The organism is Methylocystis sp. ATCC 49242 (genome assembly GCF_000188155.2).
Taxonomy (GTDB): Bacteria; Pseudomonadota; Alphaproteobacteria; order Rhizobiales; family Beijerinckiaceae; genus Methylocystis.
On record NZ_KE124774.1, the window covers coordinates 92,817 to 149,468 of the forward strand.

Genomic DNA, 56,652 nt, shown 5'->3' on the forward strand with positions numbered 1-56,652 from the left:
CTGTCGGGCCATCCGCTCAATCTGATGGAGGTGGCGGGCAAGCGGATCTTCGACGTCGCAGTCTCGTTGCTCGCACTGATCCTTCTCTCGCCGCTGTTGCTCGTTTGCGCCCTGCTCATCAAGCTGGACTCGCCGGGGCCGGCGCTGTTTCTGCAGCGCCGATACGGCTTCAACCGGGAGACCTTCCGCATCGTCAAATTTCGCACCATGACGACGATGGACGACGGCAGACACATCAAACAGGCGACGGCGAACGACTCTCGCGTCACTCGCGTCGGCCGCTTCATGCGCCGCTACAACATCGACGAGCTTCCGCAACTTTTCAACGTTCTGCGCGGCGACATGTCGCTCGTCGGCCCCCGTCCGCACGCGCTGGCGCATGACCAGCTCTTCGAGCGGCGCATTGCGCTTTACGCGCGCCGCCACAACGTCAAGCCGGGCATCACAGGCTGGGCGCAAGTCAACGGCCTTCGTGGCGAAATAGATTCGCCCGAAAAGATCCGGATGCGTATTGAGCACGACCTTTATTACATAGATAATTGGTCGCTCATCTTCGACGTCTGGATCATTTTTCTTACGATCTTTTCTCGAAAGGCGTATCGCAACGCGATTTGACGCCTGGGGGGCGGCGGCGGGCGACGGACAGGGGCGTAGCGTATATCCTTGCCTAACGCCCGCCGCTTGCGGCTTACTGCCGCCAACGTGATTCGACTTCTCCACACCGCCGACTGGCACCTGGGCGCTGCGCTGCAAGGCTGGCCGCGCGAGACCGAGCACCGCGCCGCGCTGGCGCAGCTCGTCGCCGTCGCCAGAGATCGCGCGGTCGACGCGATAGTCGTCGCCGGCGATATTTTCGACAGCCTCAACCCCTCCGCCGAGGCCCAGCGACTTTTATACGACACGCTGCGCGACCTGCGCGCCGCCTGTCCCCGCGCGGCGATCGTCCTGGTCGCCGGAAACCACGACCCCGCCGGCCGACTGGAGGCGCCGCGCGCCCTTTTCGAGATTGCCGGCGTCGCCTCGGTCGGCGTCGTCGACCGACGCGAGCGGGCGCTCGATCTCGCGGCCCATCTTTCGCCGATCATGGACGCCACGGGCCGCGTCGGCGCGCATCTCCTTGCGCTGCCCTATCCGCGCGCGGCCGACCTTCCGCTCGCGGGGCCGGAGGTCACGGGCTCGCCCGTCGTCTGGGGCGTGCGGGAGCTTTATCGTGAGGCCGTCGCCGCCGCGCGTGCGCAGATTGGCGATGCGCCCCTGATCCTTACCGGGCACCTGCACATCGCGGGCGGGCTGGAATCCGAAGGAGCCGAGCGGCGCATTCTCGTCGGCGGCGAACATGCCGCGCCGCCGGAGATTTTTCCCACCGACGTCGCCTATGTGGCGCTCGGCCATCTGCACCGCCCGCAAGCCGTCGGCCGCGATACAATCCGCTATTCGGGTTCGCTCATCCCGATGTCGAAGACCGAAATCGACTATGACCATGGCGTCAGCATCGTCGACATCGACGACGCGGGCGGCGCGAAAATCGAACATGTCTCCTTCGCCCGCGCCGTCGCGCATCTGCGCATTCCCACCAGAGGGGCGTTGTCGCCGGGGGAAATCGAAGGCGTGCTCGTGGCGCTCGATGTGGATACGCAATCCGCGCCGGACTTGCGGCCCTTCGTTCACCTCGCCGTGAAGGTCGACGCTCCCGCCGTCGGGCTGAAAGCGGAGATCGACGCGATCTGCGAGAAATTCCCGATCCGTCTCGTGTCGCTCAGCGTCGAGCGTCCTCAATATCAGGCGTCGCCGCAGGCCGCTCCCGTGCGTCTCGCCGAGCGTCAGCCGCTCGAACTGTTCCGCGAGGCTTTCGAACGCGCGCATGGCGTCGCGCCATCGACCGAGCATCTGCGCTGCTTCGAGCGCCTCTCGCAGGAGTCGTAGTTGCGAATCCTTGCGATCAGGGGCGAAAATCTCGCGAGCCTCGGCGAAAGATTTTCGATCGAACTGGAGCAGGAGCCGCTTCGTTCCGCGGGACTTTTTGCGATCACCGGCGAGACCGGCGCGGGAAAGTCGACGATCCTCGACGCGCTTTGTCTCGCCCTGTACGACGATTTTCCTCGCGCGGGCTCCCACAATCCCAAGGAGCGCGTTCTCGACGCCTCCGGAGACGCCATTCTGGCGAAGGACCCCGGAAACATTCTGCGGCGCGGCGCAGGCCGCGGTCATGCCGAAGTGGACTTCGTAGCGCGCGACGGACTCCGTTACCGCGCGCGTTGTGAACTGCGGCGCGCGCGCAACAAGGCAAGCGGCGCTTTGCAAAATCGCGGACGTAGCCTGTGGCGCATCGACGAAGACGGCGCTGTCGTCGCGACGCTCGAATCCGGCGTCGAGCCCGTCAATCGCCGCATCGTCGAACTCACGGATCTCACATTCGATCAGTTCCGCCGCACGGCGCTTCTCGCTCAGGGCGATTTCGACGCCTTTCTGCGCGCCGACGCCAAGGAGCGGGCCGAGCTTCTCGAAAAAATCACCGGCGCTGAAATCTATGGGCGCCTCTCGAAGCGCGCCTTCGATTTCGCGCGGGAGGCGCAGCAGCAGCTCGCGACGCTTGAGCAGCGCCGCGCCGACATCGGCGTCATGCCGGAGGAGGAGCGCGCGGCGACAGCCGAAGAAGCGGAGCGCGTGACGGAGCAGCGCGCTGCGCTCGCTACGGAGCGCGAAGCGACCAACGCAGCGCTGCGCCGCCACGACGTGCTCGCGCAGGCGCTGGCGAAGCTCGCGCAGGCCGAAAGCGATTGCGCTGCGGCCGCCGCGGCGTATGAGGCGGTGGGGCCGCAGCGCGCCACGCTCGCCGATCTTGCGCGCGCCGAGCCCTTGCGCGCGCCGCGCGACGATGTCGAGCGCGCTGCGAAAGCGCTCGCAGAAAAGCGCGAGGAAGCGGCGCGCGCCCTTGCGCAGGCGCATCAGGCGCAGCAGGCGCTCGACGACGCGCAGGCGCGCGAGCGCGCCGCCGGCGAGGCGCTTGCTCTGATTGAAGCGGAAATCGAGCGGCTCTCGCCAATATGGGCGCAGGCGAGCGAACTCGATTTACGCATCGCCGCGCTTGCGCAAGAGGAAGAGAAGGCGCGTCGTCTCGCACAGGAAGCGGCCGCGCGCGCAAAAGAGAAGCAGGACGAGGCGGCCAGGATTCTTGCACAAAAGGCGGAAACCGAGCGCGAGAGAGAAAAGGCGGACGCCGAATTCGCGCGCTTCGCATCCGCGCAGGCGCTGAGCGAGCGCTGGAGCGAGATCGACGAATGGCTCGGCAAACGCGCCGAAATCGCCAAAGCAAAAACTGTCGCAGGCGAACGACTGCGTGCCGCGCTTTCGGAACTGAAACGCAGCGAGGAAATGCGCGCCGCTTTCGACGCCGCGGACGAGGCCGACTGCGCCGCGCGCGATGCGCTGTTCGCGCAACTGGCCGAGCGCGGCGCGGCGCTCGGCGCGCTCGACGAGGCCGACGCGCAGCAGCGCGCGGAAGCGCTCACGCGCGCGCATGATCTGCTGCAGGCGTTGAGCGGTTGCGCGCGCGAGCATGACCGGGCAAGGGCGCAGGCGGCCGCCTCAGGCGTGGAGGTCGCGCGCTTTTCGCAGGAGACGGAAGCGCTCGCGCAACAATTGGAAAACTTGCGCCAGACGCGGGATGCGAACGCGAAGCAGAGCGAGGAGGCCGCGCGACTTGGCGAGCTCGCCGACGCGGCCGCCGATCAACATGCGCTGCGCTTGCGTGCGGCGCTGGAGGTTGGCGCGCCATGCCCCGTTTGCGGCGGGCTGGAGCATCCATTCGCGCAGGCGCAGGATGCGGCGCAGAAACTCGTTGCGGAATTGCGCGCGCGGCGCGACGCCGCGCGGCGTGCGTTGACGCAGACGGATGCGGAAATTGCGGCGGCCTCGGCGCAGGAGGCGAAGGCGCGCGCGCTTCATGGCGACGCCGCGCGCCGTCATGCGGAGGCGGAGGCCGCGGCGGTGCGCGCGGAGCAGGATTACGGCGCGCTTCTCGCCCGGCAGCCGCATGACGCGGCGCCGTCATCGATAGAGGGCGCGTTGTCGCAGCTTGTCGCGCTCATCGAAAAAACGTCGGCCGAACGCGAAGAGATCGCGCAGAAGCTCACCGCGGCGCGTCGCCTGCGCGGCGAGCTGGATCGGCTGCGCGCGCAATATGACGAGAAGCGCAATGCTATCGAGGCGCGCCGCGTCGATCGCGATGCTGCCGTCGCGCTCGCCCGAAACGCCGGGGAAGAGCGCGCGCGGTTTGAATCTGCAATCTCCGGCCATGGCGAACGCATCGAGTCTCTCGATCGCTCGCTCGCGCCCTTCCTGAAGCTTTGCGATCTCGCAAGCGTCGATCTCGACCGCGATTTCGCCGGCGCGCGAGGGCGACTGGAAAAAGCCGGCGCGCATTACCGTGCGGCGAAGGACGCGCTCGAGGTTTTGGCGGCGAAGTCGTCAACTCTCGCCTTGCGCGCGGCGACTCTGGAGGCCGAAGCGCGCGGGGCGGCGGCGAGCGAGGCCGAAGCCAGGATTGCGCATGAGGAGCGCCGGCATGATCTCGCCGCGATGCGGGCCGAACGCGCACAGCTCCTCGGCGGCGAGGAGACGGCGGCTCATCGGGCGCGCTGCGAGGACCGCAATCGTTCGGCCGTAGCGGCGCGCGAGACTGCGCGTGAGGCCATGACCGAGGCCGGCAAGACGAAAGCGGCGTGCGACGAGCGCAATGGGCGTTGCGGTGACGATGTCGTGGCTGCGGAAGCCGCGCTTTCGAAAGCGCGCACGGCCTTCGCCCGAGCGCTCGAACAGACGGGTTTCGATGCGCCGGCAGCCGCGTCATTGCTCGCGCTCACGCCGGAGCAGACCGCGGCGATGCGAGGCGAGGTCGAGGCTGCGCTGCAAGCCCTCGCCAACTCGCAGGCCGCTGTCGCCGCAAGGCGCAAGGATGTCGAGGAAGCGCAAGCCGCCGGGCCGCCGGAGACGCCGCGCGAAGAACTTGCCGCGCATGAGGCGGCGCTCGCGCAGCAACTCGACGCGCTCGCGACCCGACTGGGCGTATTGCAGGAGAAGCTGACGCAGGACGACAAGGCGCGCGCCCAGGCGCAGGCGCTTTGGAATGAAATCGAGGCGGCGCGGACGACGCGCAGGCTTTGGGATGAAATCAATGAAGCGATCGGCTCGGCGACGGGCGACAAGTTCCGCCGCTTTGCCCAAAGCGTGACTCTGGAGCAACTCGTCGCGCTCGCCAACCAGCGCCTCGCGCTGCTTGCTCCGCGTTACGCGCTGGAGCGTTCGGGCGACGTTGGCGCCCTCGGGTTGCAGATCGTCGACCGGGATCTTGGCGACGAGCGCCGCTCCACGCGCTCGCTCTCGGGCGGAGAGCGCTTTCTGGCGTCGCTCGCCCTGGCGTTGGCGCTGGCGGGGCTGGAGGGGCGCGACTCCTTCGTCGACACGCTCTTCATCGACGAAGGATTCGGCGCGCTGGATTCGGCGACGCTCGACGTCGCCGTCGACGCGCTGGAGAATCTGCAAGGGCAGGGACGCAAGGTCGGCGTCATCAGCCATGTCGAATCAATGCACCAGCGGATCGCGACGAAGATCTGCGTCGAGCGACGCGGTGGCGGCGTCTCCGTCGTGCGGCTGCGCGCGCCCGGTTACGGAGCCTGAACGGTCGACCGCTTTATCGCCGCCCGCGCGATCATCAGGCTGGCGACGAGGAGCAGCGCGGCGATGAAATAGCCGGCGCCGGGGAAGGCGCCGAAATAGATCGACCCCGCGAAAATTTGCGTGAAGAACAGCGGCCCCACCATTCCGGAAACGCCGCGCAGGCTGCCGAGCGCGCCTTGCAGACGCCCTTGCTCGGAGGCGCCGGCGAAGCGCGTCGCGAGACCCTGAAAGGACGGGTTCGCCATGCCCCACATGGCGATCAGCGGGGGCGCAGCCATGAAGATCGCGCCCGTCGGCGCGAAGGCGTAGGCCGCGAATCCCAGCGCGCCGCTGACGAGCGCAATGGCGAGCGTCTTCTTTTCGCCCAGACGCGCGACGGCGGGACGCACCAGGCCCCCGGAGACCACGGTCTGCGAAACGCCCACGATCGCCAGCGCCCAGCCGGTCGTGCCGGGATCCCAATTGTAGCGATACTGGGTGTAGAGCACGAAGAGCGCCGGCAGCGACTCATGCGCGAGATAGGAGAGGAACAGGGCGCCCGCGATCATCGCTAGCGCCGGCTGGCTGCGCAGGAAATGGAGCGAACCGAGCACATTGGCGCTGCGCCAGACGATCTTCGGCGTGCGCTTTTCGGGCGCCAGCGACTCCGGCAGGATGAAAAAGCCATAGAGCGCATTCGCGAGACTGAAAGCCGCCGCGGCCCAGAAGGGCAGGCGCAAGCCATAATCGCCGAGAACCCCGCCGATCGCCGGTCCAAGAATGAAGCCGACGCCGAATGCCGCGCCGATCAGGCCGAAACGGCCGGCGCGTTTCTCTGGCGGCGTGATGTCGGTGATGTAGGCGTTGGCGGTCGCCACGCTTGCGGCGGTTATTCCCGAAATGAGCCGGCCGAGGAAGAGGAAGCCGAGCGAGGGCGCCAGCGCCATGAAGATATAATCGAGGCCGAGCCCGAGATTCGACAGCAGCACCACGGGGCGCCGGCCGTAGCGGTCCGAGAGTGCGCCGAGCACGGGCTGGAAGAGGAACTGCATCAGCGCCCAGGAGAAGCCGAAGACGCCGGTGACCGTCGCCGCCGAGCGCAAGTCGCCGCCCTCGAACTCGGCGATGAGCTTCGGCAGGACGGGGATCATCACGCCGAGCGCCAGCATGTCCAGCGCAACGGTGATGAGGATGAAGACGAACGCCGCTTCGCGCGGGCGCTTCGGCGCAAAGTTCATATGTCTGCCTTCCGACGAATGGTGGAGCTTTCCGAGTAACAGGGAACCCGCGCGGCCGGCAAGCGGAGGCGGAATTACAATCGGAGATCGCCTTTGTTTATGCATATCGGGCGCGAAAAACATGATTTCTGTTGCTGAAATGCCACCCGAATCAGAGGTATAGAAGAGAAACTGTGTCCTTGGCGCCACATGCGCCGCCGATCGGCAGTCATAATCTATCCGAGGCAAAAACTGTCACGCGTCTGTCATCCAGCGTCTGTTTCTCTCGCTCCCGAGGTTTAACGGAGTCAAAAAAACATGAGGCTTGGAGTTGCACATTTCGCGCTCGCTATCGGGGCGTTTGGGCTGTTCTCGGCGACTGCGGCGACCCCCGCCGCCGCTGACACCGCCTCTGAAATCCGTGCGCTGAAGGCGCGCCTGTTGAAGCTGGAAGCCGAGGAAGCGCGCGCGAGGCGGGAGGCGAAGGCGCAGGAGAAGGCCGCTGCGGCGGCAGCGGTCGCCCAGGCGACGCGCGGCCGTTATTCGGGCGGTTCGGCGCCGGACCCGACCCAATCGCTGCAGCACTGGTACGACCGCCTCAGCCTTCGCGGCTATTCGCAGATGCGATACAACGACATTCTGAGCGGCGGGCCGTTTTACAACGACATCTCCACGCCCGGCGACAAGTCGGTCGGCCCGCGCCAGAATTTCTTCATCCGCCGCGCCCGCATCATCCTGAGCGGCGACGTCTCCGAGCATCTCTACCTCTATTTCCAGAACGACTTCGCGAGCTCGCCGTCGGGCACTTTCTCGAACTCTCCGACCTTCAATCCTCCCGGCAACTTTGCCGCGCAGCAGGTCTATTATTATTACAATCAGCCGTTCGGTCTCTTCGCCTATCCGGGCTGGAACCAGCAGGGCAACTACAGCTCCGCGCCGGGCAATTTCGGTCAGATCCGCGACCTTTATGCGGACATCTATTTTGACAAGGACAAGGAATTCCGCGTCCGCGCCGGCCAGTCGAAGATCCCCTACGGCTTCGAAAACATGCAGTCGTCGCAGAACCGCCTCGCGCTCGACCGCGCCGACGCAATCAACAGCTGCTGCAAGGACGAGCGCGACCTCGGTCTGTTCTTCTACTACACGCCCAAGGAAATGCGTCATCTCTTCCGGGATCTCGTGAAGAACAACCTGAAGGGCTCCGGCGACTACGGCATGGTTGGCTTCGGCGTCTACAACGGTCAGGGCGCAAATCGCATCGAGCTCAACAAAAACACCCATCTCGTCGCGCGCTTCACTTATCCTTACGTCTTCGAAAACGGCCAGATCGTCGAAGCCAGCGTTCAGGGCTACACCGGCAAATTCGTGCCCTATACGACCGGCATCCGTCCGTCTCTCGGCATGGGAACGAACTGGGCAGGCTTTATCCCGAGCGGTTCGCCCCTCGCGGACATCGGTTCGGGCTTTACGCCCTATGTCGATGGTTCGGGCTGGAATAATCTCGGCAATTACAACCTCAGCTCCTGGGGAGCGAGGAACGGCTGGGGGCCCGTCGTCGCGAACGGCGGCACCGGCATTCAGGACTCTCGCGTCGCCGTCACCGGTGTGATCTATCCGCAGCCGTTCGGCATCAGGGCGGAATGGAACTGGGGCGTCGGGCCGCAGCTGAACGAAACCCAGACCGCGATCACGAAGCGGACGCTCAACGGCGGCTATGTCGAAGCCACCTACAAATATGAGGACAAGGAGTTCGGGACGGGCACCTGGTTCCCCTTCGTGAAGTGGCAATATTATAATGGCGGCGCCAAGTTCGAGAACAATGCTCCGCTGATGCGAGTCAATGAATGGGACGTCGGCGTCGAATATCAGCCCCTGCCGGAGCTCGAGTTCACGGCGATCTACTCCCATATGGATCGCACGAACGTCCAAGCTGCGCCTTACCGTCAGTTCCAGGCGGACCTGATGCGTATGCAGCTTCAGTGGAACTACTGATCGGCTGCGCCGCATCCGCGTGAACCATGGCGCTCCCGGCCCGGCCGGGGGCGCTCTCTTCGTTTTGTAAAGGCTGTGACAATGAAGCTCATCCAGACGCTGACGCTCTTTTTCGCGCTCGGTTGCGCAATCGGCATGGCGCAGGCGGATGACTATGACGATGCAACCGCGGCCGCGCGGCGTGGCGACCACGCGGCCGCGCTGAAATTGCTGAAGCCGCTTGCGGAAAAGGGGAACGCCAGGGCGCAAGCGGAGCTCGGCGCGATCTACATGGCGGGAAAGGGCGTGCCGACCGATCCGAAGGAGGCCGTGAAATGGACGCGCCTCGCGGCTGAGCAGGGGGTCGCCTCGGCGCAATTCAATCTCGGCGCGATGTATCTCGACGGACAGTTCGTAGCGCAGGACTACAAGGAAGCCATGAAATGGACCCTGAAAGCGGCGAGTCAGGGACTGGCGGCGGCGCAGCTGAACATTGCGAGCATGTATTACGACGGCAATGGCGTCGCGCAGGATTACAAGGAGGCCGTGAAATGGCTTCGTCTCGCGGCGGCGCAGGGCGACGCGGACGCGCAACTTAACCTCGGAACGATGTATGTCGCCGGGCAGGGCGTCGATAAGGATCTCCTGCGAGGCCATATGTGGACGCGTCTTGCGACGGAGTCTCCGTCCATGAGCGAGAGCGACCGGAAAACGATCCGCGAGATGTCGTCGAAGACGCTGACGCCGGAAGAGATCGTCAAGGCGGAGGCGATGGCGAAGAAATGCAGGGAGTCCGCTTTCAAGGACTGCGATTGACGATCGTTTCTATCTGCAACAGGTCGAAAAACTGCGTCGCCGATGCGCAATTCCTGTTCTTCGACCCACCCGACAAGGGTGGGTCTCTTGTTACTGATAGCGGGTCACTGACATTGGAAGCACCAGGTCACGAGCTGATCGATCGTACAGGTGTATTTCGTGCCGTTGCTACAGGTTTCGTTGAACTCCTGGACGCACACCGGCTGCGGTCCGGGCAGGCAGTAATTGCGGACGTTCGACTGCGCGCAGCCGGGATCCTTGACGGCGCCGCCGACGATCTTGCTGCAACTGCCGGCCCCCGGTTGCGGGACGCTGGAGCAGCCAAGGGTGATCGTGATGTCTTCGCCCTTGAAGCACCAGTTGGTGAAGGTGGCGTCGAATTTGTTCGGCGTGGTCTCCGCGAAGAGATTTTCACTTACCGAAAAACAATTGTTATTTTTATTGTAGTTGAACAAGGTCCCGGGATTGGCCAGGCCCCAGAAATAAGGGTGGTCTCCCGTGCAATAATAAGCCCATCCCTTGGTGTCCCAGCCGCCATAATGGACTGGCCCCATCTGTTGTTCCTGGCAATTCGGGACCATCGGGTTGCCCCAGTGATCGACAGGGCAGGCGCCGGCCGTCGCCTCGGTGGGACTGACGAGTAAAGCGACAAGGAGGATCCCGCAGGGCAGTGCCGTCGTGTCAATACGAACCATTTTACGGCCTCCCTAACTGGCCAGTTTTCGACGGAAGGCCGCCGCGTTGCTCCATCATGCTGACAGGCGACACATTCCTCGACGAGCAGCCCAGAAAAACGGTTACGGCGCCAACCGCCGGCCCCTGGTTTTGCGCAGCAAAGAAAAGCCGTTCGTCGCTCGGTTGAGGAAAGTGATGGTATGGGGGATCGGCCTGAACTTTTTGCAGGGCCTGAATCTGTATGTGCTCGTGTTGCTCGGTATCCCAGCCGACAAGGTGCGGGGCGCGCGGCGGGCATTTGTAGTTCAGCAACTTCACCTGGCCGGCCGCAATTCTCTCCTGGCGCTGCGCCACGACCTGACAGGGCCGAACGCCGCATTCGTTTCCCAGACGCTTCAACACTCGCGTGGTATTGAAGAAGGCCGACTGGGCGTTCGATTCGATAGGGGCGCTCGCGAAGATCGCCGCCAGACCGAATGTAGCTATCGCGACTGAGAGAAGACGGGATGGCCGGTCGGTGATTCCTGCCTGCATGGACCGCTCTTTCTGTTTTTTCTGCAGCAGGCTAACGCGCAACCTTTGGCGTTGGTTCCACGTAAAATGTTACCGGTGGGCGATCCCACCAGGCTTCTGCGCCGATCCGGCGTGTCGGGTGGAACTGCGCGACATTTGCCGCCGTCATCGACAGGAGGCGCCCCTTGGAAAGAGGCGCCCCTTGGAAAGAAGTCCCCAGTTGTCCAAGAAATTGACGGAGGGTCGGGGGCGGGCTCCGCCCTGGCGGGTGACGACGCGTTTGCGCATGTTTGTCGGCAAGCGCGCCGTCGGCCCGGGACGCGTGTCAATTAAATTGACCTTTGGGAACGCTTCCTGTATGCAACTCCCTGCTGCGCCGCAGCATGAGGCGCTCCAGCCGCGTAGATCGGACATCGCCCGCCACGGGTGATCCGACCAGCTGTCGAGCCTCCCTTATCGCACAATCGACGGCCCGATACGCGGGGCAAGTCTCCCATTTCTCCGTAACCGGTCCGTCCGCGCCAATTCCTGGCGACGGCGCGCGGTCACACATGAAAGACGCTAAGTGACAAAATTTTCCGATCTCGGTCTCGCCGAGATTCTTCTTCGCGCCCTCGATCGCGAAGGCTATGAAACGCCCACCTCCATTCAGGCTCAGGCCATTCCGTATCTGATGGAAGGCCGCGACCTTCTCGGCATTGCGCAGACCGGCACCGGCAAGACGGCGGCCTTCGCTCTCCCGATCCTCAACCGGCTCGCCGCCGACCGCCGCCGGCCCGCGCCCTTCACGGCGCGCACGCTGGTGCTGGCGCCGACCCGCGAACTTGCGGCGCAGATCGCCGACAGCTTCCGGGCCTATGGCCAATTCATGCGCCCGAGCGTCGGCGTCATCGTCGGCGGCGTGTCGCACCGTCCGCAGATCGACATGCTGGCGCGCGGCCTCGACGTTCTGGTCGCGACGCCCGGCCGTCTGCTCGATCATATCGCCAGCGGCAAGCTGAAGCTCGCGGCGACTGAGGTTCTGGTCCTCGACGAAGCCGACCACATGCTGGACCTCGGCTTCATCGTGCCGATCCGCCAGATTGTCGCCAAGCTCCCCAAGAAGCGCCAGACGCTCCTCTTTTCCGCGACCATGCCGAAGGAGATCGCGGGGCTCGCGGAGGACATGCTTCAGAACCCGGCGCAGGTGTCAGTGACGCCGGTGGCGACGACGGCCGAGCGCGTGGCCCAGCATGTGTTCCTCGTCGACGGCGGCGCCAAGCGCGACATGCTGATTGAATTGATGAACGACGCCGACGTCTCCCGCGCCATCGTCTTCACCCGCACCAAGCGTGGCGCCGACCGCGTGGCGGAGCATCTCGACGCGGCGGGCGTTGGAGCCGAGGCGATCCACGGCAACAAGAGCCAGAGCCAGCGCATCCGCGCGCTCGACGCGTTCCGCAAGGGCCGCACACGCGTGCTGGTCGCCACCGACATCGCCGCGCGCGGCATCGACGTCGACGGCGTGACGCATGTCGTCAACTACGAACTGCCGGAGACGCCGGAGGCCTATGTGCACCGTATCGGCCGAACGGCCCGCGCCGGGGCTTCGGGCCGCGCCATTTCGCTATGTGACAATGGCGAACGCCAGTTGCTCCGCCAGATCGAGAAGCTGACGCGCCAGACGCTCGCCTTCACCGATCGCCGCAGCGCCCATGCGCGCAATGACGACTCCACACCCGTGCGCCGCGGGCCGAGAGGCGGCGCGCCCAAGGGCAATGGCGGCGGGCGGAACGGGCAGAAGCATCCGCGCCGCGAGGGCCAGCCGCGCGACGGGCAGCGTCCTTCGGGGCAACGCCCGGCGGGTCCGGCCAGCGGCCAGAAGCGCCGCGCACATGGCGGCGGCAATCGCCCGCAGGGCGGCCGTCCGCAAGGATGACGCTATATTCATGGCCGCGTCGATTCGTCGGGGGCGGCCATGATTTATGATCTTCTCATTGTCGGCGGCGGAATCAACGGCTGCGCCATCGCGCGTGATGCGGCGGGGCGCGGCCTTTCCGTGCGGCTCGTCGAGCAGAACGATCTCGCGAGCGGCACGTCGTCCGCCTCCACGAAACTCATCCATGGCGGGCTGCGCTATCTGGAGCTCTATGAGTTTCGCCTCGTGCATGAGGCGCTGGCCGAGCGCGAATTGCTGCTCGCCGCCGCGCCGCACATCATCTGGCCGCTGAAATTCGTCCTGCCGCACGAGAAGGGCCTGCGCCCCGTCTGGATGCTGCGGCTCGGCCTCTTCCTTTACGACCATCTCGCGCGGCGCAAGCGCCTCGAGGGTTCGCATATGGTGTCGCTGAAGGGCAATGCGCTCGGCGCGCCCTTGCGCGAGACCTATAATGTCGGTTTCACTTACGCCGATTGCTGGGTGGAGGACTCTCGTCTCGTCGTGCTCAATGCGCTCGACGCGAAGGAGCGTGGCGCGACGATCACGGTGGGCGCGCGACTGACGCAGGCCGTGCGCCGTGACAACCTCTGGATTGCGACGCTCGCTGACGGCGAGGAGATCTCAGCGCGCGCGCTGGTGAACGCCGCGGGGCCATGGGTCAGCCAGGTGATCGAGGAGGCGCTGCACGTTCGTTCGCGCAAGCATGTGCGGCTGGTGAAGGGCTCGCATCTCGTCACACGCCAGCTTTATGACGGCGAGCACGCCTATATTCTGCAAAATCCCGACGGGCGCATCGTCTTCGCCATTCCCTACGAGCGCGCGTTCACGCTGATCGGCACGACGGATGTCGTTCATGACGCCGCGCCCGGTGAGGTCGCAATCAGCGACGCCGAAACGGATTACCTGCTCGACTCCGTCAATCATTTCCTGCGCGCGGCGGTCTCGCGCGGCGACATCGTCTGGAGCTACGCGGGCCTGCGGCCGCTATACGACGATGGCTCGCTGAAGGCGTCAGTTGTGACGCGCGATTACGCCTTCGATCTCGACGCGCCGGACGACGCCGCGCCGGCGTTGTCGATCTTCGGCGGAAAGATCACCACCGCGCGCCGGCTCGCCGAACATGCGCTGGATGATTTGCGCGCCTACCTCCCCGCGCATGGCGAGCCATGGACGGCCGGCGCCGTCGTTCCCGGCGGCGACATGGAGTTCGACGCCTTCCTCGCCGGATTGAAGCGGGAGAAGCCGTTTCTCGAGAACGATGTCGCGCTGCGTCTCGCGCGCGCCTACGGGACGCGAGTTTATCGCTTCCTGAAGGATGCGGCGTCGATGGCCGATCTCGGACGCGATTTCGGCGGCGGGCTGACGGAGGCGGAAATTCGCTATCTCGTCGAAAACGAATGGGCGCGCACGGCAGACGACGTCTTGTGGCGCCGCTCGAAATTGGGCTTGCACACGAGCGCCGCGCAACAAGAGTCGCTTCGGAAATTCATTCGAGCCTGAAGGCACGCACGCGCTCCTCTATTTCATCACTCCAATCGCGTCGTTCACAGACCCGGCCCCATTGATGACGCTCCTCGTCAGCCCCGGCGCCGCGACGGCGATGTTCTCCGCAAAAAACCGCGCCAGCGCCATTCGGCGTTCGGCCGAAGCCTCGCCCTCCTTGCGCGCGACATTCGCGCCTTTCACGAGCAGAGTCGCGCCGCGCGCGAGCGCGAAAAGGCGCAGGTAAGGCGTCGCTCCCGCGAGAGCGGCGACGGGGTCGGCCCGCGTGATGAAGTCGCTCGCCTGCGCCAGCGCCTCGACCGCTTCCCCAACCGCCGCATATTCGCCGCCGCTGGCGATCGCGCGCATGTCACCGATTTCGCGCGCCAGCGCCGCGCCCTGCGAGAGCGGCAGTTTGCGCGTCACGAGGTCGATCGCCTGAATGCCGTTCGTCCCCTCGTAAATGCCGCAGATGCGCGCGTCGCGCATGAGTTGCGCGGCGCCCGTTTCCTCGACATAGCCCATGCCGCCGAAGACCTGCACGCCAAGCGAGGTCGCCTCATTGGCGATGTCGGTGGAGAAGGCCTTGGCGACGGGCGTCAGCAGGCTGGCGCGCTCCTCGGCCTCTGCGGCGCGCACGGGATTCTTTTCACGCCGCGCGCGGTCGATGGCGGCGGCGGTCTCGTAGCAAATGGCGCGCGAGGCGGCGGTCATGCCCGCCATCGTCATCAGCATGCGCGCGACGTCGGGGTGTTCGACGATGGCGCTCGTCTGAACGGCGCCGGGCGCGCGACCCTGCTTGCGTTCGCGCGCCCAGGCGAGCGCGTGCTGCGTCGAGCGCTCGGCAAGGGCGACGCCCTGCAGGCCCACGGCGAGCCGGGCGTTGTTCATCATGGTGAACATGCAGGCGAGGCCCTTGTTCTCCTCGCCGACGAGATAGGCGACGGCGCCGCCGTTATCGCCGTAGATCATCGTGCAGGTCGGCGAGCCATGGATTCCGAGCTTGTGCTCGACGCCGCCGCAGCGAAGATCGTTGCGCCGCGTGAAGGCGCCATTTTCGTCGGGCAGGAATTTCGGCGCGAGGAAAAGCGATATGCCTTTGGTGCCGGGCGGCGCGTCGGGAAGGCGCGCGAGCACCAGATGCACGATGTTGTCCGCGAGATCGTGCTCGCCATAGGTGATGAAAATCTTTTGTCCGAAGAGGCGGTAGGTCCCGTCGCCGGCGCGTTCGGCGCGTGTGCGCAAAAGCGCGAGGTCGGAGCCCGCCTGGGGTTCGGTCAGGTTCATTGTCGCAGTCCACTCGCCGCTGACAATCCTGGCGAGATAGATTTCCTTCAGCGCCTCGCTGGCGTGCGCCTCCATGGCGTCGATTGCTCCATGGCCGAGCAGGGGACAGAGCGCGAAGGCCATGTTGGCCCCGTTCCAGATTTCCGTGCAGCACGCGTTGAGCAGGGCGGGGAGGCCGAGCCCGCCATGGTCCGGATCGGCGGCGATCGCGTTCCAGCCGCCTTCCCGCCACAGCGCATAGGCCTCGCGCCAGCCGGAAGCAGTGGTCACGACGCCGTCAGCGAAGCGCGCGCCGACTTTGTCGCCGATTCTGTCGAGCGGATGGAGCGACCCTTCCGCGAATTTCGCCGCCTCGGAGAGCGTCTGTTCGGCGACGCCGTCGGCAAGGTCGGCGTATAGGCCGTCCGCCTCCAATGCGCCGTCTCCGGCGGCGATTCGGAGCGCGAAGAGGATGTCGTCGAGCGGCGCGTGATAGGTCATTCTGTCTCCCCGGGGTGCGAATCGTGAGTAGAAATTAGCGCAGCCGAAGCCGTCCGCTCCCCCGACGCAAAGATTTTTCAGGCCGGCGTCGTCGGCGCGCCGCTTGTCCGGAGCGATGCGGCTTGCGTCCGGGCCTCGAAGGCACGAGAATGAAAATTACTGTTTCCCTGCGAGGAGCCATGCCGCTTTACGCCTATCGCTGCGAAGATTGCCGCCACGAATTCGAGACGTTGAGCCGAATCGACGAGGCGCCGCCCGCTTGCCCCTCCTGCGGCGGCGCGCGGGTCGAGCGCCAGCTCTCCCGGATCGCCAAGCCCGCCGCTGGCGGGGACGCCGGCGACGCCTGCGCCGCCATGGCGGGCGGCGCGCTCTGTCCGAGTTGCCCGGCGCTCGCCGGCGGATTGTGATTGATCGCGGCCCTTTTCCGGCGACGAAAGAGGGGCGGTCATTCCCGCCTTTGCCTGGATGCGTTATCTTTGTTTCATGGTTTGGCGTGAATAATGCGTATATTCACGTATGAAGCAGTTGACTTGACGCGAGAGCGTGGGAATCTGTTCTTTAATCCGGAATCCGTCCGGGGCGGGAAGTTTATGCTCCCGCGTGATATTAGGCATAGCGGCCGTCCTTTTCGGCCCCATGAAGGAGATGTTCCATTCGCCGTCCAATGAAGAGCACCGCGGCTCCGCAGAAGGAGGGACCGCGCATCAACCGGGAAATTCGTGCACGAGAAGTGCAGCTGATCGATTCCGAAGGTAAAAATCACGGCGTCGTTCAATTGCCCGATGCGCTGGCCATGGCCGATTCGGCCGGGCTCGATCTGGTGGAGATTGCGCCGAATTCCACGCCTCCCGTCTGCAAGATTCTCGACTACGGCCGATTCCGCTTTGCCGAGCAAAAGAAGGCGGCCGAGGCGCGCAAGAAGCAGAAGGTGGTCGAGGTAAAGGAAATCAAGCTGCGCCCCGGCATCGACGAGCATGATTACGATGTGAAGATGAAGGCCGTCCGCCGCTTCTTCGAGGAGGGCGACAAGGTCAAGGTGACGCTGCGCTTCCGCGGCCGCGAGATCGCGCATCAAGACATCGGCTATCGTCTTCTCACGCGCGTGAAAGCCGAGACAGCGAATCTGGCGAAGGTCGAGCTCGAGCCGTCCATGGAAGGCCGGCAGATGGTGATGGTGCTGGCGCCGCGCTGAAAGCGTTTCGCCGCCTCCGCCGGCGCGCCGGGGAGGTCATGGTGTGGAAAGGGCTGGGCCTTGCCGATGTCGCTGTGGGCTTCCTGGAATGTTGTCGCGCGTCGGGCGGGTTGCGGAGCCATGGCCATTGCGATCGTGGGCGTTGCTTCGCCCGCCGGCGCGCAACTCGCTTTGCCCGGGGCCGTCGCGCCGACGCCGGAAGGCACGGTGACCTCGCCTGCGGCGAAGCCGAAGAAAAAGCGGGTCAGCAGCGGTGAAATGGGCGAGGCGCGCGGCCCCGCCGTGATGCCGAAAGCGCCCTCCGAGGACACGATCGTCGGCAAAAGCCTGAAGCTCGACGGGGCAGGCAGCACCATCGAACTCGCGCGCGCCGGGGCGGACCTGCAGGTGACGAAACTCGCCCTCGCCGGCGACCGGCTGTCTCGCTCGAGCGAAGAGTGTCGCGTCGACGTCGCCGGCATGCCGCTCAAGCTCACCCAGCGCAACAGCGGTTCGGGGCTGCGCCGCTATCAGATCGAATTCCCCGCCTGTCCTTTTACCTTCGACGTGCTCGACGGCGCCATTCTCGTCACCAATGAGGGCAAGGCCTGCGAGATCAAAGACGCCGACTGTCGCGCCGACCCCAGCGGCCTGTGGGGTATGGCGGAAACGGAATTCGATCCCAAGAAGGCGCCCGAGATGCTCGGTGCCCGGGCCCGCGTCGAAAAGACCGTCCGCGGCAATTTCCGCGCGCTTTACGACCGCAACAAGAAAGAGAAAGAGATCCGGAACTTCGTCGTGCGCGAGCAGGCGGGTTTCTCCTCCTGGCGTGAGGAGGTCTGCCGCTCCTATGCGAAAGAGTCGGAATTCGGCTATTGCGCGCTGCGCCTCACCGAGGCGCGCGCCATTGCGCTCGGCGCCCAGCTCGCGACGGGCATAAAGCTCCCGGCGGCGCTGGAGGCCGCAGCGACGGACGACGGCGACGCGAAGGGCAAGGGCGACAAGAAGTAACGCGCGCCCGGCGGCGTTGCGCAAGACCGGGAAAATTGGCTCCATAACAGTATCCTTTGGAACATGATGCGCCGTCGCCGATTCGCGACATGAGCGCGGCGTTCCTGCGTGGCGAAGCCCCATTTGCGGCGTTGGCGCGCATTGCCCCGTCGCGCGCGTGTTCAGCACAATAATTCTGGCTGGTTGCAACTTCCGGCGCCGCGGAGGCGGGTTGATAAACGCGCTTCATGGAAAGTGCGCCCCCAACGCTCGTGGACGCCGCAACAAGGGCCGTTACAGGATCCAAAGCTGGGCAATTTCGGAAAATATCCTATTGTAGACGCCGCGGCGAAACGCCGCGATTTCAATTGGAGGGGGTAATCATGAAACAAATTCTTGCAGCAACGCTCGCCGCCACGCTGGCGACGATGATTGCGACGCCAAGCCTCGCCGCCAACAATTTCATTTTCAACCTCGTTCGCTCGAGCACGCAGGCGACCTGCGCGCCAAACGCCGCCGCGCGCGTCACCATTGCGCCGACGCCGCCGAAAGAGACCATGCATGTCGAGGTTTGGGGCCTTCCGGCGAACACCGCCCTGGATTTGTTCATCACTCAGGTTCCCAAGCCGCCCTTCGGGATGTCCTGGTATCAGGGCGATTTGCAAACCGACGCCAACGGCCGCGCGGTCGGCGATTTCGAGGGTCGCTTCAATATCGAGACCTTCATTGTTGCGCCGGGGGCCGCGCCGGCGCCGGTCGTTCACGCGGGAGACGCCGCGACAAATCCGGTCATGGCTCCGCTGCATACGTTCCATGTCGGGATCTGGTTCAACAGCCCAACGGATGCGGCGAGGGCGGGCTGTCCGACGACTGTGACGCCGTTCAACGGGACGCATAACGCGGGCGTTCAGGTGTTGAACAGCTCGAACTTCCCGGACCTATCGGGCCCGCTACGGCGCGTTCAATGAATCCGACGCGGCGACCGCAAAAGCCCGGAAGTGAATTGCTCAACGACCGGGCGGCGATTTCGCGGTCGTCTTGTTGACCCAAATGCAGCAGGGGGAGGAGAGGCCGAAACCTCTCTTCCCGCTCTCTATTGATAGCCGTCGCCGCGCCTCGCTCGCGCGGGAGCGGACGATGGTGTAGCTGCAACCTTAAGTTTGTCTTCAGACATTTTTCATAAGCTTGGCAATAAACCGCCGCCGCCGCCATGACTTATCTTCACTCCGTTCAGAGTCCAGAGGGCGCCTTCGCCCCAGCGCGCTATGAATGCGGCTGGACGACGGCCGGAGAGCTCGCGCGCGAAAAAGCGGCGTGGCGAAAGCTCGCCGACGAGGCGGTCGAACCCAATCCTGTCTATTGTTCAAATGTGCTCGTCGCGGCTGAAAGGCATTTGCGCGCGGGGCGTCCGATTCCACTTCTCATTGTGCGTGACTGTGCGCGTGGCGGAGCGCTTGCCGGCGTGTTTCCCTTGGAGGAGCGCGGCTGGCGCAACGGCTTTCCCGGCCGCGCGCTTAGCCTTTTCGTCAATCCATTCACGTCGCTTACCCATCCGCTCATACGGCGGGACGACGCTCTTGCGGTGCTGGGCGAGGCGGTGCGTTATCTCGCGCGCGCGGGGCACGGTTCGCTGCTCTTTCCCTTCCTGACAGAAAAGCGCGGGTTCTACGCCGCGCTGGACGAGGCGGCGCGGCGTGAGGGGTTGGCGCTGTCGCGCGTCGAGCGCTGGAGCCGTCCTGCGGTGGAGCCAGAAGCGGGGAAAGGCGGCGATTTTTATGCGCGCAACTATGTGAGCAAGAGCCGGCGCTCGAGTGGCGAGCGACGTTTGCGTCGTCTGCAGGAAATTGGAGCCGTAGAATTCCGCAGCCTTTTCGTCGATGAGCCCGGCGGGCGCGAGGCGTTTCAGGCTTTCTTGCAAATGGAGCGCGACAGCTGGAAGGGGAAGGCGGGAACGGCGCTTCTGTGTCGGCAGGCGACCCGGGATTTCGCGCAGGAGGCCTTCAGCGGCGCAGATCACGCGCCGAGCGCGCGAATTCGCTCACTAACGCTGGATGGCCGGCCCATCGCAATGGCGCTCGACCTCGAGTCGCAGGGCGTCGTTTATGCGTTCAAGGCGGCCTATGACCAGACCTATGCGCATTTCTCACCGGGCCTCATGCTCGACGCGCATACCGCCGCACATATCGGCGAGAACGATGAAATAAAGCGCCTCGATTCCTTCGCGCAGACTGAAATCGCACAGGCGGCCGTGTGGCGGCAGGAGGAGCCGATCCTGCGCAGTGTCCTCGCGCTGTCGCCGCAAGCCTACCGTACGGAGGCGCTTGCGCGTCGTCTGCGAATAGCGACCGCCACGCGAAACCGCGTGAAATATTTTGTTCGTCGCAGCCGCGAGATTGCTTCACTCGGCGCCAACGTCGCGAGCGGCCGAAAATGGTCGATCGTCCTGCTCGCGCTTGCCGCCGGCGCGCCGGTCGTTTCAGCGGTCGTGACGCATCTCCGCTGAGTCACGGCGGCTGTCGCGCTCACTATGCGACGCCGTGTCGCCCGTCTCCGTGGTCAGGCCGCATCAGCCCCCTTTGCGCATCAACATGCCGCGCGCCGGGTCATAGGCGATGATCGCAGCGATCAGGAACGCGCTGGTATAAGCGACGACCGCCGCGAGGGATGTCCATTCGATCTTCTGGTAAAATGCGAAGCGGATCAACTCCACTGCATGAGTGAAAGGGTTGACCGCGCAAACATAATAGAGCCACGGACTCGACTCCTTCACGCGCCACAGAGGGTAGAGCGCGGAAGATGCAAAGAACATCGGGAAGATGACGAAGTTCATCACGCCCGCGAAATTCTCGAGCTGCTTGATGAGCGACGACAGCAGCATGCCGAGCGCGCCAAGCATCAGCCCGCCGAGCGCAAGCGCGGGCAGCACGGTAAGATAGCCCCATTTCGTGGGCGGTTCGATCTCCCAGAAATAGGCGATGAGAAGAAACGCATACACCTGAAGAATCGAGACGGCGACACCGGCGAAAAGCTTGGCCCCGAGTAGGAACCAGCGCGGAAAGGGCGAGACGAGCAGCGTGCGCATATTGCCCATCTCGCGATCGTAGACCATCGACAGCGATGATTGCATGCCGTTGAAAAGCTGGATCATCGCCATGAGTCCGGGCGCGATATAAACTTCGTAAAGTACATAAGTCTCGTAGGGCGGGATGATGGAAATACCCAACACCTGCCGAAATCCCGCGGCGAAAATGAAGAGCCACACCAGCGGACGCACCAGAGCGGAAATGAATCGCTCGCGCTGATGCAGAAAGCGCAGACCCTCGCGCCATACGACGCCCGTCAGGCAGATGAGGTATTGGCGCAGCGTGAAGCCACGCTGCGAAATGTCGTTTCCTGCGCTCATGCCGAAAGCTTCTCTGCGTCCGCGCCCGTAATCCTTGCGAAGGCCGAGCCAATGTCGGCGGCGCCGCTTTGCGCGACGATGTCGCCGGCGCGTCCTGTCGCCAGCACCTTGCCGTGATGCAGAATTACGACCTGATCGTTCTCGTCGATCTCGTCGATGAGATGGGTCGTCCACAACACGCCGAGACCCTGCTCGCGCACGAGGCTGCGCACATGGGAGAGGAGATCGGCGCGCGCCTTGATGTCGAGTCCGACGGTAGGTTCATCCAGCAACAGCAGGCGCGGGCCGTGCAGGAGCGCGCGGGCGATCTCCACGCGGCGCATCTGGCCGCCGGAGAGCGCGCGCGCCTTGTCATTGGCGCGCTCCGCGAGGCCGGCGCGCGCCAGCGCTTCGACGCCGAGACGCCGCGCTTCCAGGGGGCCAATGCCATGCAGCGCCGCGTGATAAATGAGGTTTTGCATCAGGCTCAATTCGAGATCGAGCGTGCGCGCCTGAAAGACGACGCCAAGGCGGCGTAGCGCCGCGGCGGGCTGGCGCATCACATTGGCGCCGAAAATGTCGATCTCGCCCTTACGCGCCGCGTAAAGGCGCGTGACCAGCGAGAACAGCGTGCTCTTGCCGGCGCCGTTCAGCCCCAGCAGCACCGTGAAGCTGCCCGGCGCGACGGAAAAGCTCACATCGTCCAGCGCCTTACGCGGACCGTAAGAGTGGCTGAGACCCGAAATAGAGAGCGCCGGCGTTTCGCTCATTGCGGCGCCACCACCACGCCCCAGGGGAAGGCGCCGACCGGGATAGACTTCACCACCTTCAGGCTCGCCACGTCGATCACCGAAATGTCGTTGGAAACGCCATTGGCGGTGAGCAGATATTTTTCGTCCGGCGTAAAAGCAAGGTGCCAGACGCGCTGGCCGACCAGAAGATACTTCTCGACCTTCTTGGTCGCGGCGTCGATCACCGCGACGCGATTGGCGGGGCCGAGCGCGACGAAGGCGCGTTTTCCGTCCCGCGTAATCGAAATGCCGATCGGCTGGATCGCCTCTTTCGACATGCCTGGAATTTCGAAGCTGATCTTCTGCTTCAACGTGCGCTTTTGTGGATCGATGATCGAAATCGTGCCGCCGACTTCCGACGACACCCACAGTTCCGAGCCGTCCTTCTTGAACTCCGCGAAGCGCGGGCGACCGTCGACTAGAATATTGGCGACGATCTCTTTTGTCTGCGTGTCGATGATATGCGCCATATTCGTCGTTTCGGACGTGTTGACGAGCAGCTTGCCGTCTGGGCTTACCGCCATGCCCTCGGGTTCGACGCCTACCGGAATGTCGCCAATCTGCTCCTTGCGTTTGACGTCGATGAGCGTGACGAGATTGTCGTTCTCGTTCGACACATAGATGATGTCGCCGCCGGGGCTCAGCGCCAGCAGTTCGGGATCGGGGCCCGATGGCAGCTTGCCGGTGAGTTTCAGCGTCTTCGTGTCGAGCACCTGAATCGCGTCGTCGTCGCCGGCGCAGATATAGAGCTCCGTGCCTTCCTTGTTCAGCTCGACGCCACGGGGGCGGCGACCGACCTTGATCGTGTCGATCGCCTCCAGCTTGTCGGTGTCGATGACCGTGATGGAGTTGCCCTTTTCGTTGCTCACATAGGCCTTGTACGCTCGAGCGGGCGTGGCGCCGAGGGCCGTCGACAGAAGCAGCGCGCAAATGGTCTTCTTCATTTCAACCTGCATTTGGTTTCGGGCTGGTCGAGGCCGAGCGTGTCGAGTTCGGTCGTCTGGTGCAGGAAACCCTCCTGCGGCGAGACGGAGACGGTCATGCGCCCGTCCGAGAGAAGGATCGGTTGGCGCAATTGCTGGTTCCAGGGACGCAGCGTGAGGCGCACGCCCTTGAACGCCGCAATCGAGAAGTCGCCGCTCGTCATGAAATCACGCAACTTGTCGGGCGTGGCGGCGTTCACGCGCGTGGCCGCTTCGCCGATCATGCGCATGGCGAGCCATGCGCCATTGTCGCGCGCGTTCATCAGGCGGCGAAAGGTCGCCATGAAACGGTTCTGCAATTGTTGCGCGCCCCATTGCTCGTGAGCCGCGTCCCAATTGGTCGGATAAAGTCCGGCCGAGCCTGCGACCGGGCGGGCGTCCCATGTGCGATAGGGTAGATAGCCTGCAAAAACCTCGCTCTCATCGACGGCGAGCAGCGCGTCATAGGCGGGAGCGTTCTGCGTTAGCACGGGCATCTGGCGCTGGGTCTGCACGGAGCCGGAGTCGCTGCGACGCCCGCCGCCGGTGTCTTCATAGACGCGTTCCTCGACGATCTTCGCGCCGAATTTTTTGGCCGCGCGGCGATACGCCTGCGCGAGCAATTCGTCCTGCGGATGCGAGCCCTTGATCAGCAGCCAGCGCCGCCATTGCTTCCAGATGAGATATTGCGCAAGACCGTCCGCCAGCATGGAGCGCGTGGGCGCCACATGGATGACATTGGCGCGGCAGTCTTCCTCGCGCAACCGGTCATCGGCGGCGGAGACGTTGAAGAGCAGGGCGCCTTTCCCCTTGGCGCGCTCGCTGGCCGCGAGAAGGCGGTCGGGCGCGAGATCGGCGATGATGAAAAGCGCGCCCTTGTCTGCGAGCGTGTCCACGGCGGAGGCGATGTCGGCGCCGTCGTCGAGCCTTTCGTCGATCGCCTCGAAGGACTGGTTGGTGAATTTGCCCGTTGTGTTGTTGTCGGCCGCGCCCATCAGCGCGCCGGCGAGCGTGTCGTCCGCGGCCGGAATGTCGAGGATGGAGAGAGTTTCGCGCGAATGCTGTTCGCGCAGCACGCCGACTTTCACATTGAGCGTCTCGGCCGCGACGGGGGCGGCGGCGAGCGCGAGGCAGAGGGCGGCGGCAAGACGTTTCATGACGCCCTAAATGGCCGCTTTGGCGCGCGGGATCAAGTCGGAGAGCCCGCGCGCCGTGCTATTGTCAGCGCGTCACGCGCAGCAGAGCCTTGCCCTTCGCGGATTTGAACTCCTGCTCGTCGAGCGTGCCGTCATTGTCCGGGTCCGCTTCCTTGAACATCGCCGCGACCATGGCGAGGAACTCGTCTTTGGTCAGCGTGCCGTCGTTGTCCGGGTCGGCGGCGGTGAATTCCTTGCGAGTGACTCGGCCCTGCATTTCCTTGCGGTCGATCGTCCCGTCATTGTCGGTCTCAAGCTTGCCGAACAGTTCCTCGGCGGATTTGTTGAGCTCGTTCAGATCGACGGTGCCATCATTGTCGGTGTCGAGCGCCGCGACGGGAGGCGCTTTCTTGGCCAGGGCGGGCGCGACGGGCGCGCCGATCGATACGGCAAGCGACATCGCGCCAACGAGAAGCAACTTATTCATATCAGCCTCCTGAACTATCGGGAAATACTCCCGAAATTATAGAGGGTAATTTCCTGAATTTCCAGAACGCTTCGCCGCGACAAAAAGGGCGGCCCCGAGGGGCCGCCAGTTTGTCGAGGTCAGTAGGTAATCTTCACGCCGCCATAAATTCCCAGGGGCGGCCCCAGCGAGACCATGCGGGGGTTATTGAAAGTGAGGAAGGATATATCCCCGGTGTCGAAGAAGGTGCCGAAGCTGCGCGTGCGCGAATTGGCGACATTCTCCAGAAGGCCATAGACCTGAATATTCGGGCCGAGCTGGTAGGACGTGCGCAGGTTGACGATCGTGGAGGGAGAAAGCGTGCCGGCGATGTTGATCTCGTCGCCGCGAATTCATGGCCCGGACGAATAGACCACATTGGCGCCGACCGACCACTTCGGCGTGACTGCGTAATCGGCGCCGGCCTTGAAGCGATGACGCGCCACGGAGGTGAGATTGGCGCCGGGCGTCACCATGATGGAGCCGTTGCCCCAGAGCTGCGCCAGCGGATTGTCCGGCGCGCCGAGAACGATCGTCGAGCGGAAGGTCGCGTCGGTCAGCGTATAGTTGGCGTAGGCGCTGAGTTGCTCGTCGGTGTAGCGTAGGGACACTTCGACGCCCTGGCGCAGCGTGTTGCCCGCATTGGTGAAATAGCCGCGGCCGTTGATCGTGCTGGGCACAGCCAGAATGTCGTTGAAGTTGTTGGTGCGGAACAGGCCTGCGCTCCAGTCGAGCCGTCCAGGGAGATAAGCGGCGACGGCGGGAACGAACGTCGGCACGTCGAGATTGCCGCGCAGGCCGGTTTCGATCGTATGCGCCACGACCTGATTGAGCGGCGGGTCCGCGACGAGGAAATTGTCGATCAGACAGGGCCTGTTGGGATCGGCGCAACCCAGCTCCAGCGGCGTCGGCGCGCGGTTGGCTTCCGAATAGCTGGCGTATGCGGTGACGTTTTCGAGAATCTTGTAGGTCAGGCCCGCCATCGGATTGATGCGGGTGAAGACGCCATTGCCGTTCAAAGCCGTGCCGCGCATGTCATAGAGCGCGATCCCCGCCCGATTGAAGCGCGCGCCGACGGTGGCCGTCAGCCTGTCGGTGATGTCGAGCGCATCGAGCGCGTAGACGCCGAGATAATCGTTCGACGCCTTTACCGCGACGCTGGAGATAGCGCTGTTGGGCTCCTCGACGATATGTCCAAAGCCGCCAACCACGAGATTGGGCATGATGATGCCCAGCTCTTCATTGGCGCTGAAGGACGTCCAGCCGTGATCGTAGCTGACGCCGACCGTGAATTTGTTGTGGAAACCGAAGTAGCGATCCTCATTGGTCGCCTGCACCGTGCCGCCGATCGTGCGCGAGCGCGTCCATGTGCGGTCGATGGCGCCGATCGGCAGCTGACCGTTGAAGTAATTGGGGATGCCCGTCTCGCCGCCGTTTTCGTTTTCGCAGACATCCTCACCCGGCTCGCATTCGAATTCGGTCGTGTTGCCGTCGACGCGCGCCTGGTCGAACGCGCGGTAATGCACGTCGCCGAATAACTTCCACGTCTCGCTCGGCTGGAACGTGCCGTTGAGATCGTACATCGCCAGCGTGTTCTTGTAAGTCTGCGGCGTGGTGAAAGCGGCGCTTTCGTCGATATAGGTGAGCTCCACCGGAGCAGGGCCCGAGGCGCCGAACTTGTTGTGCCCAAGCGTGATGTTCGCATGGATTTCGCCGCTTTCGCCGCGATAGCCGACGTCGCCGTAAAAGCGCTTCACATTGGAGCCCGAGAACTGGCGATAGCCTTTGTCGCCCATGGCCTCCATCGCCATGTAGCTCGCGAAGTCGCCGGAACGGACGCCGTATTGCATCGTGCCCTGGCGGCGGCTGCGGCTACCGAAACGACCGTCGAGTTCGAATCCCTGCCAGGTGAAGCCGTTTTTCATGTCGACGGTGACCGCGCCGCCGATGGCGACGTTGGGGATCAGGTCCCAATTGACGTTATCGCCCCAGGCCTCGTTGATTCGAATGCCGTTCTGATAGACGGCGAGGCCCTGCGGCGTGCCCGCGATCGGGGAGGCGTTGAAGCCGCGATAGTCGATTTCCGGCTGGAACGGGTTGCCGCCGACGTCATTGATGATGACGCCCGGCATCTGCTGCTGCATGCCGGAGGACATTTCGAACTGCCGCGTATTCTGGAAGTCCTTGCCGGAGACCGTGTAGGTCGCGGTGGGCACCGCATAGCGCACGATCGGCGAGACCGGTTCGGAGGGCTCGGCGGAAGGAGCGGCGGGCGCCTGTTGCGTCGGGGCCTGAGCGACGCGGGGGCCGGGCGCTCTGACCCCCGCGCGGACGGGCGGATGGGAAGTCGAGCGCAGCGGCGCGCCGCCAACCTCGATCGTCGGCAAGGATTGCTGCGCAAGAGCGGAAGTGGAGGCCAGCGCGGCGCTCAAGGCGAGAAGTGAGATGCGAGTGTTGAACGGCATGTCGTCGGTCTGATTCCAGTGTCTTCGTCGTCAGTCGTTATATCCCGACAAAGGCGCGCCGGAACCCGTCGAAGGGCGGGAGCGGCGCAATATTCCCGAGCTGTTGTACAAGCGCCATACTTCTGAAAAATAACGGTTTTCTAGGGCTACTCTCCCGACGTAGTCGGGAAAATTTCCCGACCCTCGGCGCGGTCTATTCGTGACCGAAAACGAGCGGCAGAGTTGTGCAAAGTCGCGCGCCGCCTTGCGTATCGTTCGTTATCGCCAGTTCGCCCCCGAGAGCGCCGACGCGCTCGCTCATCCCGCGCAGGCCGAGCCCGTTGCCGACGCGGACCGCCGGCAATCCCGAGCCATTGTCGCTGACCTCGAGCCGCAGACTGTCCCCTTCGCGCGTCGCGAGCACGCTGACTCGCGTCGCGCCCGAGTGGCGATAGGCGTTGGTCAAACCTTCCTGTACGAAACGATATGCGGTGAGAGCGATCGTCTCGTCGATCTCGCCGCGCGCGCCGTCGAGCGAAAGTTCGATCGAAACCTCCGGCCGCGTTTCCCGCCATCCCTGCGCCAGCGCCTGCAAAGCGTCTGCGAGTCCCATTTCCTCGAGCGCAGCCGGGCGCAGGCGGCCGAGAATGCGGCGATTCACCTGTTGCAGCGCGGCGATCTGAGAGTCGATCCGGGCGCAGCCTTCCGCGAGGCGCGCAGGCTCTGCGTCGGGCGACGCCGCCTTGCGCGCGAGCGCTCCGACGCCCGCGCGCACGGTGAAGAGAAAAGGACCGATTTCGTCATGCAGATCGCGTGCAATGTCGCGCCGTTCTTCGTCCTGCACATGGATCATGCGCCGCACGAGGCGACGGTTCTCGTCGTCGAGCCGTTGCAGCGTGGCGGCCAGCGTATTGATGCGCTCGGCGATGGCGACGAATTCCGGCGGCCCATCGGCCGGGACGCGCACGGAGTGGTCGCCGCGCTCCAGTCGTTGCAGCCCGTCGGAAAGCGCGGCCACCGGGCGCAACGTGCGAGAAACAGCGTATGACACGAGGCCGAAAGCGGCCGCGGCGACACCCGCGCCGCCAATCGCGAGCCAGACGATCTCCTGCCAGATTTCCGCGATCTCGTCCGCAGGGTTTGTTTCGATGACGATCGTTTCCTTCAGGGGCGTTTCAATGCGGGCGATAATGGGGGTGGGCAGGGCGAAGGCGCGGAACCACTCGGGCGCCCGCCGATCCTGCGGCTCGGGCGCCTCCGCCCCCTGAAGCGCAACCCGCACATGCCGCAGGCGCCTTGCGTCCACGAGAATTTTCGTCAGCTCCGCCCGCGGATCCTGAGCCGTCTCGAGACGCGGAAGCGTCGCTTCGACGAGTTCCCGGGCAAGGCGCGTCGCGGCCTCGGCCTCCGTGCGCACGCGCGCGCCGGCATGCAAAATCAGGAGGCCGAAGCCGAGCGCAAGGCCGGCCGTCAGCACGGCGCCGAGCAGTAGCGACAGACGCGCACGCAGCGACAGGGGTTGAAGCATCGGCCTCTTTCCAAGAAAGAGGCGACTTTACGAATGGGCGCGCAGCGGTCAATCTGCGCGCGATCTTCACCGGAGGAAAGATGCGCGTTCTCATCGTCGACGATCATCCGATCATCGTTTCGGGCTGCGCCGCCATGCTCGCCGCCGAAGGCGACATCGACGTCGTCGACGCCCGCGACGCCGAAACCGGACTTGCCGCATTCGTGGAGCATAAGCCCGACGTCACCGTGGTCGACATCGGCCTGCCGGGCGTTTCGGGTTTCGAGCTGACGCGCCGCATTCTCGACCAGAAACCGCAGGCGTTGATCGTCGTCTTCAGCATGAACGATGACCCGATCTTCGCCGCCCGCGCGATCGAGGCCGGCGCCAAGGGCTATGTGACGAAGAACGACGATCCCTTTCTGCTGCTCGAAGCCGTGCGCGAAGTTGCGTCGGGCGGCGTGTTTCTCATGCCAAAAATCGCGAACCAGCTTGCTTTCGAGAAACGCGGCGGCGCGGCCAATCCCCTCGCCGCGCTCACCGCGCGCGAGCTGGAAATCCTGCGCATGCTGGGATCGGGCCTCGGCATGGCGGAAATCGCGGAAGCGACGCAGGTTTCCTACAAGACCATCGCCAACAGCTGCTCGATCATGAAGCGCAAGCTTGGCGCCCGCACGCCGATGGAGCTGATGCGAATCGCCCTGGCGCAGAAGCTGGCGTGACGCGCGGCGCTCCCCGGTTCCGTGAGCGGGACAGTTGGCGCAACGCGCTCGCGAGCGACCTTACTTGCCCGGCGCGTCGGGATAGGGCTCCGGCGCCGAATAATTCGCGGGAACCGGACCCGTCAGCGCGCCGAGAAAGGCGACAATATCGGCGGCGTCCTTGTCGGATAGCGTCACATTGAGCTGCGTCTTGCCCATGACCTTCACGGCTTTCGCCAGATCGGCGACGGAGCCGTCGTGGAAATACGGCCCGGTCTTTGCGACATTGCGCAGGCTCGGAACCTTGAAGACGTAAAGATCCGTTTCGTCCTTGGTGACGTCGAAGCGGCCCTTGTCCGGGTTGGAGACGCCGGTCTCCCGCCAGTAATCGACATAGGCGCCGAACTTGTGGAACGTGTCGCCGCCGATCCCCGCGCCGCCGTGACAGGAGGCGCAGCCGAGATCGATGTATTTGCGCAGACCCGTCTGTTCCTGCGCCGACAGGGCCGTGACGTCGCCGGCAAGAAAGGCGTCGAACTTTGAAGGCGTCAGCAGCGTGCGTTCGAAGGCGGCGACGGCGAGGCCCCAATTTTTTGAATTGATCGGGTCCTTGTCATCGGGGAAGGCCCTGGCGAACGCGCTCGCATATTCGGGAATGGCTTTCAGTTTGCCCATCGCCGTCGCCTGATCCGGATTGCCGAAGCTCGCCGGGCCGAGAAGCGATTTTTCAGCCTGATCTTCAAGCGATTCGCGGTCGCCGCGCCAATGCTGCCGGAAGTTCAGCGCCGCGTTGAAAATCGATGGCGCGTTGCGCGGATTTTCCTTGCCGAAAACGCCGATTGCTTTGGGCAGGCCGTCGCTCCCCTGCTTATCGGGGAGGTGGCAGTGCGAGCAACTCACATTGCCGTCCATCGACACGCGATTCTCGAAAAAGAGACGGCGACCGAGCTCGACCCGGGCGGCGCTGGCCGGGTCCTTCGCCGCAGGGATTGCAGGCAGCGCCTCGAACCTCTCCCTGGCGTCCGCGAGGAGTTTCTTCGCGTCGGGCGGCGCGGCGTTCGCCGGCGACGCGGCGAAAGCAAGGCAAAGAGAAGCAATGGTGACTGATTTGCGCATATCGGCCTCCGAAGAAAATCTCTCAGCCTGAAACGCCGCCGGCGCCAAGGCAAAAAAAATCGAGCCGGGAAGGAAAGACCGCGATCGCGGCGCATTCCTGCCGGCTCGATTTTGAAACTGCGGTCACCCCGCCCGAGGCGGCGATCCGCGCCGAAGATTTAGATTTCGGCGGACGAGTAGCAGGTGACTTCCATGCCGACGCAGACTTCAACGATCACAGGGGTGGTCCAGGCCATTGCATTTCCTCCGTTTAAAGCTCTCTGCAGCCGCTTCCTGCTCGTTGGGTCTTTCGACAGGGCAGGGTTTAGCTCGGCGGATTGTTACCATGATCACCGGCCCCGTGCAATTCAGCTTTTTTGAACGTCGAAAGCGGGAAGTTTCGGCAAACGGGCGGCGTGTCGGCTTCCTGACAATCGGCTACGGAGACGCCGGGGCGTCTTTTTGCAAGTAACTGATTTTAATAAATTTTATGAAAATAGATGATGCGGCGCAAAACTTGCTGGCCTGGCCTCGATCGCCGAGGAGGGGGAGCAGGGCAAATGAATCATTCGAGGCGCATCGCGCGTCCCACGGCGCTCATTCTCGGTACGAACGAAATCGCCTCGGCCGTCGCCGTAAGCATGCGCAGGGCGGGATACGCCTGCGTCCTCTCGCACGACCGGTTCCCCCCGGTAATCCGCAGGGGCATGGCGTATCACGACACATTGTTCGGCGAGCGAATCGCGCTCGCCGGCGTCGAGGGACGACGAGCGGAAAGCTCAGCCGAAATATTTGCCGCGCTGGATGATCCTGAGGCCGTCGCCGTTACGCCGCTGACCGTCAGCGATCTGATTGCGCTTCGCTTGCCCGACGCGCTGATCGACGCCCGCATGCAAAAATATTCCGTGACGCCGGACTGGCGGCATATCGCCCGCGTGACGGTGGGCCTCGGCCCCAATTTCGCTGTGGGAATCAATTGCGACATCGCGATCGAGACCAGACCGGATCATGTCGGACGAATCCTGCAGCGCGGCGAGACGGAGCCGGGCGACCACTCCCCGCGCGAACTCGGCGGGGTGGGCGCAGAGCGATTTGTCTATGCGGATTTCGACGCCCCCTGGCATACGGCGCTCGACATCGGCGCGCGGGTCTTCCGGGGAATGGTGATCGGCCGGCTTGGCGGAACGCCGGTGACTGCGCCACGCGATGGCGTCCTGCGCGGCGTGGTGCGCGACGGCCTGAGCGCTTTTGTCGGCGCAAAGCTTCTGGAGATCGACCCGCGCGGCCGCGCCGCGGCCTGGAAGGGAATCGACGAGCGCGGCCAACGCATCGCGCGCGCCGTCGTGGAGGCCGTGCGGCTGAAGCAGGCCGAACGCGAGGCGCGGTTCGTTACTGCGCCGCTCGGGATCCAATGAATTTCAACGCGGCGGCGAGCGCGGCGCCGCATCTTTGTGCTTGCTCAAGAACCGTTCGGAAGTAAGCTTATATAGCGATGGCCCGACCACGCGATTCCATGCAGGGAGCCAGCACAGATGAAAATATCCGCCCGCAACGCATTCGACGGCGTCGTCAAGGCGGTGGTCAAGGGATCGACCACCGCTCATGTCACGATCGATGTGAACGGCCTGACGGTCACCGCCTCCATCACCAATGAGTCGGTTGAGGACTTGGGCCTGAAGGCGGGCGCCAAGGTGAAGGCGATCATCAAGTCGTCGGACGTCATGGTCGCTGCGGACTGAAATTTCAAACAAGCAGGGGTGTCATGCGCCATCCGACGCGACGCTGGACGATCGCCGCGGCGGGGGCCGCGCTTTTTCTCTCGGCAGGTACCGCTTCGAGCGGAACCCCCGAGGCCATAACGGTCTTCGCCGCGGCGAGCGTCAAGAATGCGCTCGACGAGGCGGCCGCCGCATTCAAGTCGAAAACGGGCGTAGACGCGAGAATCAGCTACGCCGCGTCGCTCACCCTCGCCAAGCAGATCGAGGCGGGCGCGCCGGCCGACGTCTTCGTCTCCGCCGACGCAGCGTCAATGGACTATCTCGCCGAGCGCAAGCTGATCGACCCGGCAACGCGCGTCGATCTTCTCGGCAACAGTCTTGTGCTGGTTGCGCCGAAGACGGCCGCTTTCGACAAGCTCGCGCTTAAGCAGGGAGCGATTCTCGGCGCGCTCGACGGCGGGCGCATCGCCATGGGCGACCCGCTTTCCGTTCCCGCCGGCAAATATGGACGCGCGGCTTTTGAAAAACTTGGCCTCTGGAGCGCAATGGAGTCGCGCGCCGCCTTCGCCGACAATGTGCGCAACGCCTTGCTCTTCGTCGCGCGCGGCGAGGCGCCGCTGGGCGTCGTCTATGCAACCGACGCGCGCGCGGAGCCGAAGGTGAAGGTCGTCGCTTCCTTCCCCTCCGACTCTCACCCCAGGATCGTCTATCCGCTCGCTGCGACGACGAAGGCGGGGGAGCCCGCGCGCCGCTTCGTCGCTTTTCTGAAGAGCGCGGCGGGTAAAGCGGCCTTCGAGAAGCAGGGCTTCGTCTTCCTTCCTCGCTGAACTTCGCTTGTGAAATGCGACGCGCTGGCGTCTCGACACGGGACGTAACGGCTGCTAGGCATAAGAGCGCCCCGCCGTGTTGCGCGCCAACCCGGCGGGAAGCGCGTTAAAACAAAAACATAGAGTTTTCCTTCGGCTTTCTGCTATGCAGGGTCGGCTTCGGCGAAGCGCATCGGCGCGCGCGGGCTCAAGGATAACGGCCGCTCTCGAACGCGGCATGGGGCAGGAAGCGAATGAGCAAGGCGACGCTCGACGGCAAAGCTATTGCGCTTGAAGACGCCTATCGTCAGGCCGCCCGCATTCTCGGCGGCGCGAATTTTCCGCTCGTGGCCGGCCTCGGAGCTGACGTTCCGGGCGCGCGTGCGGCGATTCTTCTCGCCGAGCGTCTGCGCGGCGCTTTCGATCACATGGCCTCGAGCGATTCGCTGGTCGATCTCGACGTGAAGCGCTCCTTCGGCATGTTCACGACGACCCCGAACGAGGCTCGGGTGCGCTCTGACGTCGTTGTTCTGGTCGGCCCCGGCCTCACGCGCATCTGGCCGGGGATGCTGGAGCGTCTCGCGCTCGGTCAGCCGCCGCGCCACGGCTCGCAGGCGGGTCATCCGCGCAAGGTCATCTGGATCGGTCCCGAACCGGACGAAGCCGCCAATGTCGCCGCAAAGGTCATTCCTGCGGCGCTCCACGAAATTCCGGGTGTGCTGGCGGCGTGGCGCGCCCGCGTCGGCGGCCGCCCCGTGGCGCTCGAACACGCGAAGGTCGAATTGATCGACGGCGTCGCCGAAACGCTGAAAGGCGCTCATTTCGGCTGCTTCGTCTGGGCCGCCGCGTCGGGGCTCGATGCGCTGACCGTCGAAATGCTGCAGGCGCTGGTCACCGACCTCAATGTAACGACGCGCTTCACCGGCATTCATATCGGCGGCCGCGCGGGCGCATCCGGCGTCACGCAGGTCGCGGGCTGGATGACGGGATTTCCGCCGCGCACGGGTTTCGGCCGCGGCTATCCCGAGCACGACCCCTGGCGGTTCGAGGCCGCGCGTCTCGTCGACAGCGGGGAGGCTGACGCGGCTCTTTGGATTTCCGCCTTCGACGGCGAACGGCCGCCGTGGTCGCGTGGAGACATTCCGCTGGTCACGCTGGCGCCGGCTGGCGCCGAGCCGTCGCGTAGCCTTTACATCGAGGTGGGCAAGCCCGGCGTGACTCACGACGGCGTGCTGATGGCCCAGGAGACCGGCGGCATGACGCTGCGCGCGGCGACGGCGCCCTCGGACGCGCCGACCGTCGCTCAAGTCATAGACGCCATTATGGCAAATGTTTCGGAGGACGCGCCGTGCTGACAGTTTTGCGTGGCGGCCATATCGTCGACCCGGCCACCGGGCAGGACGCGATCGGAGACGTCTGGTTCAAGGACGGGCGCATCGTTGCGCCGCCGGAAGGCGGCAAGGCGGATGAGGAGATCGATGTCTCCGGCCATGTCGTCATGGCGGGGGCGATCGACATCCATTCCCACATCGCGGGCGGCAACGTGAATACGGCGCGCCTGCTTCTGCCCGAGCTCCATCGCGCAATTCGCGCGCGCCTGGCGGAGACGCCGCTCTCGACGGCCAAATGGTCGAGCTACGAGACGGGACGCCTTTATGCGCAGATGGGGTTTACGACCGTCGTCGAGCCGGCGATGGCGCCGCATCACTCGCTGCAGACGCATCTCGAACTCAACGACGTGCCGATCATCGACAAGGGCGCGCTGACGGTTCTCGGCAATGACGATTTCCTGTTGCTCATGATGCGCAGCGGAGAGTCCGACGGCGCCATCAACGACTATGTCGCGCAGACCGTCGGCAATACGCGCTCCCTCGGCCTGAAGTGCATCAATCCCGGCGGCGTCGAGGCATTCAAGGAGAATATGCGCGCCTTCGGGCTCGACGATGTGGTGCCTTTCTACGGTCTCACCTCGCGGCAGATTTTCCAGGCGCTGCAGAAGGCGACGCAGGCGGTAGGCATCCATCACCCGCTGCATCTGCATATGAACAACCTCGGCATCGCCGGTAATATCGACACCGCGCTCGACACGATCGACGCGGCGCAAGGCCTGCCGCTGCATCTCGCCCATGTGCAGTTTTATGCTTACGGCAAGGAAGGCAAGAACGGCTTTTCCTCCGCCGCGGCCGCTTTCGCCGAGAAAATCAACGCCAACAAGAACGTCAGCGTCGACGTCGGCCAAGTGATGTTCTCGCAGACGGTGACGATCTCCTCCGACGTGCTGAAGCAGTTCAACAGCATGCCGGGCGCGATTCCGAAGAAGGGCGCGATCTTCGATGGCGACGCCAACGGCGGCGGCATCGTTCCATACCAGTACAAGATCTCGAACTACTACAACGCCATTCAATGGGCTGCGGGTCTGGAGCTGTTCCTGCTCATCAAGGATCCCGAGCAGGTCTATTTCACGACCGATCATCCCAACGGCGGTCCGTTCACGACCTATCCGGAGCTCTTCGCGCTTCTGATGAGCGCCGATCTGCGCGCGCAGGTCATGTCGCGCCTCCCGACGGAAGTGCTGGAGCATACGACCCTGCCGTCGCTCACGCGCGAATACACTTATTACGAAATCGCGCAGATGAGCCGCTCGGGCGCCGCGAAGCTCTTCGGCTTCAAGGATCGCGGCCAGCTCGGCGTCGGCGCGATCGCGGATATTGCGGTTTACAAGCCGTCCCGCGACGTCGCTGGCATGTTCCGGCGCGCAGCCTATGTCTTCAAGGACGGCGAACTCGTCGTGCGCGACGGCAATGTCACGCGCTACACGCGCGGCAAGACGTTGCACATCAGCCCGCGCTTCGACCAGAACATCGTCAAGCGTCTCGATTGCTATTATGACGACCTTTACGGCCTGCCGCGCACCATTTTCGACGTGCCGGACGCCGCTCTGCCGAACAAGGACGCCTTTGCGGAGGTTGCATGCAAGGAATAGTTCGCAACGGCGTTCGCATCGACGATAGTTTCGCCGAAGCCTTCCCGATGAGCGGGACGGGCATTCTCATCACCGGACCCAACGCCAAATGGGCGATGACGGCGGCGAAGACCATGACGGGCTTCGCGACCTCCGTCATCGGCTGCGGCTGCGAGGCCGGGATCGACTGCGAGGTCCCGCCGGAGGAGACGCCGGACGGACGCCCCGGCGTGCGCGCGCTGCTCTTCGCCATGTCCTCCAAGGACGCGGAAAAGCAGCTCGTCAATCGTCTCGGCCAATGCGTCCTGACCTGTCCAGGCTCCGCGGTCTATTCGACCGTGAAGGGCGAATTCGAGATCAAGGTCGGCGACGCCGTCCGCCAGTTCGGCGACAAATGGCAAATGTCCAAGGTCGTCGACGGCCGCCGTTTCTGGCGGGTGCCGGTGATGGACGGCGAGTTCTTCTGTGAGGCCAAGGTGGGCCTGACCAAGAAATCGGTCGGCGGCGGCAATCTGCTCATCATGGGCTCCGACTGGGAGTCGACCATGCGCGCCACCGAGGCCGCCGTGGCGGCGATCGACGCCGTGCCCGACGCCATCCAGCCTTTCCCCGGCGGCATCGTGCGCTCGGGCTCCAAGGTCGGCTCGCAATACAAGGGGATGGGCGCCTCAACGAACGACGCTTATTGCCCGACGCTACGCGGCGTGACCGGGAGCGCGCTCGATCCCGACATCGGCTGCGTGCTCGAGATCGTCATCGACGGACTCACCGACGCCGCTGTCTCCGCCGCGATGCGCGCGGGCCTGAAAGCCATCATCGACATGGGTCCGGAAAAAGGCGCGAAACGCGTCGGCGCCGGCAATTACGGCGGCAAGCTCGGCCCGTTCCACTATCATCTGAAGGATCTGGTGCCGTGACGCCCTTCACCTTCACACTCCGTCAGGAGCCGCCGCAGCGCGTCGATCTCTCGGCGTTGACGCCCGACCGCCTCGCGGGCCGCTCGGTGGCCGACATCGAGAAAATCGAAATCGGCACGACACGCGCCTCTACCAAAGTCGGCGATGTGTTCAAGGTCACGGAAGGCGACCTCCAAAACATCCGCTATGAGGGCGGCTCGTCGCGTCTGGACCTTGTCGGCGCGAAACTGCTGCCCGGCTTCTCGATTCATGTCGAAGGCGATGTGGGCGGGCAGATCGGCCGCCTCGCAAAGGGCGGTAAGATTACCGTCAGCGGCGATGCTGGCGCCTATGCCGCCTCCGGCAACGAAGGCGCGCACATCGAGATCAAGGGCAATGTCGGCGAGATGCTCGCCGGACCGCTTGCCGGGGAACTCGCCGGCATGTCCGGCGGCCGCGTCGTCGTACGCCGTAACGCCGGCGCGCGGGCGGGCGACCGTCTGCGCCGCGGCATCATCATCATTGAAGGCGACGCCGGCGACGACCTCGGCTCCCGCATCATCGCCGGAACGATTGTCGCGCTCGGCAAGACATCTGGCCGCGTCGGCTATCTCAACAAGCGCGGCTCGCTCGTTCTCGGCCGGCGCCCGGACCTCGGTCCTACCTATGTGGATTGCGGCGCACATGAACTGACCTTCGCACGTCTCTTCGCCCGCAGCCTGAAGGAAGACAGCGCCGCCGCCGCGACCTTGCTTTCCGGGAAGCTGCAACGATTTGGCGGTGATACGGCGGTTTATGGCAAGGGTGAGATATTGACCCCGGTCTGATTGCGGCACTACCCTTGCATAAAGTCAAACGCCGTCCGGGCGGCGGCGTTGAAGCAAGGGGGCGCGATGAATTTCGTCGAACTCATTCTCACCGTCTGCACCTTGGCCCAGCCAGCCGCGTGCGACGAGCGCAAGCTCATGCTCGAATCCGCCACGGGCTCGACCCGCAACTGCATGATGCAGGCGATGCCTTACATCGCCCAATGGTCGGGCGAACACCCGAACGTCACGGTTACGCGCTGGCGCTGCGTGCAGCCGGGCGCGGAGGGCGACAAGATCTGATTGGCGGAGGCGCGCCGCGCGCGCGTGGTTCCACCGAACGGCGCTTCTAAAAATCGGCGGGGGCCTGCTCAGCGTGCATCGGCGCTTTTGTCCCGCCGCAGCGCACCGCCGCTTTTCTGTCATTGTCACGCAAGCTTTTGCCGCCGTTCGTCAAATATGATTTGTGTTAGTGCAGCGTCGTCCCCATATTCGAAGTGTTATAGCTTCGATTAAGGCGCGCCGCCGCCATGACCACGAAACTCTCCTCCGCCCCGCCGCCCTTCGCAGCGCCATACGCGCCGCCTGACCAAGGCTTCGCGGCCGCTTTCATCCAGATGCGTCCCGACGCGGCTTTGAGCGAAGCGGTGGCGCGAAAAGCGCGTGCGCTCGTCCAGGGCATGCGCGAGCATCGTGACGCGCTGGGCGGAGTCGAGGATTTCCTGCACGAATTTTCGCTCTCCTCGCGAGAGGGCCTTGCCGTGATGGCGCTCGCCGAGTCGCTTCTGCGCGTGCCGGACGACGCCACCGCCGACCAGTTGATCGCCGACAAGCTGGCCGCCGGAGATTTCTCGCATCACGAAGCGTCATCCGACGCGTTGCTGGTGCAGGCCTGCGCCTTCGCGCTGGGATTTTCCGCGCGCATCGTCGGTCACGGGGAGCCGCGCGGCCTCGTCGCCGCTCTGGCGCGCCGGCTGGGGTTGCCGGCTCTACGCGGCGCGGCGCGGCAGGCGATGAAGCTCATGGGCGCGCATTTCGTCTTCGGCGAGACGATCGAGGCGGCGCTCGATCGCGCACAGGGGCGGCGGGAGCGCTTCTCATACGACATGCTCGGCGAGGCGGCGCGCAACGGGCGCGACGCGGAGCGATATTTCAACGCCTATGCCGACGCCATCCGAGCCATAGGCGCGCGCGCGGGAAACGAAAGCCTGCCGGCGCGGCCGGGAATTTCCGTAAAACTCTCTGCGCTTCATCCGCGCTATGAAGCGATCTCGCGCGAGCGTGTGATGCGTGAATTGCCGCCGCGCATGCTGGAGCTCGCGCGTCTGGCGAAGGATCGCGATCTCGCTTTCACCATCGACGCGGAAGAGGCGGACAGGCTCGAACTCTCGCTCGATGTGATTGCGCGCGTCGTTTCCGATGCTTCGCTTTCGGGCTGGGATGGTTTCGGCCTCGCCGTTCAAGCCTATCAGAAGCGCGCTCTTGCGGTCATCGACTATATCGCGGCGCTTGCGAAGGCGCATGATCGCCGCTTCATGCTGCGGCTGGTCAAAGGCGCCTATTGGGACAGCGAGATCAAGCGCGCGCAGGAGCGCGGGCTCGATGATTTTCCGGTCTTCACCCGAAAGGCGATGACGGATTTGAGTTACGTCGCCTGCGCCGCGCAATTGCTGCAGGAGCCGCGCGTCTATCCGCAATTCGCCACGCATAACGCGCGAACGGTCGCGGAAATATTGGCGCGCGCCGGCCTGCGCAAGGATTATGAATTCCAGCGGCTGCACGGCATGGGCGAAGCGCTTTACGCGGCGGTGGGCGAACAGGGCGACGCGCCGGTGCGCGTCTATGCGCCGGTCGGCCCGCACCGCGATCTTCTCGCCTACCTCGTTCGTCGGCTGATCGAGAACGGCGCGAACTCCTCCTTCGTCGCGCGCGCCGCCGATCCGGATACGCCCGACAACGTGCTTGTCGCGGATCCCCGGGAAATGATCGCCTCGCCACAATGCGCGCGCCATCCGCGTTTACCGCTGCCGTCGGAAATCTACCGACCTCTGCGGGCAAATTCGAAAGGTGTGGAATTCGGCGACAGGAGCGCTCTCGCCGCGCTGATCGCTGACGCGCGGGCGCAGGACGTCGTCGCGCGACCGAGCGCCCCGGCGAAAACCGCGCCCCGCGATGTCGTTTCGCCGATCGATGGGGCCGCTATTGGTAAAGTCGTCGAAGCGGACATCGACGCGGTGCGGGCAATGCTGGCGTCCGCAGCGCAAGCCTTTCCAAAATGGGCCGCGACTTCGCCCGATGCTCGCGCGCAGACGCTGGAGCGCGCCGCAGATATGATCGAGGCGCGGCGCGCCGCTTTCATCGCGCTGCTGCAAAGCGAAGCGGGCAAGACGCTCGACGACGCGCTGGCCGAAGTGCGCGAAGCGGCCGACATGTGCCGCTATTACGCGGGCCAGGCTCGCATGATTTGCAGCGAGACCGCCTTGCCAGGGCCGACCGGCGAAGAGAACCGGCTGCGTCGCCTCGGACACGGCGTCTTCATCTGCATCTCGCCCTGGAATTTTCCGCTGGCGATCTTCATTGGACAGGTCGCCGCAGCGCTCGTGACCGGCAACGCCGTCGTAGCGAAGCCTGCGGAGCAGACGCCGCTGATTGCTGCGAGGGCGATCGAATTGTTGCATGAGGCGGGCGTCCCGCGCGACGCGCTGCAATTCTCGCCCGGCGCCGGCGACGTCGGCGCCGCGCTTGTGGCTGACCCGCGCGCCACAGGCGTTGTCTTCACCGGTTCTGTGGAGGTTGCGCAGCATATCAATCGTGCGCTCGCGGCGCGCGACGGCGCCATTGCGCCGCTCATCGCGGAGACCGGCGGGATCAACGCCATGGTTGTCGACTCGACTGCGCTGATCGAGCAGGTGGTCGATGACGTTCTCACATCGGCCTTCCGGTCAGCCGGCCAGCGTTGCTCGGCCTTGCGCGTGCTTTGCGTTCAGGAGGAGATCGCCTCGGCCTGCCTCGAGGTTCTCATAGGCGCTGTGGCGGAACTACGGATCGGCGATCCGCGCGAAGTCGGCGTTCATATCGGTCCCGTCATCGATGCGCAGGCGAAGGAGAAACTCGACCGCTATATCGCGCGGCAGGCGGCCGCGGGGCGCGTCATTTACGCCGGCGTCGCGCCGGCGTCGGGCGCCTATGTCGCGCCGCATATCGTTCGGCTCGATCATGTCTCGGAGTTGCGCGAGGAGGTTTTCGGTCCGGTGCTGCATGTCGCGACATGGCGCGCCGGGGGCTTTGCGGCGCTTGTCGATGAAATCGAGTCGAGCGGCTTTGGCCTCACCATGGGTCTGCATACGCGCATAGAAGAACGCATGCACGAACTCGCGCGCCGCGCCCCTGCAGGCAATATTTACGTCAATCGCAACATGATCGGGGCCGTTGTCGGCAGCCAGCCTTTCGGCGGCTTCGGCCTGAGCGGCACGGGGCCGAAGGCGGGCGGCCCCGATTATCTGCGCCGATTCCTGCGCGAGACGACTTTAACGATCAATACAGCATCCTCGGGCGGTGACGCAGGGCTTTTATCTCTCGAAGAGTAGGTGTGGCGTTTGGGCATGAAAGGCTCAGCTTGATTGTCATAAAGCCTTGACCACTTTTCGTGTTGCACGGCGTTGCGCCGGAGTTGCGCACACTGGCGCGGCTCAACGCTGAATTTTGGAGGGAGATATGGCCGAAAAAGAATCGACCCCCGTGACGAAAAAAGAAAGTTCGATGATTTCCCCCGATCTGTGGGATTGGCGGCCGTTCGAGGCGCTGCGTCGCCAGCTCGATCGGTTCTTCGACGAAGCGCCGCTGCAAAAGCGGTCGGGTGACTATGAGCCCTTCGAGCGCTTTGTCGGCTGGCCCGCGACGCCGCCGGTCGATTTCGTCGAGCGCGACAATGAATATGAGCTGACCGCCGAGCTCCCCGGAATGGACCAGAAGGATGTCGAAGCGAAGGTCGTCAATGGCGCGCTCGTCATTCACGGCGAGAAGAAAGTCGAACGCGAGGAAAAGAACGAGGGCTATTTCTTCTCGGAGCGCCGTTACGGCTCGTTCAAACGAAGCTTCCGTCTGCCGGATGGCGTCGATGCGGAAAAGATCAAGGCGACTTTCGAAAAGGGCGTGTTGAAGGTCACGCTGCCGAAGTCCGCCGAAATGAAACAGCAAGAGAAGAAAATCGAGATCGCGTCGAAATAATCACAACATTCGGCGGCAAAAAATGGCGCGCGATACGTTCGCGCGCCATTTCTTTTTCTGGCTCATGCGCTTTTGCGCGTTTCCTCGGCCACGGGTTGACGCATGAGGCGCGGCAAGACGAGATGCGGCAGGATGCCCTCGCGGATCACCGCCCGCCGCAGCGGCCCCAGCGCGGCGATCGCAATGAAGCTCGCGCCGCGGAACAGGTCGACCGGCAGATAGGGCACGATCAGCGAGCGGTTCAGCACATCGACGCCATGCGTGCGGAAACCGATGTCCGCCCGGCGGTGGCGATCGTAGCGCGAGAGGGCGCGCGACAATTCCTGCTCGTTCTTGAGATCCACGCTCGCGAGACAGTCTTCGAGATCGGCGACGTCGCGCAGGCTCAGGTTGAGGCCTTGCGCGCCGATCGGCGGGAAGACGTGGCATGTTTCGCCGACAAGCGCGAGTCGACCGGCCGCATGTCTGGAGACCTGCATGCCGCCCATGCGGAACTGGCCGATTTCGCTCTCGATCCTCATCGCGCCGAATTCGGACTTCGCATAGTCCTCGATCTCATATTCGAGTTCCTCGCGCGGCTTGGCGAGGCGGCGTCGCGCGTCGTCGACGCTCATCAGCCAGACAAGACTCGAACGATGCGGCGAATCCTCGCGCGCAGGCAATGGCACCAGCGTGAAGGGGCCGGAGCGCGTGTGATATTCGGTGGAAATATTGTCGTGCGGGAATTCATGCCGCAGCATCATGGTGAGGGCGACTTGCGGATAGGTCCATTCCTTCACGTCTATGCCCGCGACGGCGCGCGCGCGGCTACTGCGTCCGTCGGCGGCGACGATGAAATCCGCCTCGATCCGCCGACCGTCCTTGAGTATGGCGGTCGCGCTCACGCTGTTGAGCTCGTAATCGACGATGTCCGCGTCGACCATTTCGATCTCGGGGCGCGCACGCACGAGGTCCAGCAGGACACCGACGAGTTCGTCGTTGGAAATATTGACGCCCAAAGCCGGCAACCCGACTTCGCTCGCCCGCAGGGTGAGCTCCGGAACCGGGAAGAGCTGATCGGTGTCGTCGATCATGCGGATCGCTTCCACCGGGCAGCCGAGATCCTTCACGCGCTCCAGCGCTCCCAGCGCATCGAGAAAGCGCACCGAAGCCTCGAACAATGCGACGGTGCGGCCGGGCAGGGGCGGCGGAATGCGGCCGACTAGCGTCGTCTTCAATCCGGCGCGCGCAAAGGCTAACGCCGCCGCGAGGCCGGTCGAGCCCGCGCCGGCCACGAGAATGTCGGTCTTAGTCGTCGCGCCTTGATCCTGCGCGGAAACCTCGGTCATTTCATGTCTCCCGTCTGTCACATGTTATAGCGTCGGACGCGCGGCTAAGCGAGGGCGCCGGCGACTTTTACGGCGCCGCCCTTAGGTCCCGGCCGGGAGCGGGTGTAGGGTGGCCGCCTTTTTCAGGCGCCCGCCATGTCATCCCGGCTCAACGGTCTTCTCATTCACCTTTTCACCGCGAGCGGTGCGGCGCTTGGCCTTGCGGCGTTGTTCTGCGCCGTGGAGGGCCGTGTCGTCGCGACGCGCGTGGCGCTGTGGCGCTCGAAGCTTCTCGACCCCGCGGTGGTCGCCTGTATCGTCTGCGCAGCTTCGGCGCTCTATTTCTCCGACAGGCGAATGAAGACGGAAGACTTGTGGTTTCGTGGCTTTCCCGCAATCTGGAATGTGCTCGTCTTAATATCTGTTCGAGTTGCGCGCCGAGCCGACGGTTTCACTCGCCATCGTAATCGTCGAGGCCGGGGATCAGGAGCTTGCGGCGGCGTCATTCGCCGTGAAGGCGGCGCTGGTCGGGGCGGCCTGTTATTTAATGATCCTGCCGCTGTTTCGAGGGGCGGAGACGAAGGGAGAACGTGATGGTCAAGGCGATTCGCGTGCACAGGCCGGGCGGCCCCGAGGCCCTGCAGCTGGAGGAGGTCGAGCTGGCGCCCCCGACGGCGGGCGAGGTGCAGATCCGCCATCGCGCGATCGGCGTCAATTTCATCGACATCTATCGCCGAACGGGGGCTTATCCGGCGGACTATCCCTTCACGCCGGGTCATGAAGGAGCGGGGCAGGTCGTCGCCGTGGGCGATGGCGTCAAGGATTTCGAGGAAGGCGACCGCGTCGCCTATGTCGGCGCGCTCGGAGGCTATGCGGAGGCGCGCAACATCGCCGCTGATTCCGTCATTCACCTGCCGAAATCCTTTTCCTACGAGCAGGGCGCCGTCATGATGCTCAAGGGGCTCACCGCGCAATATTTGCTGCGGCGCACCTTTCGGGTCAAAAAAGGGCATCGCGTGCTGGTCCACGCCGGCGCGGGCGGCGTCGGTCAATTGCTTTGCCGGTGGGCGAGCGCGCTCGGCGCAAAGGTCATCGCCACGGTCGGCTCGGAGGACAAGGCGAAGATCGCAGAGGCGGCAGGGGCCGAACACACGATCCTCTATCGCAGTGAGAATTTTCCTGAGCGCGTGCGCGAGATCACCAAGGGACGCCTGTGCGACGTGGTGTATGACGGGATCGGGCGGGCGACGTTCCCCGCTTCCCTCGACTGCCTGAAGCCCTTCGGCCTCTTCGTAAGCTTCGGCTCGGCGTCGGGGCCGATTGAGGCCTTCGACATCGGCTTGCTGGCGCAGAAGGGGTCTCTCTTCGCGACGCGGCCATCGCTCTTCACCCATATCGCGAGGCGCGCCGATTATGAGGAGATGGCCGAGGATCTGATGCACGCGGTCAAGAAAGGCCATTTGATTATCGAGGCGCCGGAGACCTTCCCGCTGGCGGAGGCGGCGAAAGTACACGTCGCCCTCGAATCACGTGCGACAGCGGGTTCGATGGTTTTGATCCCCTGATTGGGCGATTCGCGCATGAGTTGCGGGGGCGCGGCGTCAAAATCCGAGAAAATGTTGCTTTTTGGCAACGAAACGCGCTCCGGCGATTCCTCCCGTCACCTAACTTGTTGAGGCGGCGCGCCTTCGACTTTCGGAAACCGCCGCGGCGGAACGACGGAATCGACATTTGATCCTGGACAAATCACCATTTTCGCTCGGGTCGCAAACGTAGACGGAAAATATCTTCGGGCGTTTCGATTCGAATTGGGCTATAAGGGAGATGTTCCGGCTTTGAGGTTCCTCCCGCCTCTCGATTAGCCCGAACCGCCTTCAAGACCCGGCGCTGAAGCCGGGTTTTTTTCGTCGCGGGGGCGACGAACCCTCGTTCCTATTGCATTCGGCGACAAAGCGTCCCATCCTTATGTGGCGGCCATGCCTCGAGGGGCGCGGGGCCGCGAAGCATGAGGGTCGCAACGCTGTCGACAAGTGTTCATCCGGGGACAGGGGCAATGTCCCATCCGGCTCCCGGCGCCAATGCGCCGTTATCCGGCCTGATCGTGCAAAATGTCCTCAAAAGCCTCGATGACTCCAAGGCCGAGGACATCATCTCCATCGATCTGCGCGGCAAGACCGCCCTCGCCGATGAAATGATCATCGCGACAGGACGTTCGACTGTGCATGTCGGCGCGATCGCCGACAAGGCGATCAAGGCCTGCAAGGCCGCGGGCGTCGTGTCGCCGCGCGTCGAGGGCTTGCCGCAATGCGATTGGGTGCTGATCGACGCCGGCGACGTCATCATCCACATCTTCCGTCCCGAGGTTCGTCAGTTCTACAACCTCGAGAAGATGTGGGGCGGCGACCGTCCGGTGGAGATGCGGCTGGCCTGAGACCAGCCGATGCGCCTGGGACTGATTTGCGTGGGCCGGCTGAAGGCCGGTCCCGAACGAGAAATTTTCGCGCGCTACGCGGAGCGCATCATGGCTCTTCGACGAATTGGGCTTGAGGGGCTGGACCTCAGGGAAATCGACGAGCGCAAGGCCAAAAGTTCGGGCGAGCGCATGGCGCGCGAGGGCGAGGAGATGCTTGGCCATTTGCCCGCCGACGCCGCGCTGGCCGTTTTCGATGAACGTGGCAAATCAGCCGACAGCGCCGCCTTCGCCGCCTTCATCGGCCGAGAGCGCGACGCGGGGCGCAAGGCGATGTGGTTCGCAATTGGTGGCTCGGAGGGGCTCGACGCTAGCGTGCGCGCACGGGCGCAGGCGGTCTTTTCCTTCGGAGCGATGACGCTGCCGCATCAGCTCGTGCGCATTCTTGCGGCTGAACAGATTTATCGCGCCATGACGATCTTATCGGGGCACCCTTATCACCGTGCGTGAAGCACGCGTCTATTGTGGCCCTGCGGACTCGCGCAAATAGCGTCCGTTCACCCACCCGCGCATCGACGGGTCGTCCGGCCTCTCGACGCGGCACCATCGCTGGCCGCCGGTATTCTTGCAGCCGAGGTTCTTCAGAACCGCGCCATTGGCAAACCGCATAACGAGCGCGCCCTTCGGGGAGGGCGCCTTGCGCATGCTCAACTCATCGCCGTGGCCGACGCCCGTGACCTCCCAGTAGTCCGGCCCTCCCGTCAGCCCGTCTGCATAGTCCGGCCCCTTTTCATTTGTGCTGCTCTGTTCGCCAAGAGCGATCGTCAGCGTGTAATTGGCGGTCACGCCGCGCCGCGCGTCATTGCGGTAAAGATAGACCCTCGCGCGGTAGTCGCCGCTCGTCGGCGCAGCGCCGCTATATTCGATGACGGACATGGCGTTGGGCATGGCCACGTCCGACCCCGGAGCCATGAGATTGAAGTAATTGCTCAACTTGTTGGTCCTGAGATTGATCTGGATCGACTCGCCGGCGCCGGCCGGGAAAACGTAATCGACGTGGGCGTAACCCTTTATCCGTCCCCTTATCGTCGCCCGCCCGTCCTTGAACGAGACGCGTTCGACGCGCTGCTCGTCCCGCGCGGCGGCGAGAGTCGGGAGCAGGGCGAAAGCGAGCGCGAGGATGAAGCTGCGGGTAAGGTTGAACATGCCTGCTCCCTGGTTCTGAATCATGTGTCTCAAAACAGTTTGTGGCGCATGAGCGAGTCCTGCGCTGCTGATCGAAAGCCCTTAACCGAAACGAGATTTTTCGCCGGCCCTGCGGGGCGGCAAGGCGTCGACGTTTGCGGAGGTCCGCCGGGCATTTCCATTCGCAAGTCGCCCGGCGCGGGATGATGAAGGCCCGCAAGGAACGATGTGAAAGCCTAAGTCACACGAAATGGAACTGCAAACACCATGTTGTGTTGCTCGGTTTCAAATCCCAGGGAGGGGCGCTCTGCAGGCGGCTTTGTTTTCACGCCGGGGAAGCGCTCAGGAGGCAACGGCGCCGGCTGCGAGGCCGAAGATCATGGCGGCCTGGCCGGAGGTCTGGCGCAAATAGCGAAGCAGCCCGTTCGCTATCTCCAGCGGATGAGGGGTGCGCGCCTTCGGATTCATGGCTTCGCTCTCCGGGCGGCGTGACGCGTTACATGTTTTCCGGCGAAGCTTGGCCATGGATTCGCTAAGAAAAAGTAGCGTAAGCTCAATAGTATGCAACATGCGTGCGGCTCGCCGTCCTACTTGCGCCCCGCAAAAGGCCCGAGACGACCTCACGCGGCCGACGACATCCGGGCCGCGCTTTCGCGCACAGGCTTTACCGCCCGCCCGTCCTGCGCTAAACCCCGCCCGTAACGGCCCTTCGCGTTACTGCGCGGGGCTTTTTTCGTTTTCTGACAGAGACAGAATGCCATGGCGAATGTGGCGGTGGTCGGCGCCCAGTGGGGCGACGAGGGCAAGGGCAAGATCGTCGACTGGTTGTCGCTCGAGGCGGACGTCGTGGTTCGCTTTCAGGGCGGGCACAACGCCGGCCATACGCTGGTCATCGACGGCGTGACCTACAAGCTCGCGCTGCTGCCCTCGGGCATCGTGCGGCCGGGCAAGCTTTCGGTCATCGGCAATGGCGTCGTCGTCGATCCGCACTTTCTCGTGGGCGAGATCGATCGGCTGCGGGAGCAGGGCGTCGCCATCTCGCCCGTGAATTTCAAGGTCGCGGAGAACGCGCCGCTCATTCTCTCGCTTCACCGGGAGCTCGACGCGCATCGCGAGGAGGCCGGCGGGGGCTCCAAGATCGGGACCACGAAGCGCGGCATCGGCCCGGCCTATGAGGACAAGGTCGGCCGCCGCTCGATCCGCCTGATGGATCTCGCCGAGCCCGACACGCTCGACGACAAGATCGCCCGCGTTCTCGCGCATCACAACCCGCTGCGCCGCGGCCTCGGCCTGCCGGAAGTCGCGCCCGCGACGCTGCGCGAGGAGCTGCTCGGCGTCGCGCCGCGCATCCTGCCCTTCATGGACGCGGTGTGGGATCTGCTCGACGCCGAGCGCCGCGCCGGCAAGCGCATCCTCTTCGAGGGCGCGCAGGGCGTTCTGCTCGACGTCGATCACGGCACTTACCCCTATGTGACGTCCTCCAACACGGTCGCGGCGTCGGCCGCCAGCGGCTCGGGGCTGGGGCCGGGGGCGATCGGCTATGTGCTCGGCATCGCCAAGGCCTATACGACGCGCGTGGGCGGCGGTCCTTTCCCGACGGAGCTGCACGACGAGATCGGCACGCTGATCGGCGACCGCGGCCATGAGTTCGGCACCAACACGGGCCGGCGCCGCCGTTGCGGCTGGTTCGACGCCGTGCTGACGCGGCAGGCCGTGAAAACCTCGGGAATCAACGGCGTCGCGCTGACCAAGCTCGACATTCTCGATGGTTTCGACGAAATCAGGATCTGCACGCATTACATGCTGGACGGCGCCCGCATCGACCGCCTGCCGGCCTCGCAGGCGGCGCAGGCGCGCGTGACGCCCGTCTATGAAAGCTTCCCCGGCTGGAAGGAATCGACCAGCGGCGCGCGCAGCTGGGGCGCCCTGCCGGCGCAGGCGGTGAAATATGTGCGCCGCATCGAGGAGCTGATCGAGGCCCCCGTGGCGCTGCTCTCCACGAGCCCCGAGCGCGACGACACGATTCTCGTGCACAATCCCTTTCAGGATTGAGGACCTCTCGCCCTCCTCCTCGCGGGGAGGGTGGGCGCGCGCCAATATCCCCGCCGCCTCTCGGCGCGGGGCAGGGAATCCGGGACGCCGCGGCTCCGTGAAACCTTGGCGCGAGAGAGAATCGGGGCCGCAGCGTCCCGAATGCGGATCGCGTCGTCTCGTCGCCTCCGGGTTCAGGGTCTTTTCCCCGTTTAGGGTAATCGGTCCCCGCGCCAACCTCGGATATTGCGGCCAGGGCTTTATTCTCCGCGCGAAGGAGAGCCTCGGGCCGGCGACGCGCCGCCGGATCGGGAACGTGGGTCGACGTCCCGCCGGATCCGCCCCCGCCAGCGCCGCCAGACCCATGGCGACGCCCCTTGCGGTTGGCTGGGGTGGGCGGGATATAGGAATTTATTCCGGAGCTGTCAAGGGTCGGGTTTGGCAAGGCCTGATAATTTCGCGAAAGCTGCGCCATTTTGGGTCGAGGATCAATTTTAGCCCCATATGCTAGCGCCCCTCCCATGCCAACCCCGCGAGCGGCGGCCGACGCAAGACGAAAGACAGCAGGGCCGGTCCATCGGAACAGCTAGTGGTCAAAATCTAACGCTTGGAACCCAGTTCCAGTATCTGAGCGGAGACAGCGTCGGAGTCAGCAATGCGCCAATTGCAGACCTTCCGCGCAGTAGCAAGGAATTTCGCAGTTCAATGCATTTTGGATATTCCTTACGATGAACCTCGGGGTGCCTCGTCAGCGCGAGGGGTTTTTCAACAGCGTGCTAGTGGCGCTTGGACGTTCGCACAATAAATTCCGACATCAGCCGCACCAGATCTTCGCCGCGTTCATTAAGCATGTTGTGACCGCAGCCCGGCAAGCCCACGAGCCAGGCGTTGGGTCTCGATTTTGCTACGCTGAGGGCGCTTTCCGGCACGGCGACAACATCGAGAAGGCAGGTCATGACCAGCATGGGGGCCGTGCCGCCACTGGCCCATTCTGCTTTCGGGGTGGCGTCGCTTGCTTTGACCTGAGCCGCGGCGAGGACAGGATATTCTCCCTGCGCAGCATCCAGGGCGGCCAGGTGCTCATTGCCCGGCGCATACATGAGTTGGCCCTGAAGCTTCAGCCACTCGTCCTTTGGGGTGTGGGGGTCGATATAACGCTTGTAGAGGGCGAGCGTTTCCGGAGACGGCAACTGTTCCCCGCCTGCGCCGATCAGAATTACACTGAGAACGCGATCTGGCTTGTCTTGCGAGGCGGCGCGAACAACGCGATTTCCGTAGGTTTTCCCCGCCAGGTGGACTTTCTTTAGCCCCAGCGCATCGGCGACCCGCCACAAATCATTGGCGTAGTCGTGGAGCGTAAGTCCGTCGATCGGTCCGGTGCTGGCGCCCAACGAGCGATAATTATACGTGATTACGCGTATGCCGTTTGCGGCGATACCTTTGGCGAGTTCGCTAAGCTGCGCCGCGGGCCGGCCGTTTCCTGCCGCCATGATAAGCGTCTCGCGGCCTTTGCCGAACTCAAAAACCTCGATCTCGATCCCATCTGACTTGACGATCCTCCTGGCGTCTTTGTGGGCCGCGTGAAGTGGCATTACCGAGAGGATCGAAAAGGAAAATATCCCCGCGAATGAATAGACAGCTTTTCCGAAATTCATGAGCTTGCTCGTCCTCTCGCGCCGCTTCATGACGCGGTGCGCCCGCGCCTCCGTGGTATTGCCAATTTAACCACAGAAGAAGCTGCGCATGCGCAGCTTTCTTATGTGACTTGCTCTCGCGCTCACGCGCCGAGCGGCAGCGCCTAGAGCATGGCTTTTCAGCATGGATGAAAGGCACCCGTCGATGGTCCGCTTTGGGTCAAAAGCGGTCCACCGCCAACCGCTGTCTGCCCCGGGAACCAAGCGTTAGATTTCGAGCACTAGTTGGCCGTTGAGTCGACTTTCTGAGCATAGCTTGCCATGCTGCGCTCGCAACTCGGAGGGCTAGCGTTGCGGCAGCTTCACAAATCCCAAACTTCCCTGTTCGCCGGCATGATTTTGCTCGTGGCTTCGACGTTTTTCCCGCCGCGCCTCGCTCCGGCCGAAGGGACATTCAATGAGCCCGTAGCGAAAGCGCTGCACGATCCCGAGACAGCGCCGCAGCCCACTCCCGCAACGATATTCGTCGCCCGGAAGATTATCACGATGGAGCCGAACCGCCCGTCAGGAGAGGCGGTTGCGGTTTCGGGGAAGCGTATCGTCGCGGTCGGAACGTTGGATGAGGTGAAGAAAGAACTACGCGACAGGAATTACAGGGTGGATGAGACGTTCAAATCAAAGATCGTCATGCCCGGTTTCATTGACCAGCATCTGCATCCTGTCCTCGGCGCGCTGACGCTCGCCATCGAGGTCATTGCACCGGAGGATTGGGTGCTGCCCGGCAAGACCTTCAGGGCCGCGGCCAGTGAGGCAGAGTATCGCGCGCGGCTGAAAGCCGCCGAAGCCAAATTGAAAAATCCCGACGACTGGCTTCTTTCGTGGGGCTATCATTCGCTCTGGCACGGTACGCTCGACCGTAAAGCGCTTGATGCGATCAGCAGCACGCGTCCCGTCGCCATCTGGCAGCGCTCATGCCACGAATTCATCCTCAACACGCCCGCGCTCAAGGCGCTAGGTCTCACCGAGGAAATGACGAAAGGCAAGGGAACCGCGAGCGAACAATCCAACTGGGAGGACGGGCATTTCTGGGAGACGGGCCTCAACCTGATGATCAAGCCGATGATGAATGTGCTCGCCTCACCAGAGCGTCTATCGCGCGGTCTGAAGCAGATGGTCGCCTACGAGCATGCAAATGGCGTCACCGCCTATAACGAGCCCGGAGCGCTTTACGCGCCGGATATGTGGAAGCTCTACGAGCAGGTTCTCGGTGCGCCGGATACGCCAATGTACTCGACCTTCATTGCCGACGGTCGCAGCATTCCTGATCGTGTCGGCCTCGACAAGGCGCTCGATGCGACGGAGGCGCAGATCGCCGTCGCGCCGGAGGGGGCTGGCAAGAAGCTCATGTTCTTCCCCAAGCAGGTCAAGCTGTTTGCCGATGGAGCTATAATCTCGCAACTGATGCAGATGAGGGATGGCTATATCGACGGCCATCACGGCGAATGGATCATGCCGCCCGCGCAGCTCGAAGAGCGCGCCAAACTCTATTGGGACGCAGGATATCAATTGCATATTCACGTCAACGGCGATCTCGGCCTTGACACGGTGCTCGACGTTCTGGAGCGGCGCATGCGGGAAAAACCGCGTGCCGACCATCGCACGGTGATCGTGCATTTCGCCAATTCGACGGAGGATCAGGTCAAGCGGGCCGCTCGTCTGGGCGCGATTGTCTCCGCCAATCCCTATTACACGACCGGCTTCGCAGACAAATATGGACAGGTGGGGCTGGGACCCAAGCGCGCCAACTTGATGGTGCGGGCAGCCTCGGTGCTGAAGAACCGGATGCCGCTCTCCTATCATTCCGACCTGCCGATGGGGCCGAGTGATCCACTTTATCTGGCTTGGGCGGGGGTCAACCGCCTCACGCCATCGGGTCGCGTGGCTGGCCCCAGCCAACGTATCTCGGTCGAAGCGGCGCTTCGGGCGATCACAATCGAGGCCGCCTATTCCTGGCGAAAGGAACATCAGATCGGCAGCATTGCGCCCGGCAAAATTGCCAATTTCACAATCCTGGAGAAGGACCCCTATGAAGTCCGCGCCATTGATCTCAAGGACGTGCCGGTGTGGGGCACTGTATTCGAAGGTCGTGTCTTTCCGGTTCCCGAGAGTATGAAGCGGGCCGAGCGGGCAGCAGTTCCGGCCCCGCAAGACGCGGCGCAACGATCGCAGCCGGCTTCTATTTCATTCCGAAAATACGCCGTCGCGCCTCGTAACGAAGCCTGCGATATGGTTGGGATCGCTCGTGTAGCGTCCAAAGCCTACGAGGAAAATCTCGCCTCGGAGAAATGAGTGTATGTGCGAGTCGTGCACGCTTGCAGGCCTCGTTGCTCGACGTGTGAAACTTCGAAGCCTCGGCACGAAATCGAGGGCGCTGAAAATTACGAGGCTTTTGCTGGATATTTTCGATATGAAAATATTCCTTATTTCACTCGCGCCCCTGCTTCGCCCCTCCGACACAACGCATCCATCCCTTCAACCCCACAGCTCCCGCCAACCCCATGTCAATCAGAGGTTACACGGGCTTGCGTCCATCCGCGCCTGTCGCCATATCGGTCGCAGGAGGAATCAGCATGCTCGCAACCCCGCAAAAGGACGCTCCCTCGCTGCGACTGCACGCGCTCGACAGCGAGGATCTCTCGCTGCTCTCGGCCCATGTGCAGGACGCGCTGGTGCGCGTCGGCGACATCGCCTACCTCCCCGGGAAGCGCCGCTTCGCGCTCGTCGGCTCGCGCTTCGACTGGGCCGCGGAGCTGGAGGGGCGGCTGGAGCGTTGCCGTTCCGGCCTGCATTTCGAGGGCGTGCAGCGCGTTCGCTGCCAGAATGTCGCGCGCGACCGGCCGGACGCCATTCTCTCGCTCCTCGCCGTGACCTTCGAGCCCGGCCCCGAGGCGCCGTCCGGCGTCATTCACCTGATTTTCGCGGGCGGCGCGTGCATCTGCCTCGATGTCGAATGTGTCGAGGCGCAGCTTTGCGACGTCGGCCCGCGCTGGAAAGTCGCGGCGCGTCCGACCCATGATCTTCGTCACGACCTTGACGAAAACGCCGCTGGAGGGTCATGACAACCGGAGAACCCGGTTGGAGAAGAAAATGACCCTGCGTTTGGACGCCGCCGCCCCCGATTTCGAGCAGCAGTTCGTTTCGCTGCTCTCCATGAAGCGGGAGTCGTCCCACGACGTCGACGAGACCGTCCGCAACATCATCGAGGATGTCGTCGCCCGCGGCGACGAGGCGCTGATCGATTACTCGAAGCGTTTCGACCGTATCGACCTCGCCGAGACCGGAATCGCCGTCTCCGCCGCCGAGGTCTCGGCCGCCGAGGCCAAATGCTCCAAGGAACAGCTCGCGGCGCTCGATCTCGCGCTGGAGCGCATCACCGCCTTCCACGAGCGCCAGAAGCCGCAGGACCTGCGCTTCCGCGACGCCGCCGGCGTGGAGCTTGGCTGGCGCTGGTCGCCGCTCGATTCCGTCGGCCTCTATGTGCCGGGCGGCACGGCGGCCTATCCATCCTCCGTGCTGATGAATGTGGTTCCCGCGAAGGTCGCGGGCGTGTCGCGCATCGTGATGGTGGTGCCGACGCCGGGCGGTCATGTCGAGCCGCTGGTGCTCGCCGCCGCGAAGCGCTCGGGCATCAATGAAATCTACCGCGTCGGGGGCGCGCAGGCGGTGGCCGCGCTCGCCTATGGCACCAAGACGATCGCGCCGGTGGCCAAGATCGTCGGCCCCGGCAACGCCTGGGTCGCCGCGGCCAAGCGCCGAGTCTTCGGCCAGGTCGGCATCGACATGATCGCCGGCCCCTCCGAAGTGCTGATCCTCGCCGACAAGACCGGCAATCCCGACTGGATCGCCGCCGATCTTCTGGCGCAGGCGGAACATGACGAATCCGCGCAGTCGATCCTCATCACCGACGATCCGGCGCTCGCCGACGCGACCGAGGCGGCGGTGGAGCGTCATCTCTCCACGCTGTCGCGCGAGGAGATCGCCCGCGCGTCATGGCGCGACTATGGCGCGGTGATCGTCGTGAAGAAGCTCGCCGACTCGCTGCCGCTCGCCGACCGCATCGCGGCCGAGCATCTCGAAATCATCAGCGAGGACGCCGAGGAGCTGGCCGCGCGCGTCTCCAACGCCGGCGCCATCTTCATCGGCGCCTATACGCCGGAGGCGGTGGGCGATTATGTCGGCGGCAGCAATCACGTCCTGCCGACGGCGCGCTCGGCGCGCTTCTCCTCCGGCCTCAGCGTGCTCGATTTCGTGAAGCGCACCTCGATCCTGAAATGCGACGCGGAGTCGCTGCGCGCCATCGGCGCCGCCGCCGTCACGCTCGGCGAGGCCGAGGGCCTGCAGGCGCATGCGCGCTCGGTGTCGATCCGCCTCAACCAGCTCGGGGCCTGACGGCGTGGATCCGAGCGAGCAGCAGCGTCTCATCTCCGTCACTCTAGACGAGAACTCGATCGGCCGGGGTTCGGCCGATCAGGAGCATGAGCGCGCCATCGCCGTCTATGATCTGATCGAGAACAACCATTTCGCGCTGGTGGGCCACGCCGGCGGCCCCTATGCGCTCGGCATCTCCCTCATGGACGCCAAGCTCGTTTTCGACATCCGCGACGCCGATGGCGGCGCCGTCGTGACGCATATCCTGTCGCTCACGCCCTTCAAGCGCATTCTGAAGGACTATTTCCTGATCTGCGAAAGCTATTACGCGGCCATCCGCCACGCGACGCCGAGCCGGATCGAGGCGATCGACATGGGGCGGCGCGGCCTGCACAACGAGGGCGCGCAGCTTCTGGCGGAGAGGTTGAAGGGCAAGATCGAAACCGATCAGGACACCGCCCGCCGGCTGTTCACGCTCATCACGGCGCTGCACTGGAAGGGCTGAGAGCAGCCGCCCTGCGGGAATAACTCCGGCCGGCTGCACATACGCAGACACTCACGCTTACGCAACGATCACGCGGGTCACTGTACCTGGAGGAGGGGAAACCTTAACCGTATCCGCCAGCAAATTGAGACAGGTAAAATTCGTTGTGAATTACCTCGTCGCTCGGGAGTGGAGAATTATTCTCCAATATCCGATCGAGGGCCGCGATCTCTTCCTCGAGCTCGTGAATCCGGGCTTCGAGCTTCATGATATGTGTCGCGGCCTCGCATCCGTCCGGGTTTCGCAGGCAGGCGATCACCTGCCCATCTTTCCATTGATGGAATTCCAGCCGTTGAAGACGATCCAAAAGATTTGAGTCCATGACGCCCTCCTGCAATGCAACGACTTAGCTTAAATTAACACCGCTTCTGAAATCAACCATTGATTGTGTTGTTTTGCAAATTCCCGCCCGGCCGCGCCTGCGCTGCTCCCGGCAAGTTGCGAAATCGTCGCAGCCGTTCCACATAAGCCGAAGCATTTCCCCGCGTCCGGATTTATGCGGCGGGCTGTTTGGAGCGCGCCCGGCCGTCGTCAGGCGCAAGAGACAAAAGGCTATCTGATGTCAAGCGGTTGGTCCTGTGGCGCAATTCCCGATCGATCGACTTCCGCGCCCCGCCTCGCGACGGGCTGAGTCCATTGGCCCGGCCATTTTCCGTCGCAGCCGTCAGTGGCTCGGCGCGGAAAATGCGATAGCAGAAACCCATGGCGCGCCCGCAATCCGTCCTCTTCGCCTGCACGATGAACACGGTCCGCTCTCCCATGGCGGAGGCGATCGCGCGTCATTATTTCGGCCGCGAAATCTATTTCGCATCGGCGGGTCTCAAGCGCGGCGATCCGGATCCTTTCGCGGTCGCGGCGATGGAGGAGATCGGCGTGGACATGACGCGCCACAAGCCGCACACCTTCGAGGATCTGGAAGATTCAAATTTCGACCTGATCGTGACGCTGTCGCCCGAGGCGCATCACAAGGCGCTCGAGTTCACGCGCACCATGGCGGTCG

50 protein-coding genes (2 of these 50 running past the window's edge) are annotated in these 56,652 nt (G+C 64.1%); 32 read left to right on the forward strand and 18 right to left on the reverse strand.

Annotated elements, in window-relative coordinates:
• From MET49242_RS02370 to MET49242_RS02380, 3 genes are all read left to right on the forward strand, one after another.
• Positions 1 to 615 carry the 3' portion of an undecaprenyl-phosphate glucose phosphotransferase gene (locus MET49242_RS02370; RefSeq protein ID WP_051133947.1) on the forward strand. It extends 780 nt beyond the left edge of the window, so the window shows 615 of its 1,395 coding nt (coding positions 781-1,395); its start codon lies beyond the left edge, outside the window; its stop codon occupies positions 613 to 615.
• Positions 616 to 702: 87 nt separating this feature from the next.
• Positions 703 to 1,923 carry an exonuclease SbcCD subunit D gene (locus tag MET49242_RS02375; RefSeq protein WP_036286606.1) on the forward strand — a complete coding sequence of 407 codons (1,221 nt, stop codon included), beginning with the start codon at positions 703 to 705 and terminating at the stop codon, positions 1,921 to 1,923.
• Positions 1,924 to 5,676 carry an AAA family ATPase gene (locus tag MET49242_RS02380; protein WP_036280353.1) on the forward strand — a complete coding sequence of 1,251 codons (3,753 nt, stop codon included), beginning with the start codon at positions 1,924 to 1,926 and terminating at the stop codon, positions 5,674 to 5,676.
• Here MET49242_RS02380 and MET49242_RS02385 read toward each other — a convergent pair.
• Positions 5,664 to 6,893 (reverse strand): TCR/Tet family MFS transporter, encoded by a 1,230-nt coding sequence (locus tag MET49242_RS02385; protein WP_036280356.1) that lies wholly within the window; start codon positions 6,891 to 6,893, stop codon positions 5,664 to 5,666. The two genes, MET49242_RS02380 and MET49242_RS02385, sit on opposite strands and share 13 nt — an antisense overlap.
• 297 nt (positions 6,894 to 7,190) lie before the next feature.
• On the opposite strand from MET49242_RS02385, the gene MET49242_RS02390 reads away from it, so the two are divergent.
• Together MET49242_RS02390 and MET49242_RS02395 are read left to right on the forward strand one after the other, a co-directional pair.
• Positions 7,191 to 8,864 (forward strand): porin, encoded by a 1,674-nt coding sequence (locus tag MET49242_RS02390; RefSeq protein ID WP_036280359.1) that lies wholly within the window; start codon positions 7,191 to 7,193, stop codon positions 8,862 to 8,864.
• Between the two features lie 81 nt (positions 8,865 to 8,945).
• Positions 8,946 to 9,659: a tetratricopeptide repeat protein gene (locus tag MET49242_RS02395; protein ID WP_036280362.1), complete on the forward strand. Its 714-nt coding sequence runs from the start codon at positions 8,946 to 8,948 to the stop codon at positions 9,657 to 9,659.
• 104 nt (positions 9,660 to 9,763) lie between these two features.
• Here the strand turns inward: MET49242_RS02395 and MET49242_RS02400 are convergent, their stop codons facing one another.
• Together MET49242_RS02400 and MET49242_RS02405 are read right to left on the reverse strand one after the other, a co-directional pair.
• Complete coding sequence (locus MET49242_RS02400) at positions 9,764 to 10,354, reverse strand: hypothetical protein (RefSeq protein ID WP_144259433.1); 591 nt, start codon at positions 10,352 to 10,354, stop codon at positions 9,764 to 9,766.
• Between the two features lies 1 nt (position 10,355).
• Complete coding sequence (locus MET49242_RS02405; RefSeq protein WP_144259434.1) at positions 10,356 to 10,868, reverse strand: hypothetical protein; 513 nt, start codon at positions 10,866 to 10,868, stop codon at positions 10,356 to 10,358.
• A 544-nt stretch (positions 10,869 to 11,412) separates the two neighbouring features.
• On the opposite strand from MET49242_RS02405, the gene MET49242_RS02410 reads away from it, so the two are divergent.
• Both MET49242_RS02410 and glpD read left to right on the forward strand, forming a co-directional pair.
• Positions 11,413 to 12,765, forward strand: a complete 1,353-nt coding sequence (locus MET49242_RS02410; RefSeq protein WP_036280372.1) for a DEAD/DEAH box helicase — start codon at positions 11,413 to 11,415, stop codon at positions 12,763 to 12,765.
• A 39-nt stretch (positions 12,766 to 12,804) separates the two neighbouring features.
• Entirely contained in the window at positions 12,805 to 14,265 is a 1,461-nt protein-coding gene (glpD, locus tag MET49242_RS02415) for a glycerol-3-phosphate dehydrogenase (protein ID WP_036280374.1), read from the forward strand.
• An 18-nt stretch (positions 14,266 to 14,283) separates the two neighbouring features.
• Here glpD and MET49242_RS02420 read toward each other — a convergent pair whose 3' ends face one another.
• On the reverse strand, positions 14,284 to 16,014 hold the full coding sequence (locus MET49242_RS02420) for an acyl-CoA dehydrogenase (protein ID WP_036280375.1): 1,731 nt from the start codon (positions 16,012 to 16,014) through the stop codon (positions 14,284 to 14,286).
• 149 nt (positions 16,015 to 16,163) lie between these two features.
• Here MET49242_RS02420 and MET49242_RS02425 point away from each other — a divergent pair, with 149 nt between their 5' ends.
• The 5 genes from MET49242_RS02425 (at position 16,164) to MET49242_RS23110 (ending at position 20,678) form a co-directional block, all read left to right on the forward strand.
• Entirely contained in the window at positions 16,164 to 16,421 is a 258-nt protein-coding gene (locus MET49242_RS02425; RefSeq protein WP_244430660.1) for a zinc ribbon domain-containing protein, read from the forward strand.
• 257 nt (positions 16,422 to 16,678) lie between these two features.
• Positions 16,679 to 17,206: a translation initiation factor IF-3 gene (gene infC, locus MET49242_RS02430; RefSeq protein ID WP_036280380.1), complete on the forward strand. Its 528-nt coding sequence runs from the start codon at positions 16,679 to 16,681 to the stop codon at positions 17,204 to 17,206.
• Positions 17,207 to 17,326: 120 nt separating this feature from the next.
• On the forward strand, positions 17,327 to 18,196 hold the full coding sequence (locus MET49242_RS02435; RefSeq protein WP_144259435.1) for a hypothetical protein: 870 nt from the start codon (positions 17,327 to 17,329) through the stop codon (positions 18,194 to 18,196).
• A gap of 362 nt (positions 18,197 to 18,558) precedes the next feature.
• Complete coding sequence (locus tag MET49242_RS02440) at positions 18,559 to 19,143, forward strand: hypothetical protein (protein ID WP_144259436.1); 585 nt, start codon at positions 18,559 to 18,561, stop codon at positions 19,141 to 19,143.
• A gap of 242 nt (positions 19,144 to 19,385) precedes the next feature.
• Positions 19,386 to 20,678: a GNAT family N-acetyltransferase gene (locus tag MET49242_RS23110; RefSeq protein ID WP_051133948.1), complete on the forward strand. Its 1,293-nt coding sequence runs from the start codon at positions 19,386 to 19,388 to the stop codon at positions 20,676 to 20,678.
• A gap of 63 nt (positions 20,679 to 20,741) precedes the next feature.
• Here the strand turns inward: MET49242_RS23110 and MET49242_RS02450 are convergent, their stop codons facing one another.
• From MET49242_RS02450 to MET49242_RS02480, 7 genes are all read right to left on the reverse strand, one after another.
• A complete protein-coding gene (locus tag MET49242_RS02450; protein ID WP_036280385.1) occupies positions 20,742 to 21,578 on the reverse strand; it encodes an ABC transporter permease in 837 nt (278 codons plus the stop codon).
• Entirely contained in the window at positions 21,575 to 22,327 is a 753-nt protein-coding gene (locus tag MET49242_RS02455) for an ABC transporter ATP-binding protein (RefSeq protein WP_036280387.1), read from the reverse strand. The genes MET49242_RS02450 and MET49242_RS02455 overlap by 4 nt, the downstream gene beginning before the upstream one ends.
• Positions 22,324 to 23,292, reverse strand: coding sequence for a YVTN family beta-propeller repeat protein (locus MET49242_RS02460; RefSeq protein ID WP_144259437.1), 969 nt, complete (start codon positions 23,290 to 23,292; stop codon positions 22,324 to 22,326). Before MET49242_RS02460 ends, MET49242_RS02455 begins: the two co-directional genes overlap by 4 nt.
• Positions 23,289 to 24,467, reverse strand: coding sequence for an ABC transporter substrate-binding protein (locus MET49242_RS02465; RefSeq protein ID WP_036280392.1), 1,179 nt, complete (start codon positions 24,465 to 24,467; stop codon positions 23,289 to 23,291). Before MET49242_RS02465 ends, MET49242_RS02460 begins: the two co-directional genes overlap by 4 nt.
• 64 nt (positions 24,468 to 24,531) lie before the next feature.
• Positions 24,532 to 24,933, reverse strand: a complete 402-nt coding sequence (locus MET49242_RS02470) for an EF-hand domain-containing protein (protein ID WP_036280395.1) — start codon at positions 24,931 to 24,933, stop codon at positions 24,532 to 24,534.
• Positions 24,934 to 25,304: 371 nt separating this feature from the next.
• Positions 25,305 to 27,416 (reverse strand): TonB-dependent receptor, encoded by a 2,112-nt coding sequence (locus MET49242_RS02475; RefSeq protein ID WP_244430662.1) that lies wholly within the window; start codon positions 27,414 to 27,416, stop codon positions 25,305 to 25,307.
• 193 nt (positions 27,417 to 27,609) lie between these two features.
• Entirely contained in the window at positions 27,610 to 28,923 is a 1,314-nt protein-coding gene (locus MET49242_RS02480) for a histidine kinase (protein WP_036280399.1), read from the reverse strand.
• Between the two features lie 80 nt (positions 28,924 to 29,003).
• On the opposite strand from MET49242_RS02480, the gene MET49242_RS02485 reads away from it, so the two are divergent.
• Positions 29,004 to 29,624: a response regulator transcription factor gene (locus tag MET49242_RS02485; RefSeq protein ID WP_036280401.1), complete on the forward strand. Its 621-nt coding sequence runs from the start codon at positions 29,004 to 29,006 to the stop codon at positions 29,622 to 29,624.
• Positions 29,625 to 29,684: 60 nt separating this feature from the next.
• Here the strand turns inward: MET49242_RS02485 and MET49242_RS02490 are convergent, their stop codons facing one another.
• Entirely contained in the window at positions 29,685 to 30,719 is a 1,035-nt protein-coding gene (locus MET49242_RS02490) for a cytochrome-c peroxidase (RefSeq protein WP_036286611.1), read from the reverse strand.
• A 158-nt stretch (positions 30,720 to 30,877) separates the two neighbouring features.
• The gene (gene pqqA, locus MET49242_RS26505) at positions 30,878 to 30,955 is read right to left on the reverse strand and encodes a pyrroloquinoline quinone precursor peptide PqqA (protein WP_084679284.1); all 78 of its coding nucleotides are present in this window, start codon (positions 30,953 to 30,955) and stop codon (positions 30,878 to 30,880) included.
• 303 nt (positions 30,956 to 31,258) lie between these two features.
• On the opposite strand from pqqA, the gene MET49242_RS02495 reads away from it, so the two are divergent.
• The 10 genes from MET49242_RS02495 to MET49242_RS02540 all read left to right on the forward strand — a co-directional run bounded on the left by MET49242_RS02495 (position 31,259) and on the right by MET49242_RS02540 (position 42,113).
• Positions 31,259 to 32,113 (forward strand): xanthine dehydrogenase, encoded by an 855-nt coding sequence (locus MET49242_RS02495; protein WP_036280403.1) that lies wholly within the window; start codon positions 31,259 to 31,261, stop codon positions 32,111 to 32,113.
• 117 nt (positions 32,114 to 32,230) lie between these two features.
• Positions 32,231 to 32,437, forward strand: coding sequence for a molybdopterin-binding protein (locus MET49242_RS02500; protein ID WP_036280406.1), 207 nt, complete (start codon positions 32,231 to 32,233; stop codon positions 32,435 to 32,437).
• 23 nt (positions 32,438 to 32,460) lie between these two features.
• On the forward strand, positions 32,461 to 33,243 hold the full coding sequence (gene modA, locus MET49242_RS02505; protein WP_051133949.1) for a molybdate ABC transporter substrate-binding protein: 783 nt from the start codon (positions 32,461 to 32,463) through the stop codon (positions 33,241 to 33,243).
• A gap of 233 nt (positions 33,244 to 33,476) precedes the next feature.
• On the forward strand, positions 33,477 to 34,577 hold the full coding sequence (locus MET49242_RS02510; RefSeq protein WP_036280409.1) for a formylmethanofuran dehydrogenase: 1,101 nt from the start codon (positions 33,477 to 33,479) through the stop codon (positions 34,575 to 34,577).
• Positions 34,571 to 36,205: a formylmethanofuran dehydrogenase subunit A gene (locus MET49242_RS02515; protein WP_036280412.1), complete on the forward strand. Its 1,635-nt coding sequence runs from the start codon at positions 34,571 to 34,573 to the stop codon at positions 36,203 to 36,205. The genes MET49242_RS02510 and MET49242_RS02515 overlap by 7 nt, the downstream gene beginning before the upstream one ends.
• The gene (gene fhcD, locus MET49242_RS02520) at positions 36,193 to 37,101 is read left to right on the forward strand and encodes a formylmethanofuran--tetrahydromethanopterin N-formyltransferase (protein WP_036280414.1); all 909 of its coding nucleotides are present in this window, start codon (positions 36,193 to 36,195) and stop codon (positions 37,099 to 37,101) included. Before MET49242_RS02515 ends, fhcD begins: the two co-directional genes overlap by 13 nt.
• Entirely contained in the window at positions 37,098 to 37,907 is an 810-nt protein-coding gene (locus MET49242_RS02525; protein ID WP_036280416.1) for a formylmethanofuran dehydrogenase subunit C, read from the forward strand. The genes fhcD and MET49242_RS02525 overlap by 4 nt, the downstream gene beginning before the upstream one ends.
• A 66-nt stretch (positions 37,908 to 37,973) precedes the next feature.
• Positions 37,974 to 38,189: a hypothetical protein gene (locus MET49242_RS02530; protein WP_036280419.1), complete on the forward strand. Its 216-nt coding sequence runs from the start codon at positions 37,974 to 37,976 to the stop codon at positions 38,187 to 38,189.
• 227 nt (positions 38,190 to 38,416) lie between these two features.
• The gene (gene putA, locus MET49242_RS02535) at positions 38,417 to 41,473 is read left to right on the forward strand and encodes a bifunctional proline dehydrogenase/L-glutamate gamma-semialdehyde dehydrogenase PutA (protein WP_036280422.1); all 3,057 of its coding nucleotides are present in this window, start codon (positions 38,417 to 38,419) and stop codon (positions 41,471 to 41,473) included.
• Between the two features lie 127 nt (positions 41,474 to 41,600).
• Positions 41,601 to 42,113, forward strand: a complete 513-nt coding sequence (locus tag MET49242_RS02540; RefSeq protein WP_036280425.1) for an Hsp20/alpha crystallin family protein — start codon at positions 41,601 to 41,603, stop codon at positions 42,111 to 42,113.
• 62 nt (positions 42,114 to 42,175) lie between these two features.
• On the opposite strand, the gene MET49242_RS02545 is transcribed toward MET49242_RS02540, so the two are convergent.
• Positions 42,176 to 43,441, reverse strand: coding sequence for an FAD-dependent monooxygenase (locus tag MET49242_RS02545; protein WP_036280427.1), 1,266 nt, complete (start codon positions 43,439 to 43,441; stop codon positions 42,176 to 42,178).
• 572 nt (positions 43,442 to 44,013) lie between these two features.
• Here MET49242_RS02545 and MET49242_RS02550 point away from each other — a divergent pair.
• The 3 genes from MET49242_RS02550 to rlmH all read left to right on the forward strand — a co-directional run bounded on the left by MET49242_RS02550 (position 44,014) and on the right by rlmH (position 46,340).
• Positions 44,014 to 44,985, forward strand: coding sequence for a quinone oxidoreductase (locus tag MET49242_RS02550; RefSeq protein ID WP_036280430.1), 972 nt, complete (start codon positions 44,014 to 44,016; stop codon positions 44,983 to 44,985).
• 488 nt (positions 44,986 to 45,473) lie between these two features.
• A complete protein-coding gene (gene rsfS, locus MET49242_RS02555) occupies positions 45,474 to 45,851 on the forward strand; it encodes a ribosome silencing factor (protein ID WP_051133950.1) in 378 nt (125 codons plus the stop codon).
• Between the two features lie 9 nt (positions 45,852 to 45,860).
• Positions 45,861 to 46,340, forward strand: a complete 480-nt coding sequence (rlmH, locus tag MET49242_RS02560; RefSeq protein ID WP_036280433.1) for a 23S rRNA (pseudouridine(1915)-N(3))-methyltransferase RlmH — start codon at positions 45,861 to 45,863, stop codon at positions 46,338 to 46,340.
• A gap of 9 nt (positions 46,341 to 46,349) precedes the next feature.
• Here rlmH and MET49242_RS02565 read toward each other — a convergent pair whose 3' ends face one another.
• Together MET49242_RS02565 and MET49242_RS26315 are read right to left on the reverse strand one after the other, a co-directional pair.
• A complete protein-coding gene (locus tag MET49242_RS02565) occupies positions 46,350 to 47,036 on the reverse strand; it encodes an SH3 domain-containing protein (protein WP_051133951.1) in 687 nt (228 codons plus the stop codon).
• A 321-nt stretch (positions 47,037 to 47,357) separates the two neighbouring features.
• Positions 47,358 to 47,483 (reverse strand): hypothetical protein, encoded by a 126-nt coding sequence (locus tag MET49242_RS26315; RefSeq protein WP_256378568.1) that lies wholly within the window; start codon positions 47,481 to 47,483, stop codon positions 47,358 to 47,360.
• 291 nt (positions 47,484 to 47,774) lie between these two features.
• On the opposite strand from MET49242_RS26315, the gene MET49242_RS02575 reads away from it, so the two are divergent.
• Positions 47,775 to 49,067: an adenylosuccinate synthase gene (locus tag MET49242_RS02575; RefSeq protein WP_036280438.1), complete on the forward strand. Its 1,293-nt coding sequence runs from the start codon at positions 47,775 to 47,777 to the stop codon at positions 49,065 to 49,067.
• 755 nt (positions 49,068 to 49,822) lie between these two features.
• Here the strand turns inward: MET49242_RS02575 and MET49242_RS02580 are convergent.
• Entirely contained in the window at positions 49,823 to 50,701 is an 879-nt protein-coding gene (locus MET49242_RS02580) for an alpha/beta fold hydrolase (protein WP_158497238.1), read from the reverse strand.
• 330 nt (positions 50,702 to 51,031) lie between these two features.
• On the opposite strand from MET49242_RS02580, the gene MET49242_RS02585 reads away from it, so the two are divergent.
• The 4 genes from MET49242_RS02585 (at position 51,032) to MET49242_RS02600 (ending at position 55,613) form a co-directional block, all read left to right on the forward strand.
• A complete protein-coding gene (locus MET49242_RS02585) occupies positions 51,032 to 53,029 on the forward strand; it encodes an amidohydrolase (RefSeq protein ID WP_244430664.1) in 1,998 nt (665 codons plus the stop codon).
• Between the two features lie 281 nt (positions 53,030 to 53,310).
• Positions 53,311 to 53,799: a DUF2948 family protein gene (locus MET49242_RS02590; RefSeq protein WP_036280444.1), complete on the forward strand. Its 489-nt coding sequence runs from the start codon at positions 53,311 to 53,313 to the stop codon at positions 53,797 to 53,799.
• A 28-nt stretch (positions 53,800 to 53,827) separates the two neighbouring features.
• Entirely contained in the window at positions 53,828 to 55,129 is a 1,302-nt protein-coding gene (gene hisD / locus MET49242_RS02595) for a histidinol dehydrogenase (RefSeq protein WP_036286616.1), read from the forward strand.
• Positions 55,086 to 55,613, forward strand: a complete 528-nt coding sequence (locus MET49242_RS02600) for a UPF0262 family protein (RefSeq protein WP_192815567.1) — start codon at positions 55,086 to 55,088, stop codon at positions 55,611 to 55,613. Before hisD ends, MET49242_RS02600 begins: the two co-directional genes overlap by 44 nt.
• Before the next feature lie 103 nt (positions 55,614 to 55,716).
• Here the strand turns inward: MET49242_RS02600 and MET49242_RS24675 are convergent, their stop codons facing one another.
• Positions 55,717 to 55,974 carry a hypothetical protein gene (locus MET49242_RS24675; RefSeq protein ID WP_144259439.1) on the reverse strand — a complete coding sequence of 86 codons (258 nt, stop codon included), beginning with the start codon at positions 55,972 to 55,974 and terminating at the stop codon, positions 55,717 to 55,719.
• A 380-nt stretch (positions 55,975 to 56,354) separates the two neighbouring features.
• Between MET49242_RS24675 and MET49242_RS02615 the strand changes: the two genes are divergently transcribed.
• Positions 56,355 to 56,652, forward strand: the 5' portion of a protein-coding gene (locus tag MET49242_RS02615) for a low molecular weight phosphatase family protein (RefSeq protein WP_036280451.1). 143 nt of this gene lie beyond the right edge of the window; only the first 298 of its 441 coding nucleotides appear in the window; the start codon lies at positions 56,355 to 56,357; its stop codon lies off the right edge, out of view.

What these genes read in the sequence shown, in the direction of transcription:
- MET49242_RS02385 (WP_036280356.1), bottom strand. Translation starts at nt 6,893, where the DNA reads ATGAACTTTGCGCCGAAGCGCCCGCGCGAAGCGGCGTTCGTCTTCATC.
- MET49242_RS02390 (WP_036280359.1), top strand. Translation starts at nt 7,191, where the DNA reads ATGAGGCTTGGAGTTGCACATTTCGCGCTCGCTATCGGGGCGTTTGGG.
- MET49242_RS02395 (WP_036280362.1), top strand. Translation starts at nt 8,946, where the DNA reads ATGAAGCTCATCCAGACGCTGACGCTCTTTTTCGCGCTCGGTTGCGCA.
- MET49242_RS02400 (WP_144259433.1), bottom strand. Translation starts at nt 10,354, where the DNA reads ATGGTTCGTATTGACACGACGGCACTGCCCTGCGGGATCCTCCTTGTC.
- MET49242_RS02405 (WP_144259434.1), bottom strand. Translation starts at nt 10,868, where the DNA reads ATGCAGGCAGGAATCACCGACCGGCCATCCCGTCTTCTCTCAGTCGCG.
- glpD (WP_036280374.1), top strand. Translation starts at nt 12,805, where the DNA reads ATGATTTATGATCTTCTCATTGTCGGCGGCGGAATCAACGGCTGCGCC.
- MET49242_RS02420 (WP_036280375.1), bottom strand. Translation starts at nt 16,014, where the DNA reads ATGACCTATCACGCGCCGCTCGACGACATCCTCTTCGCGCTCCGAATC.
- MET49242_RS02425 (WP_244430660.1), top strand. Translation starts at nt 16,164, where the DNA reads ATGAAAATTACTGTTTCCCTGCGAGGAGCCATGCCGCTTTACGCCTAT.
- infC (WP_036280380.1), top strand. Translation starts at nt 16,679, where the DNA reads ATGAAGAGCACCGCGGCTCCGCAGAAGGAGGGACCGCGCATCAACCGG.
- MET49242_RS02435 (WP_144259435.1), top strand. Translation starts at nt 17,327, where the DNA reads ATGGCCATTGCGATCGTGGGCGTTGCTTCGCCCGCCGGCGCGCAACTC.
- MET49242_RS02440 (WP_144259436.1), top strand. Translation starts at nt 18,559, where the DNA reads ATGAAACAAATTCTTGCAGCAACGCTCGCCGCCACGCTGGCGACGATG.
- MET49242_RS23110 (WP_051133948.1), top strand. Translation starts at nt 19,386, where the DNA reads ATGACTTATCTTCACTCCGTTCAGAGTCCAGAGGGCGCCTTCGCCCCA.
- MET49242_RS02450 (WP_036280385.1), bottom strand. Translation starts at nt 21,578, where the DNA reads ATGAGCGCAGGAAACGACATTTCGCAGCGTGGCTTCACGCTGCGCCAA.
- MET49242_RS02455 (WP_036280387.1), bottom strand. Translation starts at nt 22,327, where the DNA reads ATGAGCGAAACGCCGGCGCTCTCTATTTCGGGTCTCAGCCACTCTTAC.
- MET49242_RS02460 (WP_144259437.1), bottom strand. Translation starts at nt 23,292, where the DNA reads ATGAAGAAGACCATTTGCGCGCTGCTTCTGTCGACGGCCCTCGGCGCC.
- MET49242_RS02465 (WP_036280392.1), bottom strand. Translation starts at nt 24,467, where the DNA reads ATGAAACGTCTTGCCGCCGCCCTCTGCCTCGCGCTCGCCGCCGCCCCC.
- MET49242_RS02470 (WP_036280395.1), bottom strand. Translation starts at nt 24,933, where the DNA reads ATGAATAAGTTGCTTCTCGTTGGCGCGATGTCGCTTGCCGTATCGATC.
- MET49242_RS02475 (WP_244430662.1), bottom strand. Translation starts at nt 27,416, where the DNA reads ATGCCGTTCAACACTCGCATCTCACTTCTCGCCTTGAGCGCCGCGCTG.
- MET49242_RS02480 (WP_036280399.1), bottom strand. Translation starts at nt 28,923, where the DNA reads ATGCTTCAACCCCTGTCGCTGCGTGCGCGTCTGTCGCTACTGCTCGGC.
- MET49242_RS02485 (WP_036280401.1), top strand. Translation starts at nt 29,004, where the DNA reads ATGCGCGTTCTCATCGTCGACGATCATCCGATCATCGTTTCGGGCTGC.
- MET49242_RS02490 (WP_036286611.1), bottom strand. Translation starts at nt 30,719, where the DNA reads ATGCGCAAATCAGTCACCATTGCTTCTCTTTGCCTTGCTTTCGCCGCG.
- pqqA (WP_084679284.1), bottom strand. Translation starts at nt 30,955, where the DNA reads ATGGCCTGGACCACCCCTGTGATCGTTGAAGTCTGCGTCGGCATGGAA.
- MET49242_RS02495 (WP_036280403.1), top strand. Translation starts at nt 31,259, where the DNA reads ATGAATCATTCGAGGCGCATCGCGCGTCCCACGGCGCTCATTCTCGGT.
- MET49242_RS02500 (WP_036280406.1), top strand. Translation starts at nt 32,231, where the DNA reads ATGAAAATATCCGCCCGCAACGCATTCGACGGCGTCGTCAAGGCGGTG.
- modA (WP_051133949.1), top strand. Translation starts at nt 32,461, where the DNA reads ATGCGCCATCCGACGCGACGCTGGACGATCGCCGCGGCGGGGGCCGCG.
- MET49242_RS02510 (WP_036280409.1), top strand. Translation starts at nt 33,477, where the DNA reads ATGAGCAAGGCGACGCTCGACGGCAAAGCTATTGCGCTTGAAGACGCC.
- fhcD (WP_036280414.1), top strand. Translation starts at nt 36,193, where the DNA reads ATGCAAGGAATAGTTCGCAACGGCGTTCGCATCGACGATAGTTTCGCC.
- MET49242_RS02530 (WP_036280419.1), top strand. Translation starts at nt 37,974, where the DNA reads ATGAATTTCGTCGAACTCATTCTCACCGTCTGCACCTTGGCCCAGCCA.
- putA (WP_036280422.1), top strand. Translation starts at nt 38,417, where the DNA reads ATGACCACGAAACTCTCCTCCGCCCCGCCGCCCTTCGCAGCGCCATAC.
- MET49242_RS02540 (WP_036280425.1), top strand. Translation starts at nt 41,601, where the DNA reads ATGGCCGAAAAAGAATCGACCCCCGTGACGAAAAAAGAAAGTTCGATG.
- MET49242_RS02545 (WP_036280427.1), bottom strand. Translation starts at nt 43,441, where the DNA reads ATGACCGAGGTTTCCGCGCAGGATCAAGGCGCGACGACTAAGACCGAC.
- MET49242_RS02550 (WP_036280430.1), top strand. Translation starts at nt 44,014, where the DNA reads ATGGTCAAGGCGATTCGCGTGCACAGGCCGGGCGGCCCCGAGGCCCTG.
- rsfS (WP_051133950.1), top strand. Translation starts at nt 45,474, where the DNA reads ATGTCCCATCCGGCTCCCGGCGCCAATGCGCCGTTATCCGGCCTGATC.
- rlmH (WP_036280433.1), top strand. Translation starts at nt 45,861, where the DNA reads ATGCGCCTGGGACTGATTTGCGTGGGCCGGCTGAAGGCCGGTCCCGAA.
- MET49242_RS02565 (WP_051133951.1), bottom strand. Translation starts at nt 47,036, where the DNA reads ATGTTCAACCTTACCCGCAGCTTCATCCTCGCGCTCGCTTTCGCCCTG.
- MET49242_RS26315 (WP_256378568.1), bottom strand. Translation starts at nt 47,483, where the DNA reads ATGAATCCGAAGGCGCGCACCCCTCATCCGCTGGAGATAGCGAACGGG.
- MET49242_RS02575 (WP_036280438.1), top strand. Translation starts at nt 47,775, where the DNA reads ATGGCGAATGTGGCGGTGGTCGGCGCCCAGTGGGGCGACGAGGGCAAG.
- MET49242_RS02580 (WP_158497238.1), bottom strand. Translation starts at nt 50,701, where the DNA reads ATGAATTTCGGAAAAGCTGTCTATTCATTCGCGGGGATATTTTCCTTT.
- MET49242_RS02590 (WP_036280444.1), top strand. Translation starts at nt 53,311, where the DNA reads ATGCTCGCAACCCCGCAAAAGGACGCTCCCTCGCTGCGACTGCACGCG.
- hisD (WP_036286616.1), top strand. Translation starts at nt 53,828, where the DNA reads ATGACCCTGCGTTTGGACGCCGCCGCCCCCGATTTCGAGCAGCAGTTC.
- MET49242_RS02600 (WP_192815567.1), top strand. Translation starts at nt 55,086, where the DNA reads ATGCGCGCTCGGTGTCGATCCGCCTCAACCAGCTCGGGGCCTGACGGC.
- MET49242_RS24675 (WP_144259439.1), bottom strand. Translation starts at nt 55,974, where the DNA reads ATGGACTCAAATCTTTTGGATCGTCTTCAACGGCTGGAATTCCATCAA.